At 67.5% G+C, this 54878-nt stretch carries 59 protein-coding genes, 1 other RNA gene and 1 pseudogene (1 of these 61 running past the window's edge); 23 read left to right on the top strand and 38 right to left on the bottom strand.

What is annotated here, in order from left to right; translation table 11 throughout:
* On the bottom strand, positions 1-396 hold a 396-nt coding region (locus ABZ463_RS10945; RefSeq protein ID WP_362775355.1), incomplete at its 3' end, for a membrane dipeptidase.
* Between the two features lie 141 nt (positions 397-537).
* On the opposite strand from ABZ463_RS10945, the gene ABZ463_RS10950 reads away from it, so the two are divergent.
* The 4 genes from ABZ463_RS10950 to rnpB all read left to right on the top strand — a co-directional run bounded on the left by ABZ463_RS10950 (position 538) and on the right by rnpB (position 3841).
* Positions 538-1374: a Nif3-like dinuclear metal center hexameric protein gene (locus ABZ463_RS10950; protein ID WP_352016207.1), complete on the top strand. Its 837-nt coding sequence runs from the start codon at positions 538-540 to the stop codon at positions 1372-1374.
* A complete protein-coding gene (locus tag ABZ463_RS10955; protein ID WP_352016206.1) occupies positions 1371-2111 on the top strand; it encodes a C4-type zinc ribbon domain-containing protein in 741 nt (246 codons plus the stop codon). The genes ABZ463_RS10950 and ABZ463_RS10955 overlap by 4 nt, the downstream gene beginning before the upstream one ends.
* On the top strand, positions 2108-3292 hold the full coding sequence (locus tag ABZ463_RS10960; RefSeq protein ID WP_352016205.1) for a bifunctional RNase H/acid phosphatase: 1185 nt from the start codon (positions 2108-2110) through the stop codon (positions 3290-3292). The genes ABZ463_RS10955 and ABZ463_RS10960 overlap by 4 nt, the downstream gene beginning before the upstream one ends.
* A gap of 160 nt (positions 3293-3452) precedes the next feature.
* Positions 3453-3841, top strand: an RNA gene (gene rnpB / locus ABZ463_RS10965) — RNase P RNA component class A.
* 77 nt (positions 3842-3918) lie between these two features.
* Here rnpB and ABZ463_RS10970 read toward each other — a convergent pair.
* The 8 genes from ABZ463_RS10970 to ABZ463_RS11005 all read right to left on the bottom strand — a co-directional run bounded on the left by ABZ463_RS10970 (position 3919) and on the right by ABZ463_RS11005 (position 9504).
* On the bottom strand, positions 3919-5070 hold the full coding sequence (locus tag ABZ463_RS10970) for a site-specific integrase (protein ID WP_362775358.1): 1152 nt from the start codon (positions 5068-5070) through the stop codon (positions 3919-3921).
* Complete coding sequence (locus ABZ463_RS10975; RefSeq protein WP_362775360.1) at positions 5067-5243, bottom strand: helix-turn-helix domain-containing protein; 177 nt, start codon at positions 5241-5243, stop codon at positions 5067-5069. Before ABZ463_RS10975 ends, ABZ463_RS10970 begins: the two co-directional genes overlap by 4 nt.
* Positions 5240-6562, bottom strand: a complete 1323-nt coding sequence (locus tag ABZ463_RS10980) for a replication initiator (protein ID WP_362775362.1) — start codon at positions 6560-6562, stop codon at positions 5240-5242. Before ABZ463_RS10980 ends, ABZ463_RS10975 begins: the two co-directional genes overlap by 4 nt.
* Before the next feature lie 137 nt (positions 6563-6699).
* Positions 6700-6840, bottom strand: coding sequence for a hypothetical protein (locus ABZ463_RS10985; RefSeq protein WP_362775364.1), 141 nt, complete (start codon positions 6838-6840; stop codon positions 6700-6702).
* On the bottom strand, positions 6830-7132 hold the full coding sequence (locus ABZ463_RS10990) for a hypothetical protein (RefSeq protein WP_352012759.1): 303 nt from the start codon (positions 7130-7132) through the stop codon (positions 6830-6832). The genes ABZ463_RS10985 and ABZ463_RS10990 overlap by 11 nt, the downstream gene beginning before the upstream one ends.
* A 16-nt stretch (positions 7133-7148) precedes the next feature.
* A complete protein-coding gene (locus tag ABZ463_RS10995; protein WP_362775366.1) occupies positions 7149-7799 on the bottom strand; it encodes a DUF2637 domain-containing protein in 651 nt (216 codons plus the stop codon).
* 24 nt (positions 7800-7823) lie between these two features.
* Entirely contained in the window at positions 7824-9155 is a 1332-nt protein-coding gene (locus tag ABZ463_RS11000) for an FtsK/SpoIIIE domain-containing protein (RefSeq protein WP_362775368.1), read from the bottom strand.
* Complete coding sequence (locus ABZ463_RS11005) at positions 9148-9504, bottom strand: hypothetical protein (protein WP_362775370.1); 357 nt, start codon at positions 9502-9504, stop codon at positions 9148-9150. The genes ABZ463_RS11000 and ABZ463_RS11005 overlap by 8 nt, the downstream gene beginning before the upstream one ends.
* A 129-nt stretch (positions 9505-9633) precedes the next feature.
* Between ABZ463_RS11005 and ABZ463_RS11010 the strand changes: the two genes are divergently transcribed.
* On the top strand, positions 9634-9969 hold the full coding sequence (locus ABZ463_RS11010; protein ID WP_362775372.1) for a winged helix-turn-helix domain-containing protein: 336 nt from the start codon (positions 9634-9636) through the stop codon (positions 9967-9969).
* Positions 9970-9974: 5 nt separating this feature from the next.
* Here the strand turns inward: ABZ463_RS11010 and ABZ463_RS11015 are convergent, their stop codons facing one another.
* Together ABZ463_RS11015 and ABZ463_RS11020 are read right to left on the bottom strand one after the other, a co-directional pair.
* Positions 9975-10157 (bottom strand): hypothetical protein, encoded by a 183-nt coding sequence (locus ABZ463_RS11015; RefSeq protein ID WP_362775373.1) that lies wholly within the window; start codon positions 10155-10157, stop codon positions 9975-9977.
* Positions 10154-10369, bottom strand: coding sequence for a hypothetical protein (locus ABZ463_RS11020; protein ID WP_362775374.1), 216 nt, complete (start codon positions 10367-10369; stop codon positions 10154-10156). The genes ABZ463_RS11015 and ABZ463_RS11020 overlap by 4 nt, the downstream gene beginning before the upstream one ends.
* A 154-nt stretch (positions 10370-10523) precedes the next feature.
* Here ABZ463_RS11020 and ABZ463_RS11025 point away from each other — a divergent pair, with 154 nt between their 5' ends.
* From ABZ463_RS11025 to ABZ463_RS11035, 3 genes are all read left to right on the top strand, one after another.
* A complete protein-coding gene (locus ABZ463_RS11025; RefSeq protein WP_362775376.1) occupies positions 10524-11264 on the top strand; it encodes an XRE family transcriptional regulator in 741 nt (246 codons plus the stop codon).
* A gap of 3 nt (positions 11265-11267) precedes the next feature.
* Positions 11268-11744, top strand: a complete 477-nt coding sequence (locus tag ABZ463_RS11030) for an NUDIX domain-containing protein (RefSeq protein WP_362775378.1) — start codon at positions 11268-11270, stop codon at positions 11742-11744.
* Between the two features lie 65 nt (positions 11745-11809).
* Positions 11810-12196, top strand: a complete 387-nt coding sequence (locus ABZ463_RS11035) for a nuclear transport factor 2 family protein (protein WP_362775380.1) — start codon at positions 11810-11812, stop codon at positions 12194-12196.
* Between the two features lie 3 nt (positions 12197-12199).
* Here ABZ463_RS11035 and ABZ463_RS11040 read toward each other — a convergent pair whose 3' ends face one another.
* The 3 genes from ABZ463_RS11040 to ABZ463_RS11050 form a co-directional block, all read right to left on the bottom strand.
* Positions 12200-12751, bottom strand: a complete 552-nt coding sequence (locus ABZ463_RS11040) for an HD domain-containing protein (protein WP_362775382.1) — start codon at positions 12749-12751, stop codon at positions 12200-12202.
* A gap of 65 nt (positions 12752-12816) precedes the next feature.
* Positions 12817-13287 (bottom strand): GntR family transcriptional regulator, encoded by a 471-nt coding sequence (locus ABZ463_RS11045; protein ID WP_362775384.1) that lies wholly within the window; start codon positions 13285-13287, stop codon positions 12817-12819.
* Positions 13288-13292: 5 nt separating this feature from the next.
* Positions 13293-13631 carry a hypothetical protein gene (locus tag ABZ463_RS11050; RefSeq protein ID WP_362775385.1) on the bottom strand — a complete coding sequence of 113 codons (339 nt, stop codon included), beginning with the start codon at positions 13629-13631 and terminating at the stop codon, positions 13293-13295.
* Positions 13632-13791: 160 nt separating this feature from the next.
* On the opposite strand from ABZ463_RS11050, the gene ABZ463_RS11055 reads away from it, so the two are divergent.
* Positions 13792-14526 (top strand): XRE family transcriptional regulator, encoded by a 735-nt coding sequence (locus ABZ463_RS11055; RefSeq protein ID WP_362775386.1) that lies wholly within the window; start codon positions 13792-13794, stop codon positions 14524-14526.
* Positions 14527-15799: 1273 nt separating this feature from the next.
* On the top strand, positions 15800-16216 hold the full coding sequence (locus ABZ463_RS11060; RefSeq protein WP_362775388.1) for an HAD family hydrolase: 417 nt from the start codon (positions 15800-15802) through the stop codon (positions 16214-16216).
* 226 nt (positions 16217-16442) lie between these two features.
* Here ABZ463_RS11060 and ABZ463_RS11065 read toward each other — a convergent pair whose 3' ends face one another.
* The 3 genes from ABZ463_RS11065 to ABZ463_RS11075 form a co-directional block, all read right to left on the bottom strand.
* Complete coding sequence (locus ABZ463_RS11065; RefSeq protein WP_362775390.1) at positions 16443-17372, bottom strand: hypothetical protein; 930 nt, start codon at positions 17370-17372, stop codon at positions 16443-16445.
* A gap of 144 nt (positions 17373-17516) precedes the next feature.
* Positions 17517-17780, bottom strand: coding sequence for a hypothetical protein (locus tag ABZ463_RS11070; protein WP_362775392.1), 264 nt, complete (start codon positions 17778-17780; stop codon positions 17517-17519).
* 283 nt (positions 17781-18063) lie between these two features.
* Positions 18064-19062, bottom strand: coding sequence for a hypothetical protein (locus ABZ463_RS11075; protein WP_362775394.1), 999 nt, complete (start codon positions 19060-19062; stop codon positions 18064-18066).
* A 463-nt stretch (positions 19063-19525) separates the two neighbouring features.
* Here ABZ463_RS11075 and ABZ463_RS11080 point away from each other — a divergent pair, with 463 nt between their 5' ends.
* The 3 genes from ABZ463_RS11080 (at position 19526) to ABZ463_RS11090 (ending at position 25063) form a co-directional block, all read left to right on the top strand.
* Positions 19526-20866 carry a hypothetical protein gene (locus tag ABZ463_RS11080; RefSeq protein WP_362775396.1) on the top strand — a complete coding sequence of 447 codons (1341 nt, stop codon included), beginning with the start codon at positions 19526-19528 and terminating at the stop codon, positions 20864-20866.
* 568 nt (positions 20867-21434) lie between these two features.
* Positions 21435-23462 carry an AAA family ATPase gene (locus ABZ463_RS11085; RefSeq protein ID WP_362775398.1) on the top strand — a complete coding sequence of 676 codons (2028 nt, stop codon included), beginning with the start codon at positions 21435-21437 and terminating at the stop codon, positions 23460-23462.
* Positions 23435-25063: an ATP-dependent helicase gene (locus ABZ463_RS11090; protein WP_362775400.1), complete on the top strand. Its 1629-nt coding sequence runs from the start codon at positions 23435-23437 to the stop codon at positions 25061-25063. The genes ABZ463_RS11085 and ABZ463_RS11090 overlap by 28 nt, the downstream gene beginning before the upstream one ends.
* 167 nt (positions 25064-25230) lie before the next feature.
* Here the strand turns inward: ABZ463_RS11090 and ABZ463_RS11095 are convergent, their stop codons facing one another.
* Positions 25231-25383: a hypothetical protein gene (locus ABZ463_RS11095; RefSeq protein WP_362775402.1), complete on the bottom strand. Its 153-nt coding sequence runs from the start codon at positions 25381-25383 to the stop codon at positions 25231-25233.
* Between the two features lie 338 nt (positions 25384-25721).
* Here ABZ463_RS11095 and ABZ463_RS11100 point away from each other — a divergent pair, with 338 nt between their 5' ends.
* The gene (locus ABZ463_RS11100; RefSeq protein ID WP_362775404.1) at positions 25722-26339 is read left to right on the top strand and encodes a hypothetical protein; all 618 of its coding nucleotides are present in this window, start codon (positions 25722-25724) and stop codon (positions 26337-26339) included.
* A 161-nt stretch (positions 26340-26500) separates the two neighbouring features.
* Here ABZ463_RS11100 and ABZ463_RS11105 read toward each other — a convergent pair whose 3' ends face one another.
* The 7 genes and pseudogenes from ABZ463_RS11105 to ABZ463_RS11135 form a co-directional block, all read right to left on the bottom strand.
* A complete protein-coding gene (locus ABZ463_RS11105; protein WP_362775406.1) occupies positions 26501-26932 on the bottom strand; it encodes a nucleotide pyrophosphohydrolase in 432 nt (143 codons plus the stop codon).
* Positions 26933-27278: 346 nt separating this feature from the next.
* A pseudogene (locus tag ABZ463_RS11110) lies at positions 27279-27539 on the bottom strand (transposase); the annotation flags it as partial.
* Positions 27540-27802: 263 nt separating this feature from the next.
* Positions 27803-28177 (bottom strand): hypothetical protein, encoded by a 375-nt coding sequence (locus ABZ463_RS11115; protein ID WP_362775408.1) that lies wholly within the window; start codon positions 28175-28177, stop codon positions 27803-27805.
* Positions 28178-28370: 193 nt separating this feature from the next.
* Complete coding sequence (locus ABZ463_RS11120; RefSeq protein WP_362775410.1) at positions 28371-28910, bottom strand: GIY-YIG nuclease family protein; 540 nt, start codon at positions 28908-28910, stop codon at positions 28371-28373.
* 346 nt (positions 28911-29256) lie between these two features.
* Positions 29257-29382 carry a hypothetical protein gene (locus ABZ463_RS11125; RefSeq protein ID WP_362775412.1) on the bottom strand — a complete coding sequence of 42 codons (126 nt, stop codon included), beginning with the start codon at positions 29380-29382 and terminating at the stop codon, positions 29257-29259.
* Positions 29379-29561 (bottom strand): hypothetical protein, encoded by a 183-nt coding sequence (locus ABZ463_RS11130; RefSeq protein ID WP_362775414.1) that lies wholly within the window; start codon positions 29559-29561, stop codon positions 29379-29381. The genes ABZ463_RS11125 and ABZ463_RS11130 overlap by 4 nt, the downstream gene beginning before the upstream one ends.
* A gap of 7 nt (positions 29562-29568) precedes the next feature.
* Positions 29569-29766 carry a hypothetical protein gene (locus ABZ463_RS11135; protein WP_362775416.1) on the bottom strand — a complete coding sequence of 66 codons (198 nt, stop codon included), beginning with the start codon at positions 29764-29766 and terminating at the stop codon, positions 29569-29571.
* 154 nt (positions 29767-29920) lie between these two features.
* Between ABZ463_RS11135 and ABZ463_RS11140 the strand changes: the two genes are divergently transcribed.
* The 3 genes from ABZ463_RS11140 to ABZ463_RS11150 are packed head-to-tail and all read left to right on the top strand — an operon-like array spanning position 29921 to position 31393.
* The gene (locus tag ABZ463_RS11140; RefSeq protein ID WP_362775418.1) at positions 29921-30661 is read left to right on the top strand and encodes a helix-turn-helix transcriptional regulator; all 741 of its coding nucleotides are present in this window, start codon (positions 29921-29923) and stop codon (positions 30659-30661) included.
* The gene (locus ABZ463_RS11145) at positions 30658-30849 is read left to right on the top strand and encodes a hypothetical protein (RefSeq protein ID WP_362775420.1); all 192 of its coding nucleotides are present in this window, start codon (positions 30658-30660) and stop codon (positions 30847-30849) included. Before ABZ463_RS11140 ends, ABZ463_RS11145 begins: the two co-directional genes overlap by 4 nt.
* A 46-nt stretch (positions 30850-30895) precedes the next feature.
* Positions 30896-31393: a hypothetical protein gene (locus tag ABZ463_RS11150; protein WP_362775422.1), complete on the top strand. Its 498-nt coding sequence runs from the start codon at positions 30896-30898 to the stop codon at positions 31391-31393.
* Here ABZ463_RS11150 and ABZ463_RS11155 read toward each other — a convergent pair.
* On the bottom strand, positions 31387-31650 hold the full coding sequence (locus tag ABZ463_RS11155; RefSeq protein ID WP_362775424.1) for a hypothetical protein: 264 nt from the start codon (positions 31648-31650) through the stop codon (positions 31387-31389). The genes ABZ463_RS11150 and ABZ463_RS11155 overlap by 7 nt on opposite strands.
* A gap of 168 nt (positions 31651-31818) precedes the next feature.
* On the opposite strand from ABZ463_RS11155, the gene ABZ463_RS11160 reads away from it, so the two are divergent.
* Positions 31819-33159 carry a serine/threonine-protein kinase gene (locus ABZ463_RS11160; protein WP_362775426.1) on the top strand — a complete coding sequence of 447 codons (1341 nt, stop codon included), beginning with the start codon at positions 31819-31821 and terminating at the stop codon, positions 33157-33159.
* A gap of 32 nt (positions 33160-33191) precedes the next feature.
* On the opposite strand, the gene ABZ463_RS11165 is transcribed toward ABZ463_RS11160, so the two are convergent.
* The 3 genes from ABZ463_RS11165 to ABZ463_RS11175 form a co-directional block, all read right to left on the bottom strand.
* Positions 33192-33608, bottom strand: coding sequence for a hypothetical protein (locus ABZ463_RS11165; RefSeq protein WP_362775428.1), 417 nt, complete (start codon positions 33606-33608; stop codon positions 33192-33194).
* 81 nt (positions 33609-33689) lie between these two features.
* Positions 33690-34370, bottom strand: coding sequence for an FHA domain-containing protein (locus tag ABZ463_RS11170; RefSeq protein ID WP_362775430.1), 681 nt, complete (start codon positions 34368-34370; stop codon positions 33690-33692).
* Positions 34371-34571: 201 nt separating this feature from the next.
* Complete coding sequence (locus ABZ463_RS11175; RefSeq protein ID WP_362775432.1) at positions 34572-35039, bottom strand: hypothetical protein; 468 nt, start codon at positions 35037-35039, stop codon at positions 34572-34574.
* 416 nt (positions 35040-35455) lie between these two features.
* On the opposite strand from ABZ463_RS11175, the gene ABZ463_RS11180 reads away from it, so the two are divergent.
* The 3 genes from ABZ463_RS11180 (at position 35456) to ABZ463_RS11190 (ending at position 37901) form a co-directional block, all read left to right on the top strand.
* Positions 35456-35785 (top strand): hypothetical protein, encoded by a 330-nt coding sequence (locus tag ABZ463_RS11180; protein ID WP_362775434.1) that lies wholly within the window; start codon positions 35456-35458, stop codon positions 35783-35785.
* A 2-nt stretch (positions 35786-35787) separates the two neighbouring features.
* Positions 35788-36093, top strand: coding sequence for a hypothetical protein (locus ABZ463_RS11185; protein ID WP_352016194.1), 306 nt, complete (start codon positions 35788-35790; stop codon positions 36091-36093).
* Positions 36094-36473: 380 nt separating this feature from the next.
* The gene (locus ABZ463_RS11190) at positions 36474-37901 is read left to right on the top strand and encodes a DUF4041 domain-containing protein (RefSeq protein ID WP_362775436.1); all 1428 of its coding nucleotides are present in this window, start codon (positions 36474-36476) and stop codon (positions 37899-37901) included.
* Positions 37902-38028: 127 nt separating this feature from the next.
* Here the strand turns inward: ABZ463_RS11190 and ABZ463_RS11195 are convergent, their stop codons facing one another.
* The 8 genes from ABZ463_RS11195 to ABZ463_RS11230 form a co-directional block, all read right to left on the bottom strand.
* Entirely contained in the window at positions 38029-39057 is a 1029-nt protein-coding gene (locus ABZ463_RS11195; RefSeq protein ID WP_362775438.1) for an MmcQ/YjbR family DNA-binding protein, read from the bottom strand.
* A 527-nt stretch (positions 39058-39584) separates the two neighbouring features.
* A complete protein-coding gene (locus ABZ463_RS11200) occupies positions 39585-42221 on the bottom strand; it encodes a S8 family serine peptidase (RefSeq protein WP_362775440.1) in 2637 nt (878 codons plus the stop codon).
* A gap of 599 nt (positions 42222-42820) precedes the next feature.
* Positions 42821-43774, bottom strand: coding sequence for a hypothetical protein (locus ABZ463_RS11205; protein ID WP_362775442.1), 954 nt, complete (start codon positions 43772-43774; stop codon positions 42821-42823).
* On the bottom strand, positions 43771-45012 hold the full coding sequence (locus ABZ463_RS11210) for an MFS transporter (RefSeq protein WP_352016189.1): 1242 nt from the start codon (positions 45010-45012) through the stop codon (positions 43771-43773). The genes ABZ463_RS11205 and ABZ463_RS11210 overlap by 4 nt, the downstream gene beginning before the upstream one ends.
* A 4-nt stretch (positions 45013-45016) precedes the next feature.
* Positions 45017-46462 carry a DNRLRE domain-containing protein gene (locus ABZ463_RS11215; RefSeq protein WP_362775445.1) on the bottom strand — a complete coding sequence of 482 codons (1446 nt, stop codon included), beginning with the start codon at positions 46460-46462 and terminating at the stop codon, positions 45017-45019.
* Positions 46463-46614: 152 nt separating this feature from the next.
* On the bottom strand, positions 46615-48870 hold the full coding sequence (locus ABZ463_RS11220; RefSeq protein WP_362775447.1) for a SulP family inorganic anion transporter: 2256 nt from the start codon (positions 48868-48870) through the stop codon (positions 46615-46617).
* A 76-nt stretch (positions 48871-48946) separates the two neighbouring features.
* Entirely contained in the window at positions 48947-50524 is a 1578-nt protein-coding gene (locus ABZ463_RS11225; protein WP_362775449.1) for a hypothetical protein, read from the bottom strand.
* A 183-nt stretch (positions 50525-50707) separates the two neighbouring features.
* Complete coding sequence (locus tag ABZ463_RS11230) at positions 50708-51232, bottom strand: YbhB/YbcL family Raf kinase inhibitor-like protein (protein WP_352016185.1); 525 nt, start codon at positions 51230-51232, stop codon at positions 50708-50710.
* Between the two features lie 615 nt (positions 51233-51847).
* Between ABZ463_RS11230 and ABZ463_RS11235 the strand changes: the two genes are divergently transcribed.
* Both ABZ463_RS11235 and ABZ463_RS11240 read left to right on the top strand, forming a co-directional pair.
* The gene (locus ABZ463_RS11235) at positions 51848-52351 is read left to right on the top strand and encodes a PH domain-containing protein (RefSeq protein ID WP_352016210.1); all 504 of its coding nucleotides are present in this window, start codon (positions 51848-51850) and stop codon (positions 52349-52351) included.
* A complete protein-coding gene (locus ABZ463_RS11240) occupies positions 52348-53952 on the top strand; it encodes a PH domain-containing protein (RefSeq protein ID WP_362775451.1) in 1605 nt (534 codons plus the stop codon). Before ABZ463_RS11235 ends, ABZ463_RS11240 begins: the two co-directional genes overlap by 4 nt.
* A gap of 69 nt (positions 53953-54021) precedes the next feature.
* Here the strand turns inward: ABZ463_RS11240 and sepH are convergent, their stop codons facing one another.
* Positions 54022-54878 carry the 3' portion of a septation protein SepH gene (gene sepH / locus ABZ463_RS11245; RefSeq protein WP_362775453.1) on the bottom strand. The gene runs 571 nt beyond the window's last position, so 857 of the gene's 1428 nt are visible here — the last part of the coding sequence; the start codon falls outside the window, past its right edge — the gene reads right to left on this strand; it ends in the stop codon at positions 54022-54024.

The following is a 54878-nucleotide window of genomic DNA, read 5'->3' on the forward strand; positions in this document are numbered from 1 at the left end:
GACGCCGAGGCGGTGCAGGGTGGGCAGGAGTTCGGTGTTGGTGTCGAGGCCGGGGGCGCTTTCGAGGGCGAGGACGAGGGCGATCTTGTTTTCGGCGAGGGTGTGGTCGATCTGTTGTCCGGTGAGGCAGAGGCGGACGTGGTCGGGGTTGCCCTCGGCGAGAGTGTGGGCGCATTCGATCATGCGGAGGGTTTCGCGCAGGGCGCCTTCGGGGCGGTGGCGGTCGTCGATGAAGACGGGCAGGACCTGGATGTTCACGCCGCCTTCGTGGAGTTGGGGCAGCCATCGGTCGCGGAAGAAGGAGGCCCATCGGTGGGGCGGCCGCGCGGTGACCGCCATCAGCAGGTCGTTGTGGGTGTCGGCGACCACGGAGTCACGGTGGAGATCGGCGGACAAGGGCGGGGTCCTTCCTCGCGGGGCCTCACAGGGATCTTGTCCGCCCGACGCTATCGGCGGCACCGGTCCGCTGTCCCGCGAGAGCCGTACGCGGAGGCCGGTGTGGATCACCGGTGGCGGGCGGGCCGGTAGTCTGCGCACGTGCCTACCCTTGCCGACACGGTCGGAGAGCTCGAATCGATCTATGACCCAGCCTGGGCGGAGTCGTGGGACGCCGTCGGACTCGTCTGCGGGGACCCGGCCGCGGAGGTGCGCAGAATCCTGTTCGCGGTCGACCCGACGGCGGCCGTCGCCGCGGAGGCCGTCGAGTGGGGCGCGGACCTGATCGTCACCCACCACCCCCTCTACCTGAGAGGGGTCACCGGCGTCGCCGCCACGACCTACAAGGGCCGTCTGGTCCACACGCTGATCAAGAACGACGTCGCCCTCTTCACCGCCCACACCAACGCCGACGTGGCCGATCCCGGCGTCTCCGACGCCCTGGCCCGCGCCGTCGGGCTGACCGGGCCGCTCACCCCCCTGCTGCCCTCGGCGGGCGACCCAAGGCGCGGCCTCGGCCGCGTCGGCACGCTGCCCGCCCCCCTCTCCCTGCGGGAGTTCGCCAGGAGGGCCGCCGAAGGTCTCCCCGGTACGGCGGGCGGGCTGCGGGTCGCGGGAGACCTCGACCGGGAGATCAGCCGTGTCGCGGTCAGCGGAGGATCGGGCGACTCCCTGCTCGGTACGGCCCGCGCCGCCGGAGTCGACGTGTTCCTCACCGCGGACCTGCGCCACCACCCGGCCAGCGAGTTCGTCGAGGAACCCGGAGGACCCGCCCTGATCGACGCCGCCCACTGGGCCACCGAGTGGCCCTGGCTGACCGACGCGGCGCACCGTCTGACGTCAGCCTTGGCCGCGCGGGGGATTACTGTTGAGACGCGCGTCTCCGAGACGGTCACGGACGCCTGGAAGACAACAGCAGAGTGCGAGGAATTGAAGTGAAAGCAGCCCCGGCAGCCCAGAAGCGCCTGCTCGACCTGGCCGAACTCGACTCCGTCGTCGACCGGCTGGCCCATCGCCGCCGTACCCTGCCGGAACTGGCCGAGATCGACGAGCTGTCCACCCGGGTGGCCAGGCTCGCCACCCAGGTGATCGCCGCCGAGACCGAGGCGGGCGACCTGGCCCGTGAGCAGTCGAAGGCCGAGACCGACGTCGACGCCGTCCGGGTCCGCGCGGAACGCGACCAGAAGCGCCTCGACTCGGGCCAGGTCTCCTCGCCGAAGGACCTGGCCAGCCTCCAGTCCGAGATCGCCTCCCTGCACCGCCGCCAGAGCGACCTCGAGGAGGTCGTCCTGGAGATCATGGAGCGCCGCGAGGCGGCCGACGCCCAGGTCACGAAGCTCTCCGCCGAGCGCGACGAGCTCGCCGCCGCACGCGACGGCGCCCAGGACCGCAGGGACGCGGCCTTCGCCGAGATCGACAAGGAGGCCGCGGAGGTCAGGGGCAAGCGCACCGCGGTCGCCTCCGACATCCCGGCCGACCTGCTCGCCCTCTACGACAAGCTCCGCGAGCAGTTCGGGATCGGCGCCGCGATGCTGCAGGGCACCCGCTGCCTCGGCTGCCGCACCAGCCTGTCCATCGCCGAGATCAACCGGATCAAGGCCACCTCCCACGACGAGGTCGTCCGCTGTGAGGAGTGCCGCAGGATCCTCGTCCGTACCCCGGAGTCGGGCCTGTGACCTCTTTCGTCGTCGAGGCGGACGGCGGGTCGCGGGGTAACCCGGGACCGGCGGGCTACGGCGCCGTCGTCAAGGACGCCGCCGACGGTCAGATCCTGGTCGAGGTCGCCGACCCCATCGGCACCCAGACCAACAACGTCGCCGAGTACCGCGGGCTGATCGCGGGGCTGAAGGCGCTGCTCGACCTCGCGGGCGACGGCGCCTCCGTCGAGGTGCGGATGGACTCCAAGCTGGTCATCGAGCAGATGGCGGGCCGCTGGAAGATCAAGAACGAGGGGCTGCGTCCCCTCGCGACGGAGGCCGCCTCCCTGGCCCGCCGCCTCAGGGTCACCTGGCGGTGGATTCCCCGGGAGAGGAACAAGGACGCCGACCGCCTCGCCAACGAGGCCATGGACGCCGCCGCCAAGGGGGTCCCCTGGCGCTCGTCCGTCTCGGCCGCCGCCTCCTCCTCGGCACAGGGCTCCCTCTTCGACACCGCCGACCCTGCCCCGGCCCCGGTCGTGGAGGCGGTGGCCGTACCGACCACCCCCGCGACCGCGGGCACCGGCTGGCGTCCGCCTACCACCACGGCGACCACGCTGCTGCTGCTCAGGCACGGTGAGACCCCCATGTCCGTCGAACGCAGGTTCTCCGGACTCGGCGACCCCGAGCTCACCCCGAACGGCCTCGCCCAGGCGGAGGCCGCCGCGGCCAGGCTGACGCGGGAGCCGTACGACGTGCAGGTGGTCGTCAGCTCCCCGCTCAGGCGAGCCCTCGTCACCGCCGAGGCCGTGGCCGCCAGGCTCGGCCTCGACGTCGTCGTCGAACCCGACCTCAGGGAGACCGACTTCGGCGCCTGGGAGGGCCACACGTTCACCGAGATCCAGCGGCACTGGCCGGACGAACTGGCCACATGGCTGGCGGACCCGTCCGCCGCGCCGCCGGGTGGGGAGAGTTTTGGGGATGCGGCGCGGCGGGTCCAGGTGATCGGGGACCGGCTGGTCGAACGCTACGAGGGAAGGACGGTCCTGGCCGTCTCCCACGTCACGCCGATCAAGATGCTGGTACGGTCCGCGCTGCTCGCTCCCCTCGCCGCGCTGTACCGCATGCACCTCGACCTGGCCGCACTGTCCCTGATCGAGTACTACGCCGACGGGCCCGCCGTGGTGAAGGCGTTCAACGACACCTCGCACCTGCGCTGACCACGCCCCTCCCCGGGCGGTACGGCCGGGCGGCCCCGTCGGCGGCCTCCGGTCGCCCGGTTGCCTGGTCACATCTCACCCGCTCCCACTTGTCGCCCGGTTGGAGACCACTTGGGAACGATGGGCTCCGGGACACCGATAGGCTTTGAAGTACGGCGGACGAGCCGGCCGGGCGGCCGCGTCGGGTCTGTGAGGACCCGCCGAGGAAGGTCCGGGCTCCACAGGGCAGGGTGGTCGGTAACGCCGACCCGGGGTGACCCGCGGGACAGTGCCACAGAAAACAAACCGCCCCCTTCGCGGGGGTAAGGGTGAAACGGTGGTGTAAGAGACCACCAGCGCCCACGGTGACGTGGGCGGCTAGGTAAACCCCACCCGGAGCAAGGTCAAGAAGGGACGCTCTCCGGAGCGTTCCGCGCGCGACGTCTGAGGGCTGCCCGCCCGAGCCGCGCGGGTAGACCGCTTGAGGCCGACGGCAACGCCGGTCCTAGATGGATGGTCGCCCCTTCACCCAGTGAAGGACAAAACCCGGCCTACAGGCCGACTCGTCCGCCTTCTCTGCCTCTGACCTGCGGCGGAGCCTCCAGTTACGGAGGATGAGGCCCTGAGAGGGCACATCGGGGGCACATTCACTTGGATCCGAGTGCGGCGGCGAAGGCGTTGCCCAGCGCCATCCGCGCCCGTTCGGACGCCTCCGGGACCAGATGCCCATACAGGTCCACGGTCGTGGTGATGGACTCGTGCCCCAGCCACCGGGACACCTCGGAGATCGGCACCCCCTCGGCGAGCGCCGTACTGGCGAAGGTGTGCCGCAGATCGTGGAACGTCATGTCCGCCGGCACCCCGGCCGCGAGGATCGCGGGCTTGAGGATGTCGGCGTTGAAGTAGTCGCGCCGGATCAGGTTGCCGCGCGTCGTCCGGAACAGCGCGTTCTCGGGCTTGTGCCGGTCGATGTGCTCCGCCAGCGCATCGGCGAGGACGGCCGGGATGGGGACGTCACGGATGGACGCCCGCGTCTTGGGCGGGCCCAGCGTCGGTCGCCGGTCGATCACCACGACCTGCTGGTCCACCGTCAGCATGCCCTCGGCGAAGTCGACCCGGTCGACGGCCAGCCCGAGCGCCTCCCCCTGCCGGAGACCGGCCGTGGCGCCCAGGAGTACCAGCGGCGCGTACTCGGGCCGCATGGCCCGGTAGAGCGCGATCACCTCGGTGGGGGAGAGGAGCCGGATCGTGGTCTTGTCCGGCTCCGGAAGGCGGATGTCGACGCAGGGGGAGCGACGGATCATGCCGTCCCGTACGGCCCCGCGCATGACGCTGGAGAAGATCACGTAGATGGTCTCGACCGTACGCGGAGACAACCCCTTCCCGTGCAGCTCCTTGACCCACCTCTGCACGGCGGTGGGCCGTACGGAGACCAGAGGCACCAGACCGAAGACCGGGTTGATGTGGTTCTTCAGGTGCCCTTCGTAGGTCGTCGCGGTCCCGGGCTTGTGCAGCCGCGACGCCATCCAGGTCTGCGCGTACACCTGGAACCTGGTCTGCCCGAGCTTGGGGTCGATCCACTCGCCACGCGGTTCGTCGGCCCGGCGTGTCACGTCGAAGCGGTCGGCGTCGGCCTTCCGCTCGAAGTTGCGCTTGAGCTGCTGCCCCTTCTCGTTCCGGTACCGGACCTGCCAGCGCGTCCCCTGGCCGTGCTTGGCGGTCGGCACGCGCTTGTGCTCAGAGCACTTCGCCTCTCCGGGATCGGGGTGGGACTTGTGCCACCGGTCGTAGACGGTCATGCCTGCTCCCGCACCCAGGCACGCACGTCCTCGGGGAGGTAGCGCAGATGCTTGCCGACCCGATGGGCGGGCGGCCCGATCCTCCTGCACCTCCACTGATAGAGGGTCCCGGCCGGTACTCCGAGATAGGCGGCGACCTCGTCCACCGTCCAGAGGCGTTCGAGCGTCTTCATGGGCGCCCTCCGGGGTCATCCAGGGGCGCACCGGTCAACGCGGCGAGAAGGAGCGCGTCACCGGCGGACAGGCCCTTGCCCGCGTACTCCCAGTGGGTGATCACGAGGGTGGTGTCCTCGTCGAAGGTGATTTCGTCGGTGCGGGCGTGGTCGCGGCGTTCGTCGCGGATGGCGCCCATGGTGGTGGAGTAGTGGCGGGATCGGGTGGAGAAGTGGCCGCGGAATCCCAGCATGTGGGCCCACTGGGTCAGTCGCAGGTCGGCGTATTCGTCGAGGTCGCCCAGGCGCATGCATTCGGCGATGAGGCGGCGGGGATGGTCGCGCAGGTTGAGGGCGGTCAGGTCGTCGAGGGGGTTGATGCGCCGGTCGAGGGTGCCGACGCATTCGGCGGCTTTGGTGGCGTACTTGGCGATGTAGCCGGCCACCGCCTGGTCCGACAGCTCCCCGACCAGGGTGATCTCGCGGACGTCGAGCTGCCGCCCCCACCGCAGGACCCGGGCGGGTTCGTCGCTGATGGCGGGGGTGGTCACGGTGACCGCGTGGGCGGCGTGCCGTACGGCCTCGGCCAGCATCTCGGCCGTGGCCCAGACCGGAGGGAGAGAGTCCGGCCCGTCGGGGCCGTCGAGGCGGATGACGGCGTGGAAGTGCACCACCCCACGCTTTTGGTATTCGGCGACCTTGGCGAAGGAGATCGTGCACTGGGCGCGTAGTTCCCGCAGGGTCAGGCCTGCGGTTTTGGCGACGCGGCGGCGTAGGGCGTCGGTGAAGTACTTCCACAGCTGGGGAGCGAGGGCGTTGAACAGCACGCTGCCGGTGTAGTCGTAGCAGTCCGGGCACAGCGGTTCGCCCAGGCAGGGCTCCTCGGCCCCGTGGCGGGCGGTGCAGGACATCACCCGGCCGTGCGGGCACGTCTCGGCGTCCCGGCGAGGACGGCAGGGCAGCGGTCTGCCGTTCTTCTCGCGGCGGGTGTGCACGGCGCCGAAGGAGGGGGCGGTGAGGGTGACGAACAGGCACGGGTGAGCGGTCACCGAGGGCGGGACGCCCTTGCCGCCGATGAGTCCGGCGCGGATGAGGTGGTAGGTGTCGGCTCGGTAGACCTCGGCGCAGGCTGGGCAGCGGGAGGCTCGCCGGGTCTTGCACGGCAGCCGGAGTACGCCGTCGGGTTCGGTGGCGGTGGTGTAGGAGTGCAGGAGCCGGCCGGTGGAGCGGTCGACGTGCAGAACGCGGCCTCGTAGGTGGATGGGCTGGCGGCACCCGCCGGTGGCGCGGATTTGGGAGGCCCAGCGGGGGTAGTTGCGGTCGTTGAGGCGGGTGATCATGCCTGCGATTGCGTGCGGATCAGGGTGGATTGTGGGCAAGATGGTCTCCTCCTTTCACTCGTTCGGGTGAGGGGGGATGGCCCCCGACCTGGCGGGCGTCTTGGCGGATGTACGGCCAGGCCGGGGGCGCCGACGGCTCAGCAGAAGCCGAGGCCGTCGCAGTGTTCGCAGGTGGTGCCGTAGCTGTCGCTTCCGGTGCCGCCGCAGGTGCAGCACCGCCACCACTGGGACGGGATCTCAGCCGGTGTCACCGGCTCGTCGGGTGGCTCAGGACTCATGTGGTGGCTTGGCGATGCTGAGGATGGCGGTCCACTCGACGTGGACAGGGCCGAAGCAGCGCGAGATCGTGTAGAGGCCCAGCGGCAGCAGTCGCGGGTCCACGGAGGTGCCGCACAGGGCGGCGATCCGGTCGATCTCGGCGCACAGGTCGTCGTCGGTGCCCTGCTCGGGGTAGTAGGTGACGATCGTCGAGTCCGTCGGGACGGGGACGGCGGGGTTGGCCTCCAGAAAGAAGGCCAGGTCGCGCAGGCCGCCGATGAAGGCGGTACGGCGCTGGGTGTCGGTGGACATGGGTCGGTTCTCCTCTTCACAGGGCGTCCGGCGAGATGCGCAGGGTGCGCAGCAGGTCGGAGGCCAGTTGATGGGACACACCCAGACGGGCGCGCAGCGTGTCGCGGCTGATCGGCCTGCTGTGCGCGGTCTGGTATTCCTCGGCCACGCGCCGGGCGTAGTCGAGGAGCTCTGAGGACGGCCCGTCCTGCTCGGCGTCGATGGCCGGGACGGGCGCGGAAACCGGGACGGGTTCGGGGGCGATCTCCGGCACGAAGGATGAGGCCGGGGATGATTCAGGTCGGGGGCCGGTTGCTCGCCGTTCGAGCATGGAGACGGCGACGAGGAACGCCCCGGCGGGTATGGCGGCGGTGATCCATCCCCACGGGGACGGGTCGGCCTGGTTGAGGTTGGCGGCCAGCGACAGGACGATCCCGGCGACGAGCACGAGGGTGGGCCAGGAGATCCGGCCGTTGCGTGTCCGTCTGGTGTGCCTGTCGCGCTGGCGTTCCCGGGCGGCCATGACACAGGTCAGGTCGACGCACACCGCCACCGCCCAGGACATCCACCCGGTCTGGCCGTGTTCGGCGGCGGTGTCGCGGATGTGGGTGAACGATCCGGCACCCGCGATGGCGGCCAGGGTCAGGATCGGCCCGGCATCCAGCAGCCAACGGATGAGGCGTCGCATCGTGTCCCCCTTCCTTACGGCAGGTCAGGCGGTGAGGAGTTCGTCCAGGTCGGCGGGGTCGAATTCGGTCGCAGGAGCGGGGGCGGTGATCTCCGCCCAGGACGGGGTCAGGTCGGCGTACATCCAGGCCGCGTGTTCGGCGGTGGCCTCGGAGACGTGGAAGGACCGGGCGCGGTACCACTGGCCGTCCTGGGAGGCCACGATCGCCACCCCCGGCGTCTCGGCCGGAATCGCCCGCGCGGAGACCAGGGCCGCCGGGTCGAGGTCGCCAAGCGTCATGGTCGCGGTCTCCGGATCGTTGACCCGGTGACAGATCCGCCCCGAACACTGGGCGCGCAGTGCGGTGACGCCGGGACCGAGGTCGGAGCCGATGCGCTGGCCGCAGCAGAACAGGTAGATCCCGAACGCCCGGCCAAGCCGTGCCACCCGCAGCAGGGTCGTAGAGGTGTGGGCGACCTCGTCCTTCTCGGACCTGTCGGCCATCAGGTACAGCTCGGCCAACTCGTCGACCAGGACCACGACCGGCGTCGGCCGTACCGCCGAGGGAAGCTGCCAGATGTTGCGGGCACCCGCCGCCCGGCACAGCCCCATCCGCTCCAGCATGAGCGCTACCAGGTCATCCAGCAGGCCGGTGGCCTCGGTGCGGGTGGTGGCCAACGCCGACAGCCGGGGCGTGTAGGGGGTGAACTCCACCCCGCCCTTGAGGTCGAAGCCGACCAACGCCACCGGCTGCGGGGCCAGGCCGACGATGAGGGCGTTGGCGAGGTTGGACTTGCCGGACTGCGTCGCTCCGGCGCTGAGCCAGTGCGGGACGGTTCGGAAGTCGATCACCCATGGTGCGCCGGTCTCCAGGCGGCCCACCGTGACCTTGAGCAGTTCCGCCGACGGCGGTAGCCGATCGACCCGCGTCAGGGGGTCTCGGATGACGGCGGCCAGGACGACCCGTCCGGGGCGCGGGGACGACACGCGTACGGCGTGCACACCCCAGGAGTGCGCCAGCCGTTCGGCGACCTGGGCGTAGTCGTCGGGGATCTGCCCCTCCAGCAGGTGGACGGTGACGCGCCAGCCGTGCCGGTTCGGCAGCGGGAACCGTATCCACGGCGTGGTGTCGACGGCGATGCGGCGGAAGCGGCGCCGTACCTTCACGGTGCCGGTGGAGACCAGGGCGCCGGGGGTGAGGGTGAAGGCCCAGCGGGCGCGCTTCTTGGTCAGCCCGCAGCCGAGGGCGACCTTGCGCCAGGAGGCCCGCACGCTCAGGGCGGTGAACGGGTAGCCGACCATCGGCCAGAACCGCCAGGTCGCCAGTATGGCCAGCGCGGTCGCCAAGACGAGCAGGGACTGCGGCAGGTCAGGCATCGCCGCCCCCGCTGCCTGGTCTGCCGGAGGCGGGGACGATGGAGGCGGCCTTGTAGCTGATGCCCCACCGGGCGGTGCCGTTGCTGGGGATCTCCCAGACGTAGCCGACCATGCCGGTGGGGACGACGTCCTGTCCGGGAGCGATGGGCGGTTCTCCGGAGGTTCCGACCTTGACCAGTTCGATCCGGCCCAACTCGTCCTCGGCGAGGAGTACGGATTCGTAGACCTTGTTGCCGTCCTTGTCGGTCTTGATCTTTCCGCTGTCCTGGTCGATGACGCGGGGGCGGGCGGCCTTGACGCAGGTGAAGCGGAGCCGGTGGGTGTCGACGGGGATCGGGATGGTGCGCATGGATGGACCTCCTTGTTCGTCTCAGCCAACATAGTCAACCTAGTTGGCCTGGATGTCAACGTTCTCATGGTTGGCCTGGTCGCGTGTCTGTGCTGAACTAGAGGCACCCACGACCGAAGAAGAGGGTGGATGGTCAAGAACACCGGGCGACCGGGCTACCTGCAGATCGCCGACGACCTGCGCGACCAGATCCGGCGCGGCACTCTCGCGCCCGGCGAGGCGCTGCCCTCCACCACCCAGCTCGCGACCGTCTACGACGCCTCGCTGAGCGTGGTGAAACTCGCCGTCGGGGTCCTAAGGAACGAGGGACTGGTGATCGGCCAGCAGGGCAAGGGCGTGTTCGTCCGTGAGGACGCCGTCCCGGCCCCGCCGGCCTCCGATGAGCTGGCCGAGATCCGCGCCACCCTGCGCGACCTGTCGGCCCGGCTGGAGAAGGTCGAGGCGGAGCTGAGCGAGGGGAGGTAGCGCGCTCACCCGCGCACGTGGCAGCCGGTGACCCGGCGGGCCAGGGCCGCCGCCCGGCTCGGAGGCGCCTCGCCGAGCCGCATGCGCCGGTCCTCCTGGCGCATCCCGACCAGGACGACGACGTAGCCGACGAACACCGCCGCGCTCAGTACCAGGCCGATGATCAGCGGGATCATGGTCGCGCTCACGTCCGGATCACCCCCGCCTCAGCGGCGCCGTAGGGGCGGTTGGCCGGACGCCGCACCTGACCGCGCCGCCGGTTCGTCCTGCGCCGGGCTACCTGACGGCGAACCCACCGCTCCCGCGCCCGGCACTTACGGCAAACGAACTGCCCCTCCTCCAGCGCCCCGCCGCACTCGCAGCCGGGCGTCTCGTCGATCGACCGGATGTAGTTGATCACTGTTGTCTCTCCTCTCGTCGCTGCCGGTGACGCCTTGCGATACCGAGAGTGCGACGAGCAGGGAGGACGTGATCACTACAGGACGGGACATGTACAGGACGTCCGGTCTACGATTGCCCCGTCCCTGGACGTCCCCGGCTTTCAGGCAGGTGAGATGGCGAACGAGCGGTTGCGCACGGCGTTACTCGAACGGGGAACCACCATCGTGGAGGTGGCCGAGGCCATCGAGGTCGACGCCAAGACCGTGGAACGATGGATCACCCGAGGCCGGGTGCCCTATCGAAAGCACCGCTTCGCCGTGGCCAAGCTGCTGGGGGTCGAGGAGGCCTACCTGTGGCCCGAGGCCATGACCCCCGCCCAGACCGCGGCCGTCTCCGAGACCGAGATCGTCACCGTCTACCCGCACCGCTGGGCCGTACCCAAGGACGCCTGGGGACGACTGTTCGCCTCCGCTCGCCAGGAGATCGACATCCTGGTTTACAGCGGCATCTTCATCGCCCAGGACACCGGCATCGTCCGCGTCTTCGCCGACCGGGCTGACGCGGGCGTGAAGATCCGGATGCTGCTCGGCGACCCTGACTCACCCGAGGTCGCCCAGCGCGGCATCGATGAGGGGATCAACGACGGCATGGCGGCCCAGATCAAGACCGCGCTCGTGTTCTACCGGTCGCTGCGCCGGCACGAGAACGTGGAGATCCGCTTTCACCGCACGGTCCTGTACAACTCCATCTACCGCGCCGATGACCAGCTGCTGGTCAACAGCCACGTCTACGGCACCTTCGCCTCCAACGCCCCGGTCATGCACCTGCGCAAGGTCCCCGGCGGCACGATGGCGGCCACCTACCTCAACAGCTTCGAATCCGTCTGGGACCAGGCCCGGCCGGTAGAGTCCTGACCCATGACGGCCCGCCGGATCGACTTCTACGACGACCCCGCCGCACCCGCCCCCAACAGCCTGGTCCCCTCGGTCAACGTCGTCGTCGTCAACGACGCCGGCGACATTCTGATGATCCGCCGCTCCGACAACGGCAACTGGGCCGTACCCGGCGGCGCCATCGACCTGGGGGAGTCCCTGCCGCAGGCCGCCGTCCGGGAGACGTTGGAGGAGACCGGCGTCACCTGTGAGATCACCGGCCTGGTCGGCACCTACACCGACCCCCGCCACGTGATCCTCTACACCTCCGACGGAGAGGCCCGTCAGGAGTTCTCCATCGTCCTGACTGCCCGCCCCGTCAGCGGCGAGCCGACGCCGAGCGACGAGTCCCGCGAGGTCGGCTGGGTTCCGCGCGAGGAGATCGGCTCCCTGGTCATGGACCGGTCGATGCGGCTACGGATCGGCCACTTCCTCGACGGCGCCGGGCCGTACATCGGGTGAATACGCGCGCGGCAACTGAGGCACCCGCGCCTCTGAACGCTCCCTCAAACCAGGAAGGCGATCTCATGACCGAACGCACCCTCACCGACGAGCTGTACGAGGCTGAACGCCGTCTGCAGGCGGCCATGCTCGCCGGAGACGTCGAAGAACTCGACCGGCTACTCGATGATCGGCTTGTCTTCACCGGCCCGCCGGACGGCGCGTGCCATCCGCAGGCCAAGCAGCTTGACCTGGACAATCACCGCTCACGCCGACAGGTCATGACCAAGCTCGTTGAGGAGGACCTCACCGTGGTCGTCGCGGGCACCACCGGCGTCACCTGCTTCCTCGGCACGCTGGAAGGCACGTTCGCGGGAGAACCGTTCGCCTCACGGCTGCGCTACACCCGCACCTGGGCCCACACCGACGAGCACGGCTGGCGCATCCTGGCCGCTCACGCCAGCCCAGCCTGAACGTCAGGCCCGCGCGCTCAAGGCGGCCTGTACGGCGTGCACGGCCGCGACGATGCACGGCGTGGCCTTGGTGATCGACCGGCTGACCAGGTGCTCGGGGCCGTACCGGGAGTGGATCTCCGCCAGGCGGGTCCCGACGTCGACCGGCAGGCCGTCCGGGCTGGTGGTCATGTCGCAGTAGGTCAACGCCTCGACCAGTTCGGGGCGTTCCTTGGCGAACTCGGCATTCAACGTGTCGAACAGGCCGCGTTCGGCGGCTTCACACTCCGCGCAGGTGTGATGGGCCACCAGCCGGGCGAGCCGGTCGTCGGCCTGCTGGACGTCACGCAGGTAGCGGGCGCCGTCCAGCGGATGGAACCCCGTGTCGACCAGGGCGGGGGCGTAACCGATGTCGTGCAGCCAGGCCGCCGCGGTCAGCAGGTCGGTCTCCACGCCGAGGATCGACCCCAGCGATTCGGCCTGCGCGGCGACCCCCTGGGTGTGCGCCCACCGGCGCGGCAGAGGTTCCTCCAGCAGGTGCCGGGCCAGGTCACGTGCCCATTCGGCTTGTCCCATACGGTTCACCCTAGACTCCGCCCGAAGCCTGTCCCGAGGCCCAGCATCAGACGTCTCAGGACGTCTCAAAGCGGTGTGGAGCGGACGAAACGCCCCTTGCCGTGCCGGGCCACGATGAGCCCTTCCCGCTCCAGTACGGCCAGCGCCTGGCGGACGGTGTTGCGCGAGGCCCCATGCCGTTCCCGCAGCTCGTTCTCACTCGGCACCGCCGCCCCCACCGGGAGGGCACCGGTGCTGATTCGCTCACGTAACTCGGCGGCGATCTCCTGATAGCGGTACAGCGCTTTTTGCTGCTCCGAGCTTTTCACCCGGCGTCCCGCGCCGGGCATCGTGTCGATCAGTCCTTCGTCCTCCAGTACGGCCAGCGCGCGCCGGACGGTGCTGCGGGCCACGTGGAAGCGCTGGGCCAGGGCCGCCTCCGAGGGCAGGACGCTGGCCGGAGGGTAGTGACCGGCGGCGATCTGCGCGCGGAGCCGTTCGGCGATCCGGTCGTAGACCCGCCTGCCGGTCAGCCACCCGTCGGTGTCATCGGTCATCGAGGTCAGCGGCCGTGCGCGCCGTGGATGTTGCCCAGGTTTATGGTGAGCGTGCCCTGCTCGCCCTCACGCCAGCCGCGCCGCACCGCTGCGGCGATGTCCTCGGCGGCCATGGGCAGATGGATGGTGGAGGTGCGTTCGTCGGGCTGGTCGCCCCAGTAGAACCAGTAGAAGACGACCTGGACGTAGACGCGGCGGGTACGGGCGTTGTGGTCGGTGATCTCCAGGCAGGGCTGGCCGTTCTGGTCGTTGGTCAGGAAGTTCGGCACGTACAGCGCGTTGAGGTGGCCACGCAGTATGACCAGCAGGTCCCGCTGGTGGGCGATGATCTTCTCTTTGGACATGCGGGTGCTCCCGTCGTCTCACGGCCCCGGTGGTGCCGGGTTCGGTGCCAGTGAGTCTTCTGACCGGGATGGGACACAGGCACCACGACTTTGGGGACGTCTAGGGACGTCTTATGTTAGCGTCGCTGGTACCGACCCGCTCCGGGAGGGACCACACCCGATGAACGAACACCTTCGCCACGCCCTCATCCAGGCCCGCTTGCAACCCCTCGACGTGGCCACCCACCTGACCGTCGACCCAAAAACCGTCACCCGCTGGCTCGCCGGCCGCGTTCCCCATCCTCGCCACCGCCTGGCCGTCGCAGACCTCCTCCACGTCGACGAGAACGACCTGTGGCCCGAAAGCGTCCGCCGACGTCCAGGACCCCCGACCGAGATCAAGGCCGTCTACCCACACCGCTGGGCCGTACCGGCCACCATCTGGCGCACCTTCTTCGAAGCGGCCCAGGCTGAGATCGGCATCCTCGTCTACAGCGGCCTGTTCCTCGCCGAAGACGCCGGACTCCTCCGCATCCTGGTTGGGCGGGCAACCGCCGGAGTCCGGGTACGCATCCTGCTCGGTGATCCCGACAGTCCTCACGTCGCCACCCGGGGAGCGGACGAAGGGGTCGGAGCAGATGTCATGGTCTCCAGGACCAGGAACGCTCTCACCCTCTGCCGTCCTTTGGGGGATGTGGAGGGGATCGAGATACGGCTACACGGGACGATCCTGTACAACTCCATCTACCGCGCCGACAACGACCTGTTGGTCAACCTCCACGCCTACGGCACCCGCGCCTCCGACGCCCCCGTTGTCTACATCACCGGCAACGAACCCAGCAGCGCTGCGGCCACCTACCTCGACAGCTTCGAACGCGTCTGGGACGGAGCGGTACCCGCAGCTCAGCGTGGCTGACAGCACTGGATCAAGATCGAAAGAAACTTATCTGTCCGTCTTCAAGGGCGATCCGCCTTCGGCGTCTCGCCGCGCGTCGGGCGGTCGCTGGCCGCGCTGCGGCTCTTCGGCCGGTCGCGGCCCGCGCCGCCCGCGCGCCTTCGATCACCAGGTGGTAGACCCGATAAAACGAGAAAGCTCTTCGCTGATGTCGTCTTGGTGGCGGCCGTGACGATCGCTCACTTCGACGCAGGCCGTAGCTGGCCGGGGCGATCAACTGCCGCGGCCCTCCTTCGTCGGGCCTTGCCATCGGCTGACCATGGCTGAGGTATTCATGGAATTGGCGGCGGCGTTCTTGCTTGCAAGCAAAATCGATTTGGTTATGGTCTTCAGCGCTCAAACAGGGGGGTCGGTCCGACCGAAAATGGAGACTCGGTGATAGGGCATCGCTCCCGACCGTGCGTTCCGTATGAATACGTCAGATAAGGTCAGGTTGGTGAGTATTTTCCTCGTGTGCAGGACAATTCTTGAGGGTTAATTTACCCACGATCCAAGATGACAGCCATCGTTGCAGCTAGGGCAGAGATGGTCGCACCAAGGCATGACAAAGTTGCCACGGTGTCCTTGGGGGTGGCCCAAAGTCCTCGATTGATCCTGCGCCATCGTTCCCGGCCCAGTTTGCGAGCGAGGTTCTGTCTCTTGTGCTGCCGGATTTGATTACAGCCAAACAGAAGCCCGCGAGCATTGTTCCTACATGGACCCTGGCGCCCTTCAGCTCCACATGTCCGAGGAACCCGGAAGAGGAAATAGATAATTGCTAGTACAGACCCCGCGATCAGAAGCGGGGCAATCTTTCCCTTGTCTGTCGATACCCACCAACCCCAGACAAGGACCCCAAGTATGCCGTAGCCCCAATATTTTTCTATGAAACTCTGTCTGCCTCGCGCCACATCCGCAACTTACTGATAGTCGCCATCTTCCACTAGGAAGGGTTCATTAACCCTAGGTTATGGGATCATGTATTGACAGGCTGGGCGCCTGGGACTATAGGGTCATACCATGCAACAGCTTGCACTTTTCGATCTGGACAACACACTCGTCAACCTGGACGAGACTTTGGGGTATGGGTCGAAGAGTTCGCTGACGACTGCGGTCTTGGAGACGAGGCGGCTGATTGGTTGCTGGCTTTAGATCAGATGGGTCACCCCCATCGTGAGGTCTTCTTCAGCAAAGTACGCGAGCACTTCGCCCTCCCCGAGCCCGTTGGGGAGTTGTGGGGCGCTAGCGTAAGCGCATGCCGTACCTCGTTCGCTGTCGGCCCGAGGTGATGAACGGACTGTCCCGACTCCGCACATCCGGCTGGAAGGTGGCCATCGTCACCAACGGTACGGCAGACAACCAACTTGGCAAGATCCATCAGACGGGACTAGCTGAAGTCGTCGACGCCTATGCGCTCTCTGGACTCGAAGGCGTCCGCAAGCCTGACATGAGACTGTTCGAGATCGCCGCTATGCGGTGTGGCGTGGCTCTTGCCGGAGGGGAATGGATGGCCGGTGATCACCCCGTCAAGGACATCGCCGGGGGACAAGCCGCCGGCTTCCGTACGGTCTGGGTCGACCGCGGAGCGTCGTCGCCCGATGAGAAATACAACGCGGACTATGTTGTTATGGACGTGCTTCAGGCCATCGAGATCATTGAGTGTCATGTGTAGATCTGATGACAGCGGTGACAACAACGCCGGCCAACACAGGCACATAGCGACAACTGTACGGCACCACCGACCCTGGGACGAAGAAGGTGAGCATGGGGATCGCTCCGTCTAAAAGCGAATGGATATATGCAGCGTCGCTGCTCACACTTTAACACCACATCTTGAATGCGTCCTTTGGCTGATTTGGTTGCCTGAGCGTGGCTCAGGCAACCAATGAGATGTCGGATTAAGTCAGAAGCGCGATCAACTCCAAGGCGCCGGTAGCCAGCATGTTGCCGAGGGCGCCGCCAACCACCTGTGAATTCAGGATGTCACCCACGCGCTGAAGTCTGCCGCGCAGACGCCCGGCGTCAGGAGCGGGACCATTGGCCTCTTGCTCCAGCTCGTCAGTGAGTTGAGCGAGTTCGGTGCTGGCTTCAGGCGAAAGATTTAGGACCGGAGCCGCCTGCCGGTATTGCTCGACATACTTGACGATCTCGGCAGCCTTGCTCGCTTCAACGAACGTCGCGTTCATCTGGATGTTTTGACCATGCGGAGCAATGATCCCTTTGTTGTCGCCGCCGATGTTGTAGGTCGTGTGGCCAGCCAAGTGCCGCTGCTCGTACTCGCTCACATTGCCCTCACACTGCTCGACACAACGATCACCGCTATCGGTCGTCTCGGCCCGGACAGGGCCAAAGCGTTCGTTGACCATGACACCCGAGATCAGGCCCTTTGCCCTGAGCGACGCCGCGGCCCGATCAATCTCGGGAAGCGTCAGTCGCTCGCCCTCGAACATGGACTCGGGGCTCTTCAGCACATCGTCGACGATGGGCATATATGCTCCGTCCTGCTTGCGCTCCCAGAGCCAGCGGAGCAGCCCGTTGCGCGCAGCAGCTATGCGGAGTACTCGGTCGCTACGGCGCTCCTTCCGCTGCTTTACCCACTCACGACCGTAACCGGTGAGGTTTGCGATGGGCGTACCCATCGTGCTATGGCGATTATCCACCAATCCTCGCTCCTTGCACTGACGGAGCAGTGTGAAGGATTCCTTCACGTCGAGACCGTGTTCATCGCTGAACTCTTGGAAGTCCACATCGCCAAGAGGTGCCCTGTCCGAGTGGTCGTAGATCCACTCAACAAAGGCTTCGTGTAGCTCTGAGAGGTTATTGATCATCGCATCGTCTCCATAGCGATCCGGGCTGGCCGCGGTGATTTACAGATCAGTCTGAGGCACGCGGATCCCCTCATTCGCCGTTTTAGCCGTTTAGATCACAGAAATCATCCAAAGTGACTACGGCTAGCCAATTTCTCCGACTGATCAGTCTCGGCCCTGGACGTTGAATCTGATCTCGTCACCCTTTGAGATCGCTGTTGCGATGTTCGTAAGCTCGGGATCAGTGATGTCGCCCTCGAGATCCTGGACCCGAGCACGTACCAGAGGCTTGATGCTGTCAACAGGACGCCCCTTCAGGTCCAAGGCCATCTGGGCCAGCGCCTGCTCATACTGGCGAACTACTTCGTTGACCCCCTCGTTCATCAAGCGCTCGATCTCTCGATCATTGAACCTGAAGCTCGATCTCATAGTCTCAACCGTTCGGCTCCGATGTCGTTATGGAGCCGACCATACGGGTTGCGTCTGACACTTTCCGATCGACGGTGTGCAGGCTGACATGGCCCCGCTGGTCGAGGTGGTGGCTATCTTTAGAGAAACGATCTTGCTAACGTTCGTGCTAACAACAAGTCTGGACGGGCCTGGACGGCCACGGACTGAGAAGCCCTGTAGAGCTCGCCTCGCCGGGCACGGAAGACAGTCGTAGACGGTTCTGGATGGTCGTGATCTGACTCGTAATGAAATCTTCGTGAGTTCAGGCACCTCCAGCGGTCAGAGCATGGTTGTGCCCTGTCCCGCGAACTGCTTGCACCTTGACTCGATCGGCTTCGACCTTCAATGTCAGTTCCTCCAGGAACTGCACGATTCGGCCTGGCTGCTGGAACATAGTGGGGTAGTCCTTGAGGGCGGTCATCTCGACAGGGGTGAGGTTCCGTGCACTGACGATGCCGCCGTGCTTTACCAGGAGCATCGAGCCCACCATGATTACCGCCGCCTCGGTGTTCTCCAAAGAGGTGATCAGTTTGGCAGCGGCTCCTGCTTGAAGGTCGTCTACTTTGGCCTGCACTTCGTCCAGCGCGCGCAGTTCGGCCGCCCGCTGCAAGCTAGCGGCTAGTTCGCGCCCTGTCTTGGAGCGAGTCCATACCTTCAACCTCTGGAAGAAGGAACTAATAATGGGCCGGTAAGGATCAATTTCTAAACCATGTGCTTCGATCAGCTCGTGCAAGGCGGCCATAACAGCTTCGGCATCGTCTTCTTTGGGAAGATAGACCAGGACTGGGGCGGCTCTCATGCCATCGCGCCGGATGTCGGTCATACGGAGCGCCTCGGTCACATGCTCGCTAGGCGTAGTTGGCCTACGATAATTTGGGAGATAGTATTGATGTATACGGACCAGCTCGGGATGGTCTATGACATATTGGTCGTCAATTTTTAAGATCTCTGCCAGCCAGTGCTCCACTATGGCCAGCCCGTGTGGCCATTCATAACCAGATTCCGGGCTCGGCTTTCCTATTGCCCGAATCGATTCGGTAAGGGAAGTGGCCGCCACTTTTAGCTTCTCGTTAGTGGGCTTAGCTGATAGTGCTGCGCTGACCAGCACGAGGACTCCGTCTAAGGCTTCTGCGATATCCGGTCGGCAGGCGATAATTGCCTGCTGGAGACGCCGAATTACTGCCGTCGGGGGTGATTTCGGCTCAGCTTTTCCTGTGGCGGCGGCCGGTACGGTTCGAATGGCAGGTTCCTGGTTGGTCACGAGTGCCTCCTCCGTTCAAGCTTCGCATGAGGGATATCCTCATTCAACGTCAGACGCCGAGGGCATACGTGGGCGAAGCTGGAATCGTGACCTTTCCGATCGATATCCCGTCGCCTGTGGCCTGCGAGTTGACATGAACGCTTTCCAAGCGGACAGTCGTGCGGCTTCCACTTCCGGGCGTCCAGCGGCCCTGCGGTATAGGTCCACGGGCGGCGCGGTGATCGTGTCTGGCGGTAATGCTGTACGGGACTGCTGTACAGCATTACCGCCAGACACGATCATACGCCACCGATCCGCATCTACCGCTTGAACAGGGCGGGACGCCGCTGACGAAGCGTCTGCCCTTGACGACGGATTAGACGGTGCCGATCAGCAGGGCGCGAGTAGTGAGCCAGCGAAAACTGATTGTCCACGAACGTCGCGATGCTAAGCTAGAAGGCTTTGCTACGCGGAGGAGGGCGGGATGGACATCAGATCGCTCGAGGAGCTTCAGCAGCCCGACGGAACTGCATTGGTATTTTCACCGCTGGGTCTGGGCGGAAAGCTGACCGCTGAGGACGCTGCAGTGTTCCAGCAAGAGGTCATCGGACGGGTCGACCTGGCAGATTCCGTGCCCGACCTGGTGCGCAGAAGCTTCGAACGAGTGCGGGCGGCTCACAGCTATGGGGTGCTCCACTACGAGTTCTTCACCCTTGCCCATGATCATGCGCAGTTGGTGTTGGAGTACGCGCTGCGGGAACGCTTCGTCGAGTTCTACAGCGGCATGGCCATCTTTGAGGACCAGAGCGGCACCGAGCAACGCCTCACTTTCTCCACGTTCGACGATCTTCATCGTCAGTTGCGCGAACGTGGCCGTCCTCGCGGGCAGCGGCGATGGCGACTGCAGTTGCGCCGAACGTCCCAGACCATGTTCTTCGACGGGATGCTAACTACCCTCCTGGAATGGGCGCGCGCTGAGGGCTTGCTGAACGGGGAACGCAACCGGCTGATCGCTCCGCTGTTCGTCAAGCTCCGCAACCACGTAGCCCATCACACCGCCTATCAACTTATTTCACCGCCGGAGTCCGCCCGGGCTATCAGCGACTTGGCCGAGATCGTCAACCGGTTGTGGGGTGTACCCACACCGGGCGGACGGCTCTATCCCGCACCGGTGCACCGTGACGTCATCGCAGTGAGCTGGGATCCCGGCGGCGGGAACGTCGTCCACAGCTTGGCAGAGCACCTGCACACGATGCCCGCTGATCTCAATCCTGAGAAGCTCACCCACGTCATCGTCCGCGCTGTGCTGCATGACCAAACGCTGACGTACTTCGACGCACGCTTCGAGACAACGCTCTACCCGTGTCAGCTGTTGTGGGGACCAGGGAATTGGGCAAATGCTGTGAAATGGCTCGCATCTGAGCACCCAACCCCAGACACGGTCGACATCCTGGACCGGCAGTTCATGATCCGTTTCCACGAAGAGCGCATCTACCTGCCACAGCAGATCAACGTCGCTGCTGGGCTGCCGGGCGTCGACCGACACGGCACCTGGTACCTGGTCCGCGCTGACTTCCCCAACGACGCGTTCAACCACCTCCGGCAGCAGCTCACCGGGAACGTCGGCTGCTCCCACCGCCGCTGCGACCAGTGCGCAGTGGAGGTCATCACCACCGGAACCTGGCAGCACATCATGGATCATCTCGCGGCAGAGGGCTCGGCACCTGCTGCCGGGCCGAGTACACCCGACGTACGGGCTCCTTCATGGCTGCCGCGCTGGAATGGGATCCACCGCGGCAGCCACTGGACGATCCCACCCTCGTAGATCGGGGCAAGCGTGCGATCGGTCACGCATCATGGATCGGGTCGCGTCCACGGAAGTGCTGTACAGCAGCGCCGTATAGCAACACCGCCTCACACGACCACACGCCACCAACCCGCATCTACCGCCTGACCAGGGCATCGGTTCGCCGACCTGGGACCCGCCGTTGACTCGTAATGAAGGGGTCTGGGATCCGATTCCTCAAGGCGGCTCCAGATCAGAGGCTCTCCAGGCCAATCTGGGAGGGTCTCTGCGTATCTGTACTAATCAAGAGATGTGGGCTTGTCCTGAGAACGGGTACCTGGTAGCAGCCGTTCACCCTGGTGAACAGTGCCCAGAAGGGCTTCACATTGCGTCACGCCCGCATTTCTTGATCAGTACGTGCGCCGTGGACGGGACATACTCCTGCTCGAGAACACTCAACAGTACGCGACATCCTCGCCGAATCGCCAGCCTCGTAGGTCACTTCCGAGATTCTCACCCCTCATGCCCCTACTTCACCGCATACTTCTCTTGGGCATAGACCGCACACGGACAGTGACGGCTGGGCAGGAATCTCAACAGGACACACATGCGACTCATCTTTGCGGAAGTCACGAACTTCCGTGCGCTCCAAAGCGTGAAGGTGCATATCGACGACCAGACCACACTGATCGTCGGAAGGAACAACAGCGGAAAGACCTCGTTTGTCGACCTCTTCGCGAGGTTCTTCGGTAATGACCGTCCGCGTTTCACGTTGGACGATCTGCCGGCCTCTCACGTCAGGAAAATCGAACAGGCGGTGCGTAACTACCGTCAAGCCGAGCGTTTAAGGGAATCCAACCCCGGGCAAGCCTCCACACTGACCGACCGGGCGATTGGGCTGCTGCCAGAGATTCGGCTTCGGCTCACCATCGCCTACCAAGAGGACGAGGATCTATCTGCGATCAGCGCGATCATCATCGATCTTTCTGAGGACTGCCACGAGGCCGTGATCGAGGCGCGCTTCGAAGTGCGGAGCGCTCTGGATTTCCTCAGAAGTGCCACCAAGGAAAGGGCCACCGACAAACAGATCGCGAAGCTCTTCCAACGGCATTTCCACGCGACGTTCCATGCGATCGGCACTAGCGTGGAATCAGAGGTGAGCGTCGGCATTGAACGCTCGGTGGCGAGGCAGATCGTCTCGACCATGTTCGTCTTCGCTCAGGCGAAGTTCGACGATGTCTCTGCCGACCGGACCAGGAACCTGTCACAGACTTTCGAGAAGTTCATCAAGACCTATCATGAGGACGAGCACGCGGTCGTCGCCAAGTTCGAAGGCCTTCTCGTAGGGATGGCACGAAGGCTCGATAGCAGCTACGACGATATCTTTGCCCCAGTCCTCGCCTGGATGAACGCCTTCGGCAACGAAGTTTTCGGCCCAGGTCAGAAGCCTCGCATCGTCTCAGAACTCGACCCGGTGTCCATCGTCAAGAACACCACACGCATTACCTATGCCAGCAGTGACGGCGGCCGGCAACTGCCCGAGGGGCACAACGGTCTCGGGTACAGCAAGCTGGCCTTCACCGTCCTACAGGTCATCAGTTTTCTGGAAGCTCACAGGCGTGCGTCACCCAAACCGGCCGTGAGCCTCTTGTTCATCGAGGAACCGGAAGCCCATCTCCATCCCCAGATGCAGGAGGCTTTCGTCAGGGGGATCAGAGATCTGCTGGAAGGCCAGGATGCGGAAGGTGTCCAGGTCATCATGACCACACACTCATCGCACATCGTTGCCAGCGGCCACTTCGAGGCGGTCCGCTACTTCGACTGCACTGGTCAGCAGCTCAAAGTGAAAGATCTGGCGGAGTTCCGCCATAAGTCGGAACCGGTACCGGCCGAGGAGACGCTCCGCTTTCTCGCCAAGTACATGGTGCTGCACCGGTGTGACATGTTCTTTGCCGACAGCGTCATCCTCATCGAAGGCACTACGGAGCGGCTGCTGATGCCGGCCATGATCCGGAACTGTGCCCCGCAGCTCCGACGCGAGTACGTCTCCGTAGTCGAGGTCGGCGACGCCTACGCCCATCGTTTCCGTGAACTCCTCATCTTCCTCGGTGTGCGCACGCTGGTCATTACAGATGTTGACTCCGTCGCACTGGTCGTCAAGAAAGACACGAACGGGAAGCCACGCAATACCTATCCCGCCTGCCCGACGGAAACCAAGGGCGCCAAGACATCGAACGCCACCCTCAAACTGTGGCTGCCAAGACTGGAGCAGATAGACGCGCTGCTCGCCGCTACTGACGAGCAGCGGATCTTCGATCGTGTGCGGTTGGCTCACCAGGTAGCCGAGGCACCTGGAAGGCGCTGCGGGAGGAGCTTCGAAGAAGCCTTCATCCTTGCCAACGCCGACATCCTCGCCAAGGAGCTTGACCAGCTGACGGTCAAACACTCCTTCACACAGCACCTGCAGGTCCCGATCACTCCCGAGGAGATCACCAAGAACGCCTACGCGATCGCCGGTTCCCTCGATGGGAAGAAGACCGACTTCGCGTTCGACATCCTCATGCTCGATGGTTGGTCCACTCCCCGATACATCGTCGAAGGGCTGCAGTGGCTGATCACGTCACCGAACGGGTGATCCTCGCGCTGGACGAGCGGCGCAGCTTCCTGGTCGATGCGGGCGCGGGCGCGGGAAAGACATACACGCTCGTCCAGGCGCTGCGTCATCTACTCACCGCCTGCCGCGCGGACCTGGAACGGACCGGCGGCAAGGTAGCGTGCATCACCTACACGAACGTGGCGAAGGATGAGATTCGCGAGCGTGTGGGCGCCGACCCGCTCGTCATTGTCGCAACGATCCACGAGTTCCTCTGGGCTGAGATCGAACGGTTCCAGGGCCAGTTGCGTACGGCCATCATCACGAGGAACGACGAGTCTACCGACCCCCATGACCTGGAGGCGCTGACATCCGATGTTGCGATCAGCTATGTCCAACTTGGACGCAACCTCGCGAAGGGTCGCATCTCGCATGACGACGTTCTGGCCCTGTCCCACCGGCTCGTGTCCGGCTCGCCGAAACTGGCACGGATCATCGCAGACCGATTTCCCTACATCCTCGTGGACGAGTACCAAGACACCTCGCCCCTGACCGTAGAAGTCCTGCTCGACCATTTAGCGGGTGCTGGCCGCCGTGGATGCGCCGTTGGCCTGTTTGGCGACTCGATGCAGCAGATTTACCGCACAGGTGCCGGCGAGGTCACGGGATATCCAGACCTCGAACGGATCACCAAGAACGAGAACCGCCGGTCTGCCCAGGCGGTTATCGATGTCCTCAACGCGATACGTCCCGAACTCGTGCAGAAGCCGGTCGGCCTACCTGTCCTCGGGGAGGTTCACCTGTTCTTGCAGCAGGCCGTCCCGAAAGACGAGCGCCTGAGCTCGGCGCTTGACCAGCTCGACCGGCTGGGCTGGTCACGTGAGACCGCCAAGCGACTTTTCCTTACCCACCGGGCGATCGCTCGCGACATGGACTACTCCGATCTTCACGAGGCCTACCGAAAGGCCAAACGGGTGGAGAGCTTGCACGATGGCACCGATCCCTTCGCAAGCCACATTCTTGACATTGAGGCTCTTTGTGAAGCCTTCGAGTCCGAGGACCATGCGCTGCTGGTCTGGCTACTCGCCGCCAAGAAGACGAAGATCACCAAACATGAGGACAAGGGCAGGATCTCGCAGGCGCTGCGGAGCATGGTGGCCTCACGCACGACCATGACAATCGGCGCAGTTTTCGACCATGCTCAGGAGTCAGGTTTGCTGATCAAGTCCGCGGAGATCAAGGCACGGGAGCACAGCACGATGGAGAAGGACCTCGACGATCGCGCTCAGCGTAAGGCGGAGCACGTCCGCACTGTACTCACTCTTCCCTACTCCCAGGCCATCGCCTACGGCCTCTACATGAACGGGCAAACGCCGCTCGCCACACAGCATGGAGTTAAGGGCGCGGAGTTCGACGACGTTGTGGTCGTGATCGACGACAAGGCTTGGACCATGTACAGCATGGATGAAATGTTGGCTAACCCCTTGGGAACGAAGGACAGGATTCCCCGTACGAAAAACCTCTTCTATGTCTCCTGCTCCCGTGCTAGGAACCGGCTTGCTGTCATCTTCCTAAGTAACCTGTCTCCAGCAGCAGAGCACACGGCCCGTTCCTGGTTCGCTGGAGGGACAGTCCATCCATGACAAGCAGCTGGGCAAAGTGCGCAAGGTTGCGTTCACTGGGGTGATGTACAGCAGTCGCGTACAACAATGCCGCCATCCGTGATCACAATCCATTAGGCAGCATCTACCGCCAGAGCAGGAGAGAACGTCGCCGACGAGGGGTTTGTCCTTGTCTACGGGTCTGGTGGTCAGGTGTCGTACAAGCTGTCCCAGGGTTCGTAGAAGCCGAGGTTGTTCGGGTAGAGCTCGACGTGTTCGGTGCCTTTGAAGGTCTCGATGACGAGGCCGAAGAGCACGCCGTCAACTTCGTGACGGAAGGGCCGGATGGCGACCTTGGACATCTATTGGACCAGCTCTTCCCGCGGAATTTCGGCTATCTGAAATTTGCGATATAGCTCTCCAGCCGAGCATACGGCAGGAAACAGTCACCTCCGCAATACGAGACATGCCCGCAGCCGTGAAATACAGTTCCGGAATGCCGCCTCGACCTGTAGGACGGGTTGCCCGTGTCCGGATAGTGCCACCGGCGCAACCAAGCATCTTCGACACACCGGCCGAACGACTACTCAGCGTCCTGCAATCAGGAACCCGCACTGTCCGGTACCGGCGCATGTGGCGGATAGGTGGCGTCGATACTCCCAAAGGCTACATACGCGGACGTCTCGGATGCGAAACCGAAATGGGCACAGACCATTGGGACGACGGACAGCTGGACTTCATACCGGAAACCCTTGCTGCCGGTGTCGCATCGCCTTTCGTGATCCGTCTCTCCGATTTCGCCGCAGTTTTCCAGGTGAGATCACCCGTCATACGGGTCGCTTCATTCACGGGAGCTCTTCGCGCAATTCTCCGTGAGCAGATGGACGAACAGTGGGAAATAGCCTCTCCAGCGAAAGAGGAATCATTCGAGGAATGGAGAAAAACAGTCGACAAAATTATCCGCCTGAGCGTTAGGTTGACTCCTCCGTCGAGCGGCGAAGGGGGATCCGAAACCAATCAGCTCATAATAGATATGCACCTGGACTCCGCGAGCCTAGAGCTCAAATCCGAATCCGGAATCGAAACCAATGGAAGTATCGCCCAACAGATACTGGATCATGTCGATCGCGGGCACGTCCAAGCGTCGGCGACCGGGGTACGTGAGAACGGAGAAGTCTCAGTAGAGACCGTATGGGATAGCCAACTCCACGGAGAAAGCCCGATCACCACTATCGCCGTCGACCAAAAAACGGGTGAAGCCACCTTCGATTCACTGTTCGAAGAGGTGGAAACCATGGAGCTTGGTGAGACATTCTGAACGAATGGCGAACTGCTCAATGGTCGCCTTTGGTCCAACCGTGCCGCTGGCCGCAACCTGGCCTTCAAGGTCACCGGGGGCCAGCCTGTTGGATTTTCCTTCAAGTTGCTTCGGATGATCTGCAGCCACTCAGTCGGATAATTTCCGAAATTCCATCAGGGTTAAATCAGCCCGCACCTGCGCCTTCTGTTCACATTTTTCAACTCCACTAGCTCTGTCTGCCTGAATAGCCGATTTCTTTCAGGAGGACAGCGGGGGTGCCTTGCGTGCTGAACCTCGGTATATGTCAGAGGCGTATCGTCGTTCGGATAAGTCGATCTTGTCGTGGGCAGCCTCCACCAGTCGACCTCAAGGGCGGCGGCGAGTTGCACGAGGTAGTTCAGCACATCAGCCAGCTCTCCACGGATCCGGCCCAGGGTCTCAGGGTCTGGGCGCTGGGACTCCTCGGGAGTCAACCACTGGAACTCAGCCAGCAGCTCTCCTGCTTCACCGGCCAAGGCCATCGCCAGATTCTTCGGGGTATGGAACTTCTCCCATTCACGCTCCGCACCGAACCGGCGAAGACGCCCAGCGAGTTCCTCAAGTTCTGTCACCACAGGCACCGACTTTACCGCCCCTGTTGTTATTGGAACTCGCAATCGATACCCGCGACAGGAGCTGACGGAAGCCGACAATTGTCGGTAGACGGCGTTACGGTACGTCTCACACCACGCACCACTTCCGTCTGGATGGCGCCACTTTGTGAAGGAGCGGCTTTCGTGGCCTCACGCTGTCTGTACCAGGCAACCGCCGGTGACCTCGCCAACGTCATCTCCGCAGGGCACCTCATCAGAGAGCTCAGGCGGAGCTTCGACGAGCTGATCGGCGGCAAGCTGGACGACAAGGAGGTCGAATCCTGGTGCAGCAGCATCCCGACGGTCGTCAAGTTGCTGCTGGAGGCAGGCCGTCCCTCTGCCAGAGGGCGAAGTAGCCGTACACGGTGGCCCAGGGCGGGAAGTCATGGGGCAGGTAGCGCCAGGGGATGCCGGTGCGATCCACGTACACGATCGCGCTCATGACGGAGCGCAGGTCGTGTTCGGGTGGGCGGCCGATGTCCAGGCCGCTGCCACGGCGTTCGGTCCGCCAGGCGCTCAGTACGGGTTCGATGAGTGCCCACCGGGCATCGGACAGGTCGCTGGGGTACGGGCGCCGCTCGGTCATGCCTGTGGCGTATCGCATGGTGGGCTTGCCGGTCAGCCGGTTTGAGGATCTGCCGTCGACGAAGAGCGGCAGAGCACCGCGCCTTGGGATGAGACAGGATTTCTCGTGTCAGACACGCCGCCTCGAAGCCGGAATGGCGGCCATAGCGGTACGCGTATCTGGTGATACGTCGCGAACACGGCAGCCTACTGATCGAACAAGCCTCCCTGTGCGCCATAAAAAGGGATCAAACACCCTCTAAGGCGGGTGTCTTTGGGGATCGGTCATCGCCGCATGAAGGGGACCACGTAGGAGGGCGGCTGACCGTTCGTCGCGTCTGTCAGGTCGTCCTCGGTCAGGCTGAGGGTGAAGGCGTTGCCTGTTTGGTGGGGGTTCCAGCTGCGGGCAAGAGCTCTGCGGATGGTCGCCGATACGAGTGCGGGTCGTACAGCCATCGCTCGTTCCCCGAGCCACGCGTCTGGCCGGGAGCAGGGGAGCAACACCAGGAGAACGCGTCCCGGCACGTCGGCTGGCTCCACCGCGAAGGTTAGCGGTCCCCAGCTGTTCGCCTGGCAGTACGTGGGTTTGCGGCGGATCCGCCAGCGATAGGTGACGCCGTCGACCGTGATGAGCCGTGAGCCCTTCTTGGGGATCGACATGAAGATGGGCCTCCTGCTCTGTTCCGTCGCTGTTCCGTGGGAGAGCCGAAACCAGTGACAAGTGACGCGAGACGCCCGCAAGCGTAGCCCCTGTTCAGGCGCATGATCGAGCCGTTTTCGCAGGTAGCTGGATCCTGAGCCGGAGATCACCCAGATCTACGAGGGCGGGGCAGTCTGCGATTGGGGTGGCTGATCAGCTGGCGACGGGGAGTTCCCGGGCGCGAGCTTTCGCGGAGGCTCGTAGAGCGCTGAGGTGTTGATGGAAAGCGTGGTTCCTGTTCTGGTCGAGGTTGAGCGGAAGATCCAGTCGAGTGATCAGTTCGGATTCGGCGATCCAGGGTTCGGGGTGAGCCAGCCAGCAGACCCGGGCGTGCTCGGCCATCCAGGCCGTCAGTTCCTTCTCGCCGGTCTGTCCGAAGGTCAGGCGCTTGCCGCTGCCCACGCGACGGAGTTCGAGACCGAGGAGGCAGCCCAGGGTGAGGCGAAGAGTGGAGCCTTCGGCGTTACCGCGGAAGTGGTAACGGACTCGGGTGCGCAGGTTCTGTCTGCTGGTTCGGGTTGCCATCCGGCGGGGGGCGATTCCGACGTACAGAAGTTGCCCGGAGGGCAGCCGGGGATCGGGGGACTGCTCGAAGTGCCAGCCGTAGACGCCGGGGACGGCCGGGACGGGGCTTGGCCGGGTCAGCACCTCGGCCGCCGACCACAACCTGTCAGGCTCCAGGAGATCCCTCATGTTCATCGCCTCTTCCAACAGACCCGCGCGGATGAGGAGACGCTAGAACATGGCGCCGACAACACCGGCACAGTGCTCGCTCCTGGGCTGCGCGCGCTGCCGTACAGCGGCACCGTCTTACGCGACCACACCCCACCCACTGAATCCCGCCTGCTTCCTGGCGGTGGTCGGTTCACACAACGGTAGAGAGGGCGGGTCTGACGACATGGCCCCCGGGGCACATCGGGGGCACATGGCGTTGGAAGACGGTGGAGGGCAGTGGCAGAGGATGGCAGCGTTATTGCAGGTCAGAGAGCAGGCCACTGAGTGAGTCGCAGGTCAGGGGCAGACGGCATTAGAACCCGGCCTACAGGCCGACTCGTCCGCCCTCCCCGCCCCTGACCTGCGGCGGAGCCGCCTGGCTCAGATGGTGTTCGATGCTTCTCGGGTCGAGGCTCACCGTGACCAGGACGAGGGGAAACAGCGCGCTCACCCGCGCACGTGGCAGCCGGTGACCCGGCGGGCCAGGGCCGCCGCCCGGCTCGGCGGCGCCGCACCCAGCTGCATCCGCCGGTCCTCCTGGCGCATCCCGACCAGGACGACGACGTAGCCGACGAACACCGCCGCGCCCAGCACCAGGCCGATGATCAGCGGGATCATGGTCGCGTTCACGTCCAGATCACCCCCGCCTCGGCGGTGCCGTACGGGCGCGCCGCACCTGACCGCGCCGCCGGTCGGCCGTCCTGCGCCGGGCCGCCTGACGGCGGGTCCACCGCTCCCGCGCCAGGCACTTGCGGCAGACGAACCGTCCCTCCTCCAGGACCGCGCCGCATCCGCAGGCGGGCGTGTCGTCGATCGGCCGAATGTGGTTGATCACTGTTGTCTCTCCTCTCGTCGCCACCGGTGCTGCCGTGCGGTATCGAGGGTGCGACGAGCAGGTAGGACGTGATCACTACAGGGCGGGACATGTACAGGACGTCCGGTCTACGATTGCCCCGTCCCTGGACGTCCCCGGCTTTCAGGCAGGTGAGATGGCGAACGAGCGGTTGCGCACGGCGTTACTCGAACGGGGAACCACCATCACGGAGGTGGCCGAGGCCGTCGAGGTCGACGCCAAGACCGTGGAACGATGGATCACCCAGGGCCGTGTACCGTACCGAAAGCACAGATTCGCGCTCGCCAAACTCCTCGGGGTCGAGGAGGTCTATCTGTGGCCGGACGCGCTGACTCCCAAACAGGCCGCCGCGGTCTCCGGAAGCGAACTCGTCACCGTCTACCCGCACCGCTGGGCCGTACCGAAGGAGACCTGGGAACGCCTGTTCTCCGCGGCCCAGGGGGAGATCGGCGTACTGGTCTACAGCGGGATCTTCATCGCCCAGGACACCGGCATCATGCGCACCTTCGCCAAGAAGGCCGAGGCCGGTGTGCGTGTCCGCATCCTGCTGGGCAACCCGGACGCGCTCGAAGCCGCCCCGCATGGCGCGGACGAAGGCCTCGGTGACGGCATGGCCGCGCAGACCCGGATGGCCCTGACGCTCTACCGGCCGTTGCAGCAGGTCGAGGGCATCGAGATCCGGTTGCACCACACCATCCTGTACAACTCCATCTACCGCGGGGACGATCAGCTTCTCGTCAACACCCATGTCTACGGCAAGTTCGCCACCGACGCCCCGGTCATGCACCTGCGCAAGGTGGCGGGCGGGGACATGGTCTCGACCTATATCGACAGCTTCGAAGCCGTCTGGGCCGGAGCCACCCCCGCAGGATCGTGACCCATGACGGCCCCGTCCCCAGTCGTCAACGGCGTGGGCGACATCCTGATGCCCCGCCGTACCGGCAACGGCAACTGGGCCTGGGGGAGTCCCTGCCGCGTGGGGAGATCGGCTTCCTGATCACCGACCGGTCGATGCGGCTGCGGCTCGCTCACCTCCTCGACGGCGCCGGGCCGTACATCGGGTAGGAAAACCGGTTGGCCGGGCCTGGCCGGTGTCCATAAGGTGCGCTCGATGACCCTGTTCACGCACCTTTCCCCAGCCGATGACATCCGTTCGATCCGGCGGGCCGGTATTCGCGCCCGCAGCCGCGACCACGACGGCCGGGCCGGGGTGTTCTGCCTGCCGGTCATGCCCTCCTACCAGCTCACCCACCAGTGGGGCCGGGAACTGCACCGCCGCGGCGGGCGGCGCACGATGGTCGCCGTGGACTTCCGGCTGCCCGACGACGAACCGGTCCTGGTCGGCCGCTACGACCGCCGGCACGTCGAACTCGCGAGCGCTGAGGCCGCAGTTCTGATCGCCGGATGTGAGGACGCCCGGGGGTATGAGGTGTTCGTTCCCCGCGCGATCGGCGCCAGGGAGATTCACCGGGTGCGGGCAATCAACCGGGTCACCGGCTGGCGGTACATGCCCAACGCCCACGGCAGGTTCCCCTGCCCGTGCTGTCTGGAACGTGGAGAGTACGGCAGCGCGAAGATCCGCAGGAAGGCCGAGAGCCGCGGCTACTGACCGCTGTGCCCCAGTGCGGCATGTACGGCGTGCACGGCCGCGACGATGCACGGCGTGGCCTTGGTGATCGACCGGCTGACCAGGTGCTCGGGGCCGTACCGGGAGTTGATCTCCGCAAGGCGGGTCTCGACGTCGACCGGCAGGCCGTCCGGGCCGGTGGTCATGTCGCAGTAGGTCAGCGCCTCGACCGACTCGGGGCGTTCCTCGGCGAAATCGGCGCCCAGCGTGTCGAACCTGGCCCGTGGATTCGCCCGCACTGATCAGCAGCTGATGTCCGGTTCAAGCGATTAATTCTGAAATGCCCTCAATTGCGAGAATGGCGGTAATTGCCTTGCTAGGGGGACAGGCGGAGAAACGTAGCGAAAAGTACATAAAGGCAGAAATGGTTCTTGCGTTGCTCTCCGGCTCTCCGGTAATAGTCGGTCGTGATTGCCTTCAGTAGATACCGGGCGAGTGACCTAGTAGGTACTGGGGCTTTCGCTTCGGTCTGGCGAGCATACGATGATCAGTTGGCCGCGCCGGTCGCGATCAAGGTGCTCGCCGAGCACTGGGCGCAGCGTCCGGGCGTCCGGGAACGTTTCCTGCAGGAAGCGCGCCTGCTGCGCCAGGCAGCCTCGCCGCACGTCGTGCAGGTGTACGACCTCGGCGAGGCGGACGGCCGGCCGTACTTCGTGATGGCCTTCGCCGACCAGGGAACCTTGCAGGACCTGCTGGATCAGGGGCCACCTCCGCTGCCCGAGGCGATCGACCTGATGCGACAGATCTGCGCGGGCGTCGCCGATCTGCATCGGCTCGGCGTGATCCACCGGGATCTGAAACCGGCCAACATCCTGATCTGCGGCACCCCGGAAGGCGGACGGCGACTGCTCGTCGCCGATCTCGGCCTGGCCAAGGCCGCCGCCGATCCGACCGGGCTGACCATCGCGGGCACACCCGGCTACATGGCTCCCGAGCAGCGGCAGCCCGGCGGTTCCATCGATGAGCGCACCGACGTGCACGCGCTCGGCGCGATCGTCTTCCACCTGCTCACCGGCCAGGTGCCGGCACCCGACGCGCATTCGCCGCGCCGACTCAGGCCGGAGGTGCCGGCGGCCGTCGACGAGGTGGTCGTCCGCGCGCTCGACCCGGTACGTGAGCGTCGCTGGGATTCGGTGGAGGCGTTCGAACGGGCACTGGTCGCCGCTGCCGCCGGTGGCGGAGCCGGACGTGTGTGGCGTCTTCGGCGGCTGCTGCGACGACTGCCCCGGGTGTGGGTGTACGGCATGGCCGGGCTCTGCGCCGGCACCGGCGTCGCGGCGGCGCTGCTCATCCCCGACTCCCCGAAGCTGGAGGGCACCGACGTCCCCGTCGAGTACCGTGGGCTGATCGTCGAGGCCGGGACGTGGTGCAACCTGGAGGGCCTGAGCCCCGCACTGATCGCCGCCATGCTGAAAGCGGAGAGCGGATTCGACCCCAAGCTGGTGGACACCCCGAAGGACGAGTACGGCATCGCCCGCTGGACCCCCCGAGTCCTGCAGTGGTACCTGTCCCCGGGCATGGACGCCAAGCAGGCGGCTCTCGACCCGAAGATCGCGATCCCGAAGATGGGCGAACTGATGTGCCGGTACGGGCCCCAGGTGGCCGACGTGCCCGGCGATCCCGCACTGAAACTCGCCGCCGTCTACCGGACGAGCTCAGGGTCAGTACGGGAAGCCGGTGGGATAAAACCCTCCCTGAGGCCCTACACCGACAGAGTACGTGCCTTCTTGGCCGACTACGGGCCCTGATCAGAACGGCAGTCGGCCAGCTCCCGCGAGGCTTACCCGAGGTACAGCTTCACCGAGTTGATCGGGCCGAAGTCGAGGGTCCTGTAGGCGTACATGTCGACCGGATCGCTGTCGCAGCTGCCCCCGTTGTACTGACGGCACTCCGTGGCCAGCGCCGGCCGACCCCCGTCGGCGACCTGGTTGTTGAACAGGATGCGACTACCGTAGACGTTGGAAAGGTTGTGCGCGCCGTAGCTCCAGAACATCTTGTCGACGCCGCTCTCCCAGGTCGACCCCTTGTAGAGGCAGACCGCGCCGACCGGACAGCCGGCCCAGGGCCCCTGCTGGACCGAGACGCTGCTGGTCTGCACGGCCCCGTCCCTGGCGGGACCGGTGTCGGCGCTGGCGGAGGTGCTGAACGCGGCCAGCGCGACGGCCGCCATGACGGTGACTGTACCGATCTTGAACATGTCATCCCTTTCGGGTGGTCGCTGTGACTGTCACAGCATCCGCCCGGACGGGACGCCCGGACTATCCGGCAGCTGCCAGGGTCACCCGAGCAGTTCCAGGTGCTTGGCGTTGACCAGGTCGTAGCGCAGGGCGGTCGCGATCAGGGCGGCCCGCTGCCAGTCGGCTCGTCCTTCGCCGGAGCTGTCCTTGATCCGGAGCTTGCGCGAGGCCAGGTACTCGATCTGGAAGGCGATGGCCTTGCGGCTCAGGCCGTACTTCTTGAGCCGTTCCTGGATCTGCGGCGTGCTGGGGGTGACCGTGGAGGCGGGGTCGAGCAGACGCGGCTCACAGAGGGCGACGAGCACCAGGAAGTACTTGGCGGTGCGGTCGAGCGGGTACGCCAGAAGGGTCTCCGCGCCCGTCTCGACGAGGTCGGGATCGGTGAAGGCCTGGCAGGGCGCGAACACCAGCAGCGCCTCCTGAGCTCCGGGCACCAGAATTCTGGCGAACTCGAAGCACACCGGGGCGTCCATCCGGCCCGGGGGGACCTTGATGAACTCTCCCCCTCCCTCGGGGTTCTCGACGACGTATGTCACCCGGCCGCTCAGGTTCGTGAGGGCCCAGTGGTCGCCGGTGGCACGCAGCTGCCCGGCCCGGCGTGAGACGGCCGGATCGCCGAGGACGATGTCGGAGGTGTCGGCCCTACCGAAGACGAGCGATTCCCCCGCTTCCAGCTCCCAGCTCCGGTCGTCCCCTTCGATCTGAACGATGATCGATTTCATAATCGCCACCGTAATCCGTACCGAGGTCGCGGCCTGAGGTTTCACCGGAGTCCCGTCGGCGGGCGCGGAGGCGACAGCACGTACGGGCCGAGAACAGCAGGTGGGGTCAGCGGCGCCAGGGGCCCGGCTGGACGAGGCCCGACTCGCAGGCACAGATGACCACCTGGATCCGGTCGCGCAGCCCGAGGCGTCCGCCCTTCCCTACGGATCGGAAGGTGCCCGGCTGGTGTGCTGTTCGTCCCGGCTCCGGATTTCGGTGCACCGAGGGAGGTCCTCGATGCCTCCGCCTTCGGGGATCATGCCCCAGAGGAAGGGGATCAGGTACTGAGGCGGTTCGCCCAGGAGTACGGCCAGTTCGTCCTCGGCGATGGTGAGGGGGAACGCCGGGCCTGGTCGTCCGGGGTTCCATCCCTGTTCGGCGGCTCGCCGGACGCAGCCGGCGACGAGGGCGGGGCGGACCGCGATCGTCCGTTCTCCGAGCCAGTTGTCCGGCCGAGCGCAGGGAAGCGACACCACAAGAACACATCCCGGCTTCGCGGCCCGCTCAACGGTGACGGTGAGGGGGCTCCAGCCGTTGCCCTGGTGGTAGGTGGGCTTGTGCCGGATCCGCCAACGGAAGGCGGTGCCGTCGACGCCGATGAGCCGTGAGCCCTTCCTGGGCATCGTCACGGGCGCCTCCAAGCTTCTGCCCTGTTCCGTCGCTGTTGCGTGGGAGCACCGAAAACAGCGGGAAGTGTCGTGAGACGCCCGCAATCGTAATCCCTCTTGTCCACCTTTCCGGCCTGGTCCGGTATGGGGCGTCCGCAGGGCAGGGTCCGGAGATCATGGAGACGCCCGTCCGTCCCGCTTGGTTCACGAGACCAACCCGTTTGGTCGAAACGGGACCGGGAGCCGTCCCGTCACGTCAGGGTGGCCTGGAACGGCCGGCGTCGGCCGCTGCCGGGATCGAATGCGGGTTCGATGAGGTCGACATGCTTCGGTCTTGGTGGACTCTGCCGGGGAAACTGTCCTCTTCCGGCCATCCGCTTTTTCGGAAGGCGCCGGTTGGCGCTGCTTTCCCTTGAACCTCAGAAGAAAGTCGGAAAATGGAGCAGTGGGTCATGAAAGACGAATTCTTCCCGCCCGGTTCTGTTTCCCATGATGACCCTGCGGTCGAACGGGCCATGGAGACGATTGATGTGCTTCGGCCCTCCGAACAGAGAGAACTTCTGCGCAGTTCCTTCCGGGCGGCACTGGCCTTTGAGCGGACCATGAACATTGACCATCTGACGGATTTCGCAAAGAATCTGCTCGCGACCGTTCATTTGCGCGGCATCCCCGCCTATGCGGAAGCGCTGGAAAACGCCCCCGGGAACCCTCGCGGATCGGGCGAGGCGCTGGACGTCGAAGAGGTGCTGAACCGACTCATGGAGTGACCATGGCGGAGCTCCGGCTCCAAGCGGGAAGTGAAGAAATACTTGCGCGGTGGTGGGAATCGGCCAAGCCCAAGGAGGGTGATCAGCAGCTTGTCTGCGAGGTTCTGCGAACGATCGCCGACGGGACCTGGCGCAGCAGGTGGCATCCGCCCGAGGATCTGGCGAATGATCAACCCGTTCTCCCCGTCAGGGCGTTCCGGCCTCGGGACAGCTTGGTGGTGTTGGTCCGCTTCTGGCCGGCGGAGGATCCGCCAGAATTCGAACTGATCAACATCTTCGACGAAGACGACCTACCGGATGAGGATTGACGGTCCGGGGAATTCGCGGCGGACGTGCGATGGCGGGTACGGCGTCGGCTCCTTGCGAAGTGCCGGATTCCCGTTCTTCCGGAGCGTGCGAGGAACGAGCAGGAGACGTTGATCGCTCCGCCCGCCGTACCGCCAGGTGGGTCGGCGGCAGTACCGAATGGCGATCGCTTTCTTGAAGTTCCGACGGAAAACGCGTAGGCGTAACCCGGCCAGGGGGGCGATCGAGCTTTTCGCCGTCAGCCGTGTAGATCACTCAGGCCCGCAGGAGGGAACAAGGCCTGGCCACCCGGGTGCGCTCCCTCAGATGTAAACCGATCAGACCGGACGGCTGTCCTCCTGTGGCATGTGTTGTGTGGAACACACGGCCGAGGAGGGTGTTCATGATGGAATACCGGTTCAACTCGCCTCCCGGATGGCCGGTTCCGCCCGTGGGCTGGCAGCCTCCACAGGGGTGGCAGCCGGATCCGTCATGGCCCCCGGCGCCGCCCGGCTGGCAGTTCTGGGTGGCCGTACAGGCGCCGCAGCCCGCCCCCGCCCCGGCTCCGGCACCCACGCTGCCGGAGCGAAGCGGCGGAGGGCTGTTCGGCGGGAAGAAGAAGCTGGAGGCGGAGAACGCCGAGCTTCGGGCGTGGGTCGAGCGGCTTGGCGGGATGGACGCCATGGGTGTCTCCGCGCTGACCGAGGAGCTACGGGCCGAGCACGGGCGGCTGCGGGCGGCCGTGGCGGACGCCACGAGGCGGTTGCGCGAGGTCGAGCGTCAGGTCGTGCGGACCGAGGAGACCGTGCTGCTGCAGGAGGCCGGGGTCTACGACTACCGGCATCCGCTGAGTGACGCGGTGGCGTACAAGGAGCGGCTGGCGGAGGTCAAGGCCCGGATCAAGGCGATGGCCAGGGAGAACAAGGCGGTGCTGGGCTCCACGGGCTGGCAGGTCAACGGGTCGGCGGCCGAGGGGCGCCGGATGGTGCGCGACTTCTCCAAGCTGATGCTGCGCGCCTACAACGCCGAGGCCGACAACTGCGCGCGCACGATGCGTCCGTACAAGCTGCAGTCGGCCGTCGACCGGCTGGAGAAGGCCGTGGAGATGATCGTCAAGCTCGGCAAGACGATGGACATCCACGTCAGCGGCGACTACCACCGGCTGAGGGTCTACGAACTGGAGCTGACCGCCGACCACCTGGCCAAGCAGGAGGAGGAGAAGGAGCGCACCCGCGCCCAGCGGGAGCAGCAGCGCGAGGAGGAGGCCGCGCGCCGGGAGTTCGAGCGGGAGAAGGCCCGGCTGCGCAAGGAGGAGGCCCACTACAGGTCGGCGCTGTCCAAGCTGATCGCCAAGGGCGACGAGGCCGGGGCGGAGGAGCTGAAGGCGAAGCTGGAGGAGATCGGCGCGGCGGTCAGCGATGTGGAGGCGCGCGAGGCCAACGTCCGGGCCGGGTACGTGTACGTGATCTCCAACATCGGGGCGTTCGGTGAGGACGTCGTCAAGATCGGCATGACCCGTCGCCTGGAGCCGGAGGACCGGGTGCGGGAACTGGGGGACGCCTCGGTGCCGTTCCGGTTCGACACGCACGCGTTGATCTTCAGTGACGACGCGGTCGGGCTGGAGGGACGGCTGCACGCCGCGCTGAACGATCGGCGGGTCAACCGGGTCAACCCGCGCAGGGAGTTCTTCCGTGCCACACCCTCGGAGGTCAGGGACCTGCTCCAGCAGATCGCGGGTCAGCACCTGCTGGAGTACCGGGACGTTCCCGAGGCGCTGGAGTGGCGGCAGTCGGTTCACCCGGCGGTGGGGAAGGACGAGGCGCGCGTCTGAGACCGCATGGCGGTGGAGAACAGGCCACCGAGTCGCGTTTCAGGGGCGGGCGGAACCGGAACCCGGCCCGGAGGAACGGAGACCCGGGTCCGCCGTACGCGCCGGGACGTCCGCGTACGGCGGGTCCCTACTCCTGGGAGGCCATGGTGATCGTGACGTACAGGTACTCGTCCAGGACCTTGGCGAGTGACACCGAGGGTCGTCCGGCGAGGAGGGGCAGCGTGTCCTCGTCCGTCCCGGCCGCCTGGAGTACGGCCCGCGCCCAGGCCCGGCCCATCCGCAGGTGGGCGCCGAACGCCGCACCGTCGCGCGAGCCGTACAACCGTACGGCGATGGCGGCGTCCCAGGGCATCGCGGCGCGTGGTCGCAGGCCGTACAGCGCCTTGGCCGCGGCGGTCGGGCCCAGCGAGCGGGCCGCCCGGCCGGTGGCGACGGGAAGGGCGGCGAGCTCCGCGTACGCCAGGGAGAGAACGTCGATCTCCCCGTCGGAGAGCACCGCCAGGCTCACCGACGGCAGGTCGGCGGCCCGGTTCCGCCACCATTCGGCGAGGCCGGAGTCGAGGAGGTCGGGCTCGCCCTCGCGGGGGTAGCGGATGCGGCAGCCCCAGGAGTTCAGCCAGCGCAGCAGCGCGGCGCGGTGCCCGGCACGCGACAGGTCGGCCGCCGGGCCCGTGGTCTCCAGGAACCTCAGCCAGCCGGCGTCGACGTTGGAGAACCCGTTGAACACCCGGGCCGCCGCCCGCAGCCCGTCCAGCGTGGGAGCGTCCGCGACAGGCGCGGTGGAGACAACGGACGGGCCGGTGCCCTGGAGGTGGGCGGCCGCCACGCGCTTCGGCACGACCATGCGCCACGCCTCGACGACGATCTCCCGCATCTCCGCCGGGGTGACGGCGTCCACCCGGACCCGGACCCAGTTGAAGCGCTCGTCCGACGGCACCGGCATCAGGAACTTCTCCGGCTCGGAGGCGACGAGCGCCGCGCGCTCCTCCTTGGGGAAGGCGAAGCCCATGAGTTCCTCGTCCCTGGAGAAGGAGAGGTAGACGATCTTCCCGACCCGGAACTTGATCCGGTCCCTGACCAGGGCCTCGTGTGTGCGGGGCAGGGACAGGGCAAGTTCGCGCACCTGCTCGACCGTGACCGTCTGAGCGGACCTCATCGGTGGACCGGACCTCCTCCAGATCGCTCCCACCGCTCGTCGAACGGTTCGGGTGTGCCGACGCCGCGGCCGGAGACCGTTTCTTCGCCGTCGGCGGACCATACGGTAGGCGAAGTCGGGCGTGCCGTCACCGCGTCGACGACCTGGCCGGTCGGCGAGCCGTGGCGGACGGTCCGGACCAGGGCGTCCCGCCGCCGGTGGAGCGCCTCGGCCCGAGATTCCGGACCGAGGCGATGCCCGCGTGGTCCGGGGTGAGGGTCAGGCCGGGTCGGCGGCGACTAGGCGCTGAGGTGCTCGATCACGCGGGCCCGGCATCGTTGGCCGGACGCGGTGAGCACGATCTGTTTCGCCCGGTGATCGGTCGGGTGCGGCTCCCGCTGGATCAGCCCCTGCTCAGGTCGATCAAGGACGAAGGCGGTCTCGCGGGACGCCGGAGATCCCCATGACCGGGCGGTAGGCGGCTCCCGGATCGGGACGGGGCGCCCGGGAAGCGGTTCCCGGGCGCCCCGCTCGCATGAGCCGACGTCCTACGGGGTCAGGATGTCGTCGATGGCGGCGCGCAGGTTGGGCTGCGGGCCGATGCGGTGAGGGTCACCGGCGGGCTGGGCCGTACCGGTGAGCTTGAGGGTGTCGCGGACCTGGGCGGGGGTGAGCACTCCGCCGTTGGCCTTGGCGACGCCCTGCAGGGAGGCGACGGTTCCGGCGACGATGGCGCCGGCGCCGGAGGTGCCGCCGAAGCCACCGGCATAGGTCTTGTTGGGGTCGGTCTCCAAGGGGGTCAGGTCCTGCCAGCCAGGAGCGGTCGTCGACGCCACGCACTCGCCGTAGGCCTGGACGTCCACGCGGACGCCGTACGACGACAGCGGCAGCGCGGTGCGGTCGGCGGAGGGAGGCGTGCCGACGCAGCTGGGGCTGGGCGGGGTCCCCGCCCCGACCATGATGGCGCCGGAGTCGGGGCGGCCCATGATGACGGCGACGTAGGGGTCGGTGGAGTCGTCGAGGTCGACGCCGCTGTTGCCCGCGGGCTCCACCACGGTGATTCCGGCGGCGGTGGCCAGGACGACCTGGTCGTAGACGTTGCTCTGGTACTCCCAGGGGTACTGCCGGGTGCTGGGCTTGACGGCGATCTCGAACAGGATGACGTCACCCGGCTGGGAGTGCGCGGTGGCGTAGGCGACGGTGTCGAACACGGCGGTGCCGGACAGGTGCAGGGTGGCGTGGGGCGCGATGCCGGCCATGCCGACACCGTTGTCGTCCTGGGCGCCGATGATCCCGGCCACCGCGGTGCCGTGACGGATCGAGAGGTCGTTGGTGCAGGGGTCGCCGAACGCGGACGGCACCTGGACGATCTGACCGGTCGCGACGCGTCCGGCGAGGTCCTCGTGGCAGAGGTTCCACCGGTTGGTGTACGCGACCAGTTCGACGGGGCCGTGCCGGTTGGTGGTGGTTCCGTCACCGAGCTGGCCGCTGCTGTTGAGGCCCCAGACGTGGAACGTCTGGGCGAGCTTGGTGATGGTGTGGGCCAGGCCCGCCGCGGCGATGTCACTGGTCGCCGGGATCACGGTGGGGGAGTACCTGTCGACGGTGGTTGCGTCGCCGAGCTGTCCCTGGTTGTTGTCACCCCAGGCGTAGGTGGCCCAGGAGACCGATTCGGCCGTCGCGACGCTGTGCCTGCTTCCGGCGGCGATGCTGTTGACGTTGGCCAGGCCGGGGACGGAGATCGGGGTGGTCCGGCCGGTGGTGGTCCCGTCGCCGAGCTGTCCCTCGCTGTTGTCGCCCCAGGCCTTGACGGTGCCGTCGGACAGGAGCGCCAGAGCGTGGTCGCCCCGGCTGCTGATCTGGGTGACGCCGGTCAGGCCGGTGACGGCGGCGGGGGTGGCACGGTCGGTGGTGGTCCCGTCGCCGAGCTGGCCGATGCCGTTGGCGCCCCAGCCCTTGACGGTGCCGTCGGCCATCAGCGCCAGGGAGTGGACGCCGCCCGCGGCGACCGAGTCCGGCGCGGTGCGGACGCCGGTGAGGCCGGCTACGGCGACGGCGGCCGGGGAGTCGGGGCCGACGTAGCCGAGTTGTCCCAGGCTGTTGTCGCCCCAGGCGCGTACGGTGCCGTCGGACAGGACGGCCAGGGCATGGCCGAGACCGGCGCTGATCGCCACCGCGTTGGAGATCCCGGTGACCTGCACCGGGACGGTGCTGTCGGTGGTGGTGCCGTTGCCGAGCTGGCCCTGGCTGTTGTCGCCCCAGGCCCAGATGGTGCCGTCGCTCTTGAGCGCCAGAGAGTAGTCGTCTCCCGCGGAGACGGAGGTGACGCCGGTCAGGCCGGGGACCTGGGAGGGGACCTTCTTGGCCGTGGTGTTGCCCAGGCCGAGCTGGCCCTGGCCGTTGTCGCCCCAGGCCCACACCTGCCCGAGCGCCGGAGTCCGCGTGATCAGCAGCGAGTGGTCCTGACCCGCGGCGATCGTCTGCGGGCCGAAGTAGGGGATGTAGGTGGACTGCTCTTCGATGTCGGTGACGGTGATGCCGTCGCCCTTGCCACCGGTCTGGGCGTTGGCGTAGTCGGCGTCCACTCCCGCGCCCAGCGAGGAGGTGGCGGCGTTGCGGTACCTCTGGTAGGAGGCCAGCGGTTCGGAGGTGGCGACGGGGGTCATCCTGGCCTGGGCGATCTCCACCGAGGGCAGGGCGTTGAGGTCCTTCAGCAGGCCCTCGACGCCGCTCTTGGGGGCGGTGACGACGAACCAGGAGTTCAGGTCGGGCAGCTGCCTGCCGGTCTTCCTCTCCAGCTGGAGCCGTCGTTCGGTGATCTTCGTCTCGGAGACCGAGGACAGGGGCCTGATGGAGGCGTCCTTGTACCTGGCCAGGACCCGCTGGATCTCGGTCGCGTCCTCGGAGTCCTTGGCGACCAGGCCCTGCCCGCGCAGCCGTACGGCGAGGCCGGGCTTGAACTTCACCGAGAGCTCGGTCGTGGAGAAGCCCTTGGGCAGAGGCCCGTGGGTGCCCGGGGCGGTGCCCTTGTCCTTGCTGTGGTCGTAGGCCGGGGCGGGCTCGGCCGAGGCGGGGGCCGCGGCGACCACGCCGGACAGCGCGCCGACGGCCACGGAGAGCAGGGCCGCGGCGAGTCGCCGTGACCGTGGTCCTCCGCGGCCCCGGGAGTCAGAGCGAAGTGACAACAAATTCTCCTCTGGCGTCGTTCTCGGCGTGCGGGCACGGAGCATGACAAGCCGTGACTCCAAGAATGCGGAAATCGATGGAACGCCTGCCCTGCCGCCTCGGACCAAGGCCTTTCCGTTTGCCGCGCTTCGCCGTACATCATGAAAAAAACTGATCCGACGAGTCAGCATGACCGAGAACCCGTGTGAAAATCAACTGTGAAAATGGATTGCACGGTCAGCTTCCGGGCGGGCGCGTGAAGTGATTTTCGGTGATTCATGGAACGGAAAGAAGCTCCCTCTCCGTGGTTGACAGGGGAGGATGCGCGACGTATGGACGATGAACATCGTTTTCCTGAGAGGGTAAGGAACGTCACAGACCTGCGGATGTTTACCGGATCGATCTCCGTTTCTCGACGGGGAAGACGTGTCGCTGAATGGCAGGAACGCGGCCGGTCGTTCGTGACCGAGTGATCGCCCTCCGTGTTACACAGAAACGCAAACAAACGTCTTAGCGGCGCGAAAGCGTTGGCATTCCTCCATGCGGAACGAGAAAAAGGAATTCGCACGGAACGGCGCGCCCCGCCCGGAGGCGGGACGCGCCGGTGTTTTCCGTGAGGTCAGGCCGGGGCGGGGGAGCCGGCACCGGGGACGAGCAGCCGAGGAGCCCCGGTGCCGTCCGCGGGGACGGACCAGACGTTGTTGGTGCCGTCACCGGTCTGCAGCGCGTAGGCGACGGTCCGGTCGTCGAGCCAGGCGGCCTGGTCGTCCACGCTGCGCGTCTCGGCCAGCGGGGTGACGCGCCGGGTCGCCAGGTCCAGGACCGAGAGCCGCCAGCCCTTTTTCGGATCGGCGCCGACGGCGGACTTGTAGGCGATCCGGGTTCCGTCGGGGGACAGGGACGGGCACTCGACGTTGTCCCGCAGCGTCCTGACGGTCCCCGCGGCGAAGTCGCCCTCGACCAGGTGACGACGGCCGTTCGTGGACAACGTCGCGTAGAAGCGGTTGTCGTCCGAGGCGAACGTGACGCCCCAGAAGTTGACGTCGGAGTTCCGGTACGGCCTGCCGTCCAGCGTGATCGAGAAGTCCTCAAGCGAGGAGACCAGCCGTCCCGTGCGGGTGTCGAGGATGCCCGCCCGGGTGGAGAAACCGGTCGTCGCGTAGGAGTGCCCGTCGATGAACAGCGTCCAGGCGACCATCCGGCCGCTGGCCGAGACACGCAGCCGGTTCGGGAAGCCGGTCAGCGGCAGGCTCCTGCGCTCCTTGAGAGAGGGGTCGAGGACGATCAGCCCGGACGAGCTGAGCGGGCCGACGGGTTTGAGGCAGGCGAGGGTTCCCCCCGCGACGTAGGCGCGGTCGCAGCGCAGCTCGGTGACCTCGCGCGGACCGCCGGGATCGGCACGGGAGACCGTCGACAACAGGCCGTTGGTCAGCACCTGCAACCGTGGCCCCGCGACCGGAGCTCCGGAGGAGGCGGACGAACCAGAGGAAGGAGCGGACACGGGCCGGTCTCCGGCCAGTGCCGTGTAGGTGACGGCGACCCCGGCGAGCAACAGGGCCGCCAGGACCGTCACGAGGACACGTGCGCGCGGGCTGAGAGTGATCGTGACTCCTTGGTGAGCAGGAAGACGGTCAGGGGCAGGGCGAGCAGGGCCGCCACGGCCGCGGCGAGACAGGCGGCACCCGCGCCCCAGGTCTGCCAGGCCAGGCCGAAGAGCACCGAGGAGACCGAGTAGGCCAGGGCCTGGCCGCTCTGCACCAGGGCCATCCCGGTGGCGCGCAGCTCGGGCGGGAACACCGAACCGGCCAGCGCCATGAGGACGCCGTCGGTGGCCGCGTAGAACGTCCCGTAGAGGACCAGCACCGTGACGACCAGCGGCAGGCCGCCGAGCGGGCCGTACAGCAGCAGGTAGACGGCGGCGAGCAGGGCGTTCCCGCCGGCGAACACCCACAGCCGTCCGATCCGGTCGGCCAGCCTGCCCAGCGGCGCGGCCAGCAGCAGATAGACCAGGCTCGTACCGACCGCGAGGATCGGGAACCAGCCGATCCCCAGCTCGACACGCCGCTGCAGGACGAGATAGACGAACCCGTCGCCGATCGTGACCAGGCCGAGCAGGCACGCGGCGGGCAGCAGACGGCCACGTCCGAGCCGGGCGACGGCCCGCCACGAGACCTCGGCCGGGCGAGGACGGGGACCGGCCGCCGCGGGCACGAACAGCACCAGGATCAGTACGGCGAGCAGCGCGACGCAGAAACTCGTCACGAAGACGGGTCCGAACGCCCCGTTCCCCAGCGCGAGCACGGCGAGCGTGGCGATCGGCCCGAGGAAGGCGCCGGTCGCGTCCATCGTCCGGTGCACCCCGAAGGCCCTGCCGAGCCGGTCCTGCGGGGTGGCGAGAGTGATCAGCGCGTCCCTGGGGGCCGTGCGCAGGCCCTTGCCCGCCCGGTCCGCCGTGATCATCAGCCCGATGAGCGGCCCCGAGGCACCGGCGGCGAGCAGCCCGAGTTTGGCGAACGCCGACATCCCGTAGCCGAGTCCGGCGACGGTCTTGTGCCGGTTGACCCGGTCGCCGACGTATCCGCCGACCAGCCGCAGCAGCACGGTCGCGCCGGTGTACAGGCCGTCGATGACGCCGTAGGCCGCCGGGCTGAACTGCAGCCCGACGACCAGGTACAGCGGCAGGATCGCGGTCACCATCTCCGCCGAGACGTCCGTGACGAGACTGACGGCGCCGAGCGCGAGCACCGTGCCGCCGACGGCCCTGACGGGGCCGCCGGCGGTCCGGTTCCTGTCGAGAGTGGAGAGGTACACGTCGTCAGTGGCAGGCGGTGGTGCCGCTGTCGGTGAAGGTCTTGCCCGCCTCGGGCACGAACTGCCAGCTGTAGCTGTTGGCGTGCAGGGTCACCTTCAGGACGCCGTAGGTGTCGCTGTTGCGGACCTCACTGTTGGGCAGGATCGTCCCGAACGAGTAGTGGCTGGCGCCGCCGGAGCCGACGACGAAGTGCCGGATGCCCCGGGCGTTGTCGAGCTGGTTGGCCGGGTTGATCGGCGCGAACCGCTCGTACTGGTGGTTGTGGCCGGTCAGGATCAGGTCGGCGTCGTTGTCGTACAGCGCCTGCACGATCGGGGCGACCGAGGTGTCCGGCGAGTGGTTGGCGCCGGAGGTGTAACGCGGGTGGTGCCACATCGCGACCGTGCACGGCTTGGTGCTCGCGGCCAGGTCGGCGCGCAGCCACCGCTCCTGCGCGGACCCGGCGTTGCAGCCGCCGACGGCCGAGCAGTTGGAGTTGACCACCACGACGTGCCAGTTCGCCCCGAGGTCGTAGGAGTAGTAGCCCTTGGACGGGTCGCCCGCCGACGCGCCGAAGTAGCCGTAGTAGCCCGAGGCCCCGGAGGTGTTGTAGTCGTGGTTGCCCGGCACCGGCCTGGTCCGCGCCTTGTGCCGTCCCCAGGTCGGGTCGTAGTAGGTGTTGAACTCCGAGGTGGTGCCGTTGTTGTAGACGTTGTCGCCCAGCGTGAAGACCGTGCCGGGGATGGAGTCGAGCAGCGCGGCGGTCGCGCTGTCGCCGGAGCCGGAGTTGGAGATGTCGCCCGCCCCGACGAGCACCGGATCGCCGGAGGCCGTCGAGGTCGGCGTGGGCGTCGGGGTCGAACCGGTGTCGGTGGTCACCACCAGCTGGGGCGCGGTCGAGGACCCGCTCTCCCGCGCGTCGTAGTCGGCGCCGTCCGAGCTGGAGGAGGTGACGCCGATGCTGTAGGTGCCGTTGCCGGTCACGTACGGCGTGACGTCCAGCTCGTACCAGGAGTTGCGGGCCACCGGGCCGAGCGTGCCCAGCGTGGCCCCGTCGATGGACGGCTGGTTGTTCCAGGTGGTGCCGGTCTCGGACCAGGTGGTGCTGCCGACGGCCTTGAAGGTGCCGCCGCTGCCGCTCTCCGAGCCGCTCACGTCGTCGGTGTGGACGCGCAGCTTGACGTTGCCGACCGTGCCGGTGACGCCGGTGACGGTGAACCGCAGGAAGAACCGCTTGACCGGGGAGCCGTCGACGCCGAGCTGTCCGGAGGTGCCGTAGTTGGTGCCGGTGTGGCTGTTGTCCACATAGGTGTCGGCCACCGGGGTGAAGGTGGTGGAGGCGGCGTTGGCCACCCCCGTGGACAGGGAGACGGCCGCGAACACGGTCGCGCCGCCGACGGCGACGGCCGCGGACGCCGCCGTGAGCGCCCTGCGTCGGGAGGGTCGAGATGGTCGGAGCAGTCGGAACATGCGTCACTCCTCATGCACGGAGGGTTGTGGGAGGCAAGCACGGACGCTAGGCCGCCAAGGACTCGGTTCGATGAGCGCGGAGGAATCAGACGGAGACGGGAAGGTTAATGACCCACACACCAACCGGGAAAAGCATGGTGGCCGAATCGGGGTTACGGATGTCTATCCACAAGGCCAGGTACCGGCCCGAGCACGTGGACCCGGGCCGTGGGGATGTCGAAGTAGAGGCCGACCAGCTCCAGCCGCCCCCGTCCGACCAGCTCGGCCACCCGGGGAACGGTCAGCAGGTTCTCCAGCTGCTGGACCACGTTCGTACGGCACAGCCGGTCGAGCGCCCCCTCGTCGGCTCCCGCGTCCGGGCCGGAGAGGAAACGCGCCAGGCTGTGGTCACCGTGACGCAGCCAGCGGCCGAGTGAGGGCAGCCCCGCGGCCTTCTCGCCGCCGTCGAGCAACGCGGCCATCGCCCCGCAGCCCGAGTGGCCGCAGACCGTGATCGTCCTGACGCCCAGCGCGCCGGTCGCGTACTCGATCGCGGCCATGACCGAGTCGTCGCGCGGCACCGCGCCCCAGCGGGGGACCAGGTTGCCGATGTTACGGACGGTGAACAGATCACCCGGCCCGCTGGCCGTGATCAGGTTGGGCACGACCCTGGAGTCGGCACAGGTGATGAAGAGATGGGAGGGGTCCTGCCCACGGGCCATCGCGTGCAGGAACGGCCTGACCAGCGGCGCCGTACGGCGGTGGAACTCCCGCGCCCCGGCGAGCAGGTGGTCGGGGGCCGGGACCGGTCCGGCCCGCTCCGGCGGAGACCCAGCAGGGGAGGGCCCGGCCGGCAGTAGCGTGGGACCGCGCCGGTGCGCCCAGGGCAGCCACCAGCGCTCAGGGTCGCGGGGCGGCGACTTCGCCGGGAACATCCTGGCGCCACCGGCGGCCATGGCGTACCACTCGTCGTGAAGCTCGTCGACGTCCACGCTGCCGCCCCCGCGCTCGTGCTCCTGACGCCAGGCGTGCACGGCCTCGAAGGCCGCGTTGTCCATGAAGTCGATGTTCAGGTCGAGGTCGACCGCCACGCCGGGGGGAACGGTGTGCAGCTCCGCGACGATCCTGGGCACGCCGAGGAAGGTCAGCGAACCGCCGATCAGCACGTGCCAGCGGCCGTCGGGCTCGGGCCTGGCCCGGACCGTCACCCCGGTGAGGCGGCGCAGCGCGGACAGCGCGGCCAGACCGAGACCGAGCAGCACCCCCTCGGGAAGACCGAGCAGCACGACCCCGGCCATGGTGGCGAAGTAGATCGGGATCTCCCCGTGCCCGTGCAGGCCACGCAGACGTCGCAGATCGGCCATCCGGACGCCGATGAAGATCAACAGGGCGGCCAGCGCCTCGGCGGGGATCAGCGTGATCGTCCGCCACAGGCAGACGGCGAACAGCAGGATCCACAGGCCGTGCAGGACCGCCGACCAGCGGCTGCGCGCCCCGGCGCGCAGGTTGGCCGTACTGCGTACGATCACTCCGGCGACGGGCAGCCCGCCCAGCGCGCCGCTGACGATGTTGGCCACGCCCTGCGCGGCGAGCTCCCTGTCCAGGTCGCTGCGCCCGCCGTCACGCTGCTTGTCGACGGAGACCGCGCACAACAGCGACTCGACCCCGGCCAGCAGCGCCACCAGCAGCACCGCTGCGACGATCCCGTGCCAGTCTCCCTCCGGCCACACCGGGGCCACCCAGCCGACCAGGCCGGCCGACAGATCGAGCCGGGTGACATCCCAGCCGGCCAGCAGGGCGGTCGCCGAGGAGACGGCCAGGGCGGCCAGCGGCGCGGGCACGATCCGTGACCGCCGGGGCAGCCGGTTCCAGCCGAACATGACGCCGACGGTGAGCAGGCCGACGAGGACCGCGTGACCATGGACGGCGGCGAGCTGGCCGGGCAGCTCGGCGAGGTTCTCCACGGCGGAGCGCTGCGGGGCGCCGCCGAGCACCACGTGCACCTGGCCCAGGGCGATCACCACACCCACCCCGGCGAGCATGCCGTGCACCACGGCGGGGGAGACCACCAGCACCGCGCGGGCCACCTTGAAGGTGCCGAGCAGCAGTTGCAGACCGCCCGCCAGCAGGGTGATCAGGCAGGTGGCCCGCCAGCCGTACACGGCGATCAGTTCGGCGACCACCAGTGACAGCCCGGCGGCGGGCCCGCTGATCTGGACGGCGGAGCCCCCGAGGAGGCCCGCGACCACCCCGCCCGTCACCGCGGCGACCAGCCCGGCGGCGGGCGGCGCCCCGGAGGCGACCGCGACGCCCAGGGACAGGGGCACCGCGAGAAGGAAGACCACCAGGGAGGCGGGCAGATCATGACGTACTACGGAGGCGAGGGTGCGTCCGGTGAGCGCGATGTCACTCTTCGTGTTCGTCCCCATGGGCAGACACTACGCTGCCGACGCCTCGCGGTTCAGTGGCCCGGCGTGGCCTGTTACGGACGCCGGGACGGATCGGTCAGCGGTAGTAGTCGGGGTAGTCGGGCTCCTGGGCCCGGTGACGGCTGCCACGGGGAGAGGGCCCCGCCTGCCCGTCGGGGGTCGTCGCGACCTCGGGGACACCGGTGCCGTACAGGTCGCCGTAGCTCGGCCACACCGTGCCCGCGCCGCCACCGGGGGCGGGGGTGGGCTCCGGCCAGGCGGTGGAGGGGACCGGTTCGTGGCCCTGCCCGCCGGAGGGCCTGCCCGCCGTACGCGGCTGCTCGTCGTAGGAGCCGACCGCCTTGGAGGGCGCGGTCGGGGTGGAGATCGCCGGGGTCGGCCCGGTGAGCGCGTCGTCGTCGATGGTGGCCCAGCCCGTGCTCACCTCGTAGGAGGTGGCCGAAGGGGCGGCGGAGGGGGCGTTGTACACCGGGTTCTGGTAGGAGGCGTACGACGGACCGGGATCGTCGAGGATGTCCGGGCTGCCGGCCGCGGGCCAGCCGCCCGAGGTGGGCGAGGTGGCCCGCGCCCACGGGTTGTCCGCGACGGGCCTGGACGGCTCGGGCACACCGCCGGAGCCGTACGGCGCGGGCGACGGGGCCGGAGCGGCACCCGGCGCGGCGTTCGGGGAGGCGCCCGCGGGGAAGGCGGCGGGGAACCCACCGCTGGTGGTCGGGCCCATCGGAGGCATCGGCGGCGGAACCTGCCCGGCCCCGGGGTCCCGTACGGGGGCCCCGCCCACACCGCGTCCGGCGGCACCGGAGGCGGGGGCGGCGCCGCGCGGGCGGGGCGCGAGCGGCTCGTTGAGCGGGTCGGGTCGCGCGGGCGCGCCCGGCAGGGGACCGGGGCCCGTGTTGCCACCGGCCGCGGCGTTCGCGGCGGCGGCGCGCCCGCTCCTGCGGGAACGTGGTGTGCGGGGCTCACCGAACGCGCCGGGCGTCGGGGCCGCGAAGGTCACCGTCTTCTGCTCGGCGAGCGCGGCGGCGGTGGGGGCCGGGTTCGGCTGGACCGGTTCGATCAGGTCGGCGAGGCCGGACGGCAGCGAGGCCGAGGCGACGGCGGGGGCGGGCGGCGGCACGGGAACCTGCGCGGGCCTGGGGGCCTGCGGCCTGTTCGGCAGCGGCGCCTGCACGGTCACCGCGTCGGCGGCCGAGGCCGCGATCGGGACGACAGGGGGGACCGGCGGAACCGGGGCCGCGGGCGGCTGGCCCGGCGTCTCCGACGCGGGACGGCTCGCGCCCATCTTGGCTGCCAAGGACCCTCCGAAACCGCCCTCGTCAGCCTGGAGCCGCGTCCAGTAGTCGTCGTCGTAGTCGTCGGCCTGGCCGAACTCGTTCACGCCGCGTTTCCCCCGCGAACCCGCGGGACGGGGCGGACGGGGCGGCTTCGGCTCGTCGAACGGGGTCAGGTCGGGACTGAAGTGCTTCATCTTCGGTTCCCGGGTCGCGAAGTCGTCGATGGACAAGGCAGGCGTCTGCGCCTCCTTCTCCTCCAACTCGCGAAGGCGTTCCGCGGGGAGCGCACTCTCCCTGCGGTTCATCGACCGCATGCCCAGTGCCACGACGACGAGCACGAGGAGCACGACGGCGACCAGACCTGCTACGACCGCGATCATTGCACCACCCTCAAGGCCATGGCCTTCCAGCGGCGCCGGTGAGGTCGCGCGGCCATCGACGCGACCTGCCCCCTTGCATCACCTGCGCACGGACATTGGATCTGATTGTGTCGGACCACTATGAGCGTTGTCACACCCTAAGTGAAGAATCGGTAACCATTACTACCTCCGGTGTTTGACCTGTCACTCGATGTGCGTCGTGGTGAGCCGGCCCCAGGCGATCGTCCTGGAGGCGATGCTCTTCAGGGTCTTCTCAAGGGAGGCGCCCTTGGGAAGCTCGATCCGGTCGTTGAGCGCGTAGACGGTGAAGCGGTAGCTCTCCTTGTCGCGGCAGGGCGGGCTGTAGCCCGTCTTACCGCTGGTGGTGCTTCCCTCCACGGCGCCGACCGGGACGCTGTCATCGGCCAGTTCGTTGGTGCGCGGGTCGATGTCGAACACGACCCAGTTCACCTCTCCACCGGTGCGTGAGTTGTTGTCGACCACGATCGCGACCGACTTGGTGTCGTTCGGAATCCCCGACCACCGCAGTGGCGGGTTGCCCGCCGACCCCTTGCACGAGTAGTCGGAGGGCAGAGCCGTGCCGTCCCGCAACTGGGGGCTGGAGACACTGATCGGCTCCAGCTGCAGCCGGTCGGCGGACGCGGAGCCGCCCGTCAGGCCACAGCCCGAGGCAACGACGACGAACGCCGCGGCCAGTGCCGTCCCCACGGCAGGTCGCGGGCGGCGTGTAGACGTGTGCGGCTGCCCCATGCCCGATGATGCTACGCGGATCTGGCAGATGCGCAGACCGGATCGCGAGGTTCCATGGCGCGGAAAAACCCGGGAATCGGACACGAACCCGGGACGGAGAGAGCGCTTCCCGGTCCGGGGGTTGCCGCCCCGGCGGGAGGAGGCGCCCATGCCCCGGGTCCCTCGCATCCATCCCGACCTGCCGATATCCGGAGCCGATGATCGACGATCAAGGTATGGGCGCGGCCTCGCCGCGGGCGGGACGGCCGCCTTACGGACGGGCGGCCCGGCCCGGTTGTGAATCCTGTGGAGTCGTGGTGCGGGAGTGTCGTGAACGCTCGGGAAACCTCTCGGGGTCGTTCCCCCGCGGCCCGGGCTCCCCCGGCCTCCCCACGGGCCTCTGGGGCGACGCCAGAGGGCACCGTACGGCCAAGCCGTACAACGCGGGCATGACGGTCGGCCCCCTGGGACGGAACCCTTTAGGCTGGCACCGTGAGAGACCACGCCGAAGAGCACGCCGAACCCGCGAGGGCGGCCACGGCCCTGCCCGGCACGGGTGGTCATGGTCCCTCGCTCGACCCCCTGAGGGTCCCCCTGCGGGCCCCGGCGAACGCGGTCTCCCGCAAGGCGATCGCGCTGTGGCTGTTCGAGGGGCTGTTCTGGTCCGTCGTCCTGATCGGGGGGTCGTTCCTCCTCACGCGCTGGATCGACGGCGACCGCTGGTCCTGGCTGCCCGGATGGGTGCTCGGCAACATCTGGTGGCTGCCCGCGCTGGTGACGCTCGCCACCCTGCCCGCCGCGATCGCCGAGCCGTTCTGGCGCTACGCCGTGCACCGCTGGGAGCTCAGCGGGGACGTGGTCTACGCCCGCTCCGGCTGGATCAGCAGGGAGTGGGCGTTCGTCCCGGTCAGCAGGATCCAGACGGTCGACAAGGCGCAGGGCTGGTTCGAGCGGGTCCTGGGACTGGCCACGGTCGAGATCCGGACGGCCTCCCACGCCGGGTCCTCCACGATCAAGGGCCTCGACTACGAGGTCGCCGCGACCCTGGCCGAGGAGCTCGCACGGCGGGCCGAGGAGCTGAGGGACGACGCGACGTGACCGGTCAGGACGAGGCGCCTCCGAGCCCCGGCATCCACCAGGGGCCGGGGGCCCCGCTCCCTGGTCCGCCGCAGCGGCTGAGTCCCAAGGTGCTGCTGACCGAGCCGATCAGGATGCTCCCCTCGCTCTTCCTGCCGCTGGCCGGGGTGCTGTTCGTCGGAGGTTTCTCACCGAGCTCCTTCCTCTGGGCGGCCCTCGGCGTCGCCGGTTCCGTCGCCTATGCCGTGGTCCGCTGGGCCACCTTCACCTACCAGGTCGCCGGGGACAGGCTCGAACTCACCCGGGCCCTGGTCAGCAGGTCGGTACGGACGATCCCGCTGGAGCGCGTCCGTGGCGTCGACGTCAGCAACCCGCCGCTGCACCGGCTGCTCGGCATCGCCGTTCTGAAGATCGACACGGGCGCGGGCGGCGAGGACAAGCAGGAGGGCGAGCTCGACGGGGTGACGGTCGCGGAGGCGGAGCGCCTCAAGGCCGTGCTGCTCCGGCACGCGAGGGCCGGCGCGCAGACGGGCGAGGGCGGCCGTGACCCGGTGGCCGTGCCCGCCGGGCCGTACCAGGAGGGGGTCTCCGCGCCGGTGGACCGGCCGCAGGCCGAGCGGGTGCTCTTCGTGGTGCCGCGCCGGTGGCTGGCCTACGGGCCGTTGTCCGGCGCCTACCTGCTGACCCCGTTCGCGCTCGCGGCCGGCGCGGTCGGCCTGGCCTTCCAGTGGGGCAACGAGCTGCGCGTCGACGGACGGTTCCTGGTCGGCGCGGGGGAGTGGCTCTGGGACCACCCCGTGGTGCTGCTCGTGGCCCTGGTGCTGCTCGTACTGGCCATGCCGGTCGCGGGGGGCGTCATGTACGCCGTGTTCAACTGGGACTTCACCCTGCGCGTGCGGGAGGGGTATCTCGTCGCCGGGCGCGGTCTGCTCACCCGCAGGAGCGTCTCGCTCGAACGCCGCAGGGTGCGCGGGTTCGAGCTGGTCGAGGGGGTCGCCGAACGCTGGGCGGGGGTCGCCAGGGCATGGGCCGTCGTGACCGGGCTCGGCGACTCGCAGACCCGGGGTCAGTTGCTGCCCGTGGTGCCCAGGTCCAAGGCGCTGGACGTGGTCGGGGAGGCGGTCGGCCCGACGATCTCCCGGCTGCGGCCGCATCCGCCCGCGGCGCGCAGGCGCAGGCTCTTCAGGGCGGTCTTCCCGTGGCTCGTGATCGCGGGCTGCGCGGGAGCGGCCGGGCTCGTGTGGTCGCCGCTGTGGTGGGGGCCCGCCGCCGTCGCCCTGCTCCTGGCGGCACTCGGCGTCCCGCTGGGCCTCGACCGCTACCGTTCGCTCGGCCACGCCTACGACGGGGCCCGCCTGTCCGTCAGGTCGGGTTCCCTGCGCCGCTCCCAGGTCGTGATCGAGGAACGCGCGGTGGTCGGCTGGAAGCTGACCCAGACGCCCTTCCAGCGCCAGGCCCGGGTGCTGACCGTGACCGCCGGGGTCGGGGCGGGCAGCGGAGGCTACTCGGCCTTCGACGTCGGCGAGGCCCAGGGTGTGGCCTTCGCCGCGGAGGTCACCCCCGCCTGGCTGGCGCCGTTCCTCCTGACCGGAAACTCCGAGCGGCCCAAGCCGGTGGAGTGAACACCTTCCCTACGGCGAGGCGGGGGCGGCCGGTCTCCCGTGCCGCCCCCGCCTTCGCGTGTCCTGTGGTCAGTCCTGACGTCTGGCGCCGAACATGATCTCGTCCCAGGTGGGCACCGAGGCGCGCCGTCCCCTGGCTCGCTTCGCGGGCCGCGCGGGGGCCGGTTTCGGCGGCTCGACGGGTTTCTCCGCGACCTTCTCCGGGACCTTCTCAGCGGGTTTCTCGGCGACCTGCTCTGGGACCTTCTCCGGGGCCTGCTCGGCGGCCCTCTCCACGACGGGATCGGGGGACGCGGCGGTTTCCTTCCTGGCCCGCTCGTCCAGGCTGAGACGCGCGGCGGGCACCGCGGCCGCCTCCTCCTCCGCGGGTTCGGCGGGGACGCCGGTCTCCGCGGACCCGGTGGACCCGGTGGTCTCTGTGGTCTCCTGGACCTCCGGGGACGACTCGGCGGGCGTGGCGACCTCGGTGGTCTCCGTGACCTCGGGGACCTCGGGGACCGCCGGTTCGGACTCCATGACCTGCTCCCGCGTGGCGAGCGGCCTGGGCGTCACGAGCACCGGGGACTCCTGGGGCCGCATCCGGGCGACGGGCGCGGCCTCGGGGGTCCTGATCGGCTGCTCGAACGGGGCCATGGAGTCGGGCGCGCGCAGCGGAGGCACGGTGGGCCTCGGCGGATCGTAGCCCGGGGGCAACGGCGGCATCGGAGGCTGTGTGTAGGCGGCCGGAGCGGAGCGTTCCTGGGGCGCGGGCGCCTCCGGCGGCTGGGGCGAGTCGTCGGGGGACGACTGCTCCTGGCGCAGGACCGAGGGGAAGGAGACCGGAGGCTGGCCCAGCGGCTCGGGCGCCAACGGGGGCACCGGCGCGAGCTTGGCGACCCGGGGCACGAACGGGGTGACCGTGCTGTCCTCGGCCGGCTCGGCCTGAT

Origin of the sequence: Streptosporangium sp. NPDC020145 (assembly GCF_040631275.1) — a bacterium.
GTDB lineage: Bacteria > Actinomycetota > Actinomycetes > Streptosporangiales > Streptosporangiaceae > Streptosporangium.

What these genes read in the sequence shown, in the direction of transcription:
- ABZ463_RS11080 (WP_362775396.1), top strand. Translation starts at nt 19,526, where the DNA reads ATGGACATCAGATCGCTCGAGGAGCTTCAGCAGCCCGACGGAACTGCA.
- ABZ463_RS11100 (WP_362775404.1), top strand. Translation starts at nt 25,722, where the DNA reads ATGGGCACAGACCATTGGGACGACGGACAGCTGGACTTCATACCGGAA.
- ABZ463_RS11180 (WP_362775434.1), top strand. Translation starts at nt 35,456, where the DNA reads ATGGAGCAGTGGGTCATGAAAGACGAATTCTTCCCGCCCGGTTCTGTT.
- ABZ463_RS10995 (WP_362775366.1), bottom strand. Translation starts at nt 7,799, where the DNA reads ATGCGACGCCTCATCCGTTGGCTGCTGGATGCCGGGCCGATCCTGACC.
- ABZ463_RS10985 (WP_362775364.1), bottom strand. Translation starts at nt 6,840, where the DNA reads ATGAGTCCTGAGCCACCCGACGAGCCGGTGACACCGGCTGAGATCCCG.
- ABZ463_RS11170 (WP_362775430.1), bottom strand. Translation starts at nt 34,370, where the DNA reads ATGAAATCGATCATCGTTCAGATCGAAGGGGACGACCGGAGCTGGGAG.
- ABZ463_RS11165 (WP_362775428.1), bottom strand. Translation starts at nt 33,608, where the DNA reads ATGTTCAAGATCGGTACAGTCACCGTCATGGCGGCCGTCGCGCTGGCC.
- ABZ463_RS11115 (WP_362775408.1), bottom strand. Translation starts at nt 28,177, where the DNA reads ATGTCGATCCCCAAGAAGGGCTCACGGCTCATCACGGTCGACGGCGTC.
- ABZ463_RS11000 (WP_362775368.1), bottom strand. Translation starts at nt 9,155, where the DNA reads ATGCCTGACCTGCCGCAGTCCCTGCTCGTCTTGGCGACCGCGCTGGCC.
- ABZ463_RS11010 (WP_362775372.1), top strand. Translation starts at nt 9,634, where the DNA reads ATGGTCAAGAACACCGGGCGACCGGGCTACCTGCAGATCGCCGACGAC.
- ABZ463_RS10970 (WP_362775358.1), bottom strand. Translation starts at nt 5,070, where the DNA reads ATGACCGTCTACGACCGGTGGCACAAGTCCCACCCCGATCCCGGAGAG.
- ABZ463_RS11190 (WP_362775436.1), top strand. Translation starts at nt 36,474, where the DNA reads ATGATGGAATACCGGTTCAACTCGCCTCCCGGATGGCCGGTTCCGCCC.
- ABZ463_RS11055 (WP_362775386.1), top strand. Translation starts at nt 13,792, where the DNA reads ATGAACGAACACCTTCGCCACGCCCTCATCCAGGCCCGCTTGCAACCC.
- ABZ463_RS11045 (WP_362775384.1), bottom strand. Translation starts at nt 13,287, where the DNA reads ATGACCGATGACACCGACGGGTGGCTGACCGGCAGGCGGGTCTACGAC.
- ABZ463_RS11195 (WP_362775438.1), bottom strand. Translation starts at nt 39,057, where the DNA reads ATGAGGTCCGCTCAGACGGTCACGGTCGAGCAGGTGCGCGAACTTGCC.
- ABZ463_RS11185 (WP_352016194.1), top strand. Translation starts at nt 35,788, where the DNA reads ATGGCGGAGCTCCGGCTCCAAGCGGGAAGTGAAGAAATACTTGCGCGG.
- ABZ463_RS11050 (WP_362775385.1), bottom strand. Translation starts at nt 13,631, where the DNA reads ATGTCCAAAGAGAAGATCATCGCCCACCAGCGGGACCTGCTGGTCATA.
- ABZ463_RS11030 (WP_362775378.1), top strand. Translation starts at nt 11,268, where the DNA reads ATGACGGCCCGCCGGATCGACTTCTACGACGACCCCGCCGCACCCGCC.
- ABZ463_RS11070 (WP_362775392.1), bottom strand. Translation starts at nt 17,780, where the DNA reads ATGAGATCGAGCTTCAGGTTCAATGATCGAGAGATCGAGCGCTTGATG.
- ABZ463_RS11225 (WP_362775449.1), bottom strand. Translation starts at nt 50,524, where the DNA reads ATGATCGCGGTCGTAGCAGGTCTGGTCGCCGTCGTGCTCCTCGTGCTC.
- ABZ463_RS11095 (WP_362775402.1), bottom strand. Translation starts at nt 25,383, where the DNA reads ATGTCCAAGGTCGCCATCCGGCCCTTCCGTCACGAAGTTGACGGCGTG.
- ABZ463_RS11220 (WP_362775447.1), bottom strand. Translation starts at nt 48,870, where the DNA reads ATGGGGACGAACACGAAGAGTGACATCGCGCTCACCGGACGCACCCTC.
- ABZ463_RS11215 (WP_362775445.1), bottom strand. Translation starts at nt 46,462, where the DNA reads ATGTTCCGACTGCTCCGACCATCTCGACCCTCCCGACGCAGGGCGCTC.
- ABZ463_RS11060 (WP_362775388.1), top strand. Translation starts at nt 15,800, where the DNA reads ATGCCGTACCTCGTTCGCTGTCGGCCCGAGGTGATGAACGGACTGTCC.
- ABZ463_RS11140 (WP_362775418.1), top strand. Translation starts at nt 29,921, where the DNA reads ATGGCGAACGAGCGGTTGCGCACGGCGTTACTCGAACGGGGAACCACC.
- ABZ463_RS11085 (WP_362775398.1), top strand. Translation starts at nt 21,435, where the DNA reads ATGCGACTCATCTTTGCGGAAGTCACGAACTTCCGTGCGCTCCAAAGC.
- ABZ463_RS10990 (WP_352012759.1), bottom strand. Translation starts at nt 7,132, where the DNA reads ATGTCCACCGACACCCAGCGCCGTACCGCCTTCATCGGCGGCCTGCGC.
- ABZ463_RS11025 (WP_362775376.1), top strand. Translation starts at nt 10,524, where the DNA reads ATGGCGAACGAGCGGTTGCGCACGGCGTTACTCGAACGGGGAACCACC.
- ABZ463_RS11005 (WP_362775370.1), bottom strand. Translation starts at nt 9,504, where the DNA reads ATGCGCACCATCCCGATCCCCGTCGACACCCACCGGCTCCGCTTCACC.
- ABZ463_RS10975 (WP_362775360.1), bottom strand. Translation starts at nt 5,243, where the DNA reads ATGAAGACGCTCGAACGCCTCTGGACGGTGGACGAGGTCGCCGCCTAT.
- ABZ463_RS11035 (WP_362775380.1), top strand. Translation starts at nt 11,810, where the DNA reads ATGACCGAACGCACCCTCACCGACGAGCTGTACGAGGCTGAACGCCGT.
- ABZ463_RS10980 (WP_362775362.1), bottom strand. Translation starts at nt 6,562, where the DNA reads ATGATCACCCGCCTCAACGACCGCAACTACCCCCGCTGGGCCTCCCAA.
- ABZ463_RS11065 (WP_362775390.1), bottom strand. Translation starts at nt 17,372, where the DNA reads ATGATCAATAACCTCTCAGAGCTACACGAAGCCTTTGTTGAGTGGATC.
- ABZ463_RS11040 (WP_362775382.1), bottom strand. Translation starts at nt 12,751, where the DNA reads ATGGGACAAGCCGAATGGGCACGTGACCTGGCCCGGCACCTGCTGGAG.
- ABZ463_RS11150 (WP_362775422.1), top strand. Translation starts at nt 30,896, where the DNA reads ATGACCCTGTTCACGCACCTTTCCCCAGCCGATGACATCCGTTCGATC.
- ABZ463_RS11120 (WP_362775410.1), bottom strand. Translation starts at nt 28,910, where the DNA reads ATGAGGGATCTCCTGGAGCCTGACAGGTTGTGGTCGGCGGCCGAGGTG.